Raw genomic sequence first — 57,671 nt, 5'->3', positions numbered from 1 at the left:
GAATCCTGCTGGAGGCTCGCCCCGCCGTGCGGTTGCTATTTCCCCTGACTCTTGCCGCCATTCTAGCCGCCAGTGTGCCCGCAGGGGCGCAGGAGCGGCGGCAGTTCGGCGACAATCTATTTCTCGAAAACGTGCCGCAGTCCGTGCTCTACGACGGGCGCGAGGTCGCCGGCCACATGCAGACCCAGAACAGCTATTCGGTGCGGGGCTGGACGCACGACGGCGACGCGCTGCTCTTCTCCTATCGCGGTGACCTCTATCGCCGGTCCAGCGTCAAGGGCGACTACGTCAAGCTTCTCGACCTACCGGGCCTCAGCCTTTCCAATGCCAAACCCGCGTCGGTTTGCGGGCGCAATGGCTATGTCTTCACCTCGGATCGCGATGGCGACGAATATAGCGCCGTCTACCTGACCGACGGACGGTCCTTCGACGCCGACAAGGTCTCGCCGGGTCGGTCGCGCAATATCTCGGTCATCGTATCCGACACCGGCGACCAGATCGCTTATGCCAGTGCCGAGGCGGGCACTGGCGTATGGCAGCTGATCGTGCAGCCCGGCTGCGCCGATCGGCCGCCGCAAGTGCTCGCGCGGGGGAACGCGCCGTTCTATCCCGATGATTTCAGCCCGGATGGCCGCTACCTGCTTGCCGAAGGCCCGGCCGAGGACGGCTTCAAGCTCTCCGAGATCGACCTCGAAACGGGCGAGGAGACAATCCTCGTGGAGGCGGAGGAGGACGTGAAGGATTCCGCCTACTCCGCAGATGGGCGGTACGTCTTCTTCACAAGCAACGCCTATTCCGATTTCACCGATCTGATGCGCTATGATCGCGAGACCGGCGAGTTGATACCGGTGCTCAGCGATGTCGGCTTCGACATTGATGGCATCGCCGTCTCCCCCGATCGCAGCCGCATGGCGGTCTCGTACAACCGGGACGGTCTATCGACGATCCTGGTGATCGACATGAACCGGCTGGAGCTTGTGGCAGGCCCATCCGAGCGCTCGCCCGGGGTGGTCTCCAGCATGCGCTTTTCCCCCGATGGCGAAATGCTGGCGATGAGCGTGTCGCAGCCCGAAGTGCCTTGGCGCTCGGGTCTCTACGACTATCGCACCGGGGCGTTCGAGCCCTGGACGGGCGGTTTCAAGCCGAACCAGAAGATGACCTCGCTGGTGCCGGACCTGACCACCTACAAGACGTTCGACATGGATGGCGACGCGCCCCGGCGCATCCCGCTGCTGGCCTATCGCCCCTCGACCGCCTCGCCCGAGAATCCGGCGCCGGTCGTAATCTTCGCCCATGGCGGTCCGGAATCGCAGTCGCGCCCCAGCTTCAGCCGCTTCTACCACTATATCGTGACTCAGATGGGCATCGCAGTGCTGCGGCCGAACATCCGCGGCTCCGATGGTTACGGCAAGACCTTCGAACAGCTCGACGAGACGACCCGGCGCGGAGACGCGATCCGCGACATCGGCGCGTTGCTGGACTGGATCGAGGAGCAGCCCGATCTCGACGCCTCGCGCGTGGTCGTTGCGGGCGGCTCCTACGGCGGGTTCGTTTCGCTGGCGTCGCTGGTCGAGTACTCGGATCGGCTGAAGGGCGGAATTTCGCGTTTCGGCGTCTCCGATTTCGCGTCCTTCATGGAAAATACCGAGCCTTACCGGGTCGACAACCGGCGGCGCGAGTACGGCGACGAGCGTGATCCGGAGATCGCGGCGTTCTTCCAGCAGATTTCGCCGATGCAGAATGCGGACCGGATCACCGTACCCGTGCTGTTTATCCAGGGGGGCAACGATCCGCGCGTGCCGCAGCAGCAGTCCGAAGATATGATCGCCGCAATCCGCGCCAACGGGGTGCGGGTGTCCTACGTGCTCGCCACGGACGAGGGGCACGGTTTCGACAAGAGCGAGAACAGCCGCATTTCCACCGGTGCGCAGATCGCTTTCCTGCGCGAAATGCTGTTGGACTGAGTTAGACGCCCGATCACGGCCTGGGCCGCCCGCAGATCCTGATCCCGACGGGAATATCTACGGCACACCTGCACAACCGCTGCCCGAAATTCGGGACGGATCGATCCCTCGCCTCACCGACCCGGCTGTATTATGCGCGCCCGGTTCACGGCAAATGCTTGAGCCGTGAAGGGGCAGGTACGGTTCGCAGCAACACGGCAAGTTCCTGCGTCGTGTCCCTCATCCGGTCGATCCGGCCGGCTGCAAGTTCGCGATCCTGGAACGGCCAGGCGGCGGGGTTGTCCGCATACCGATCGAGGAACGCGGCTGCCGTGGCCATGCCGCGCCCGTCCTCCAGCTGGGCCTCCCACAGGTCGAGCCCCACGCATTCGCCGATGGTCGCCAGTCTCGCCGCACCGTCGACGACGAAATGTGCATAATGCCAGCTGCGGGTGCGCTTGAGTTCGTCGAGGAAGCGGCCCTGCCTGTCCATCTGCACGCCGATCCGGAACTCGGGAAACTTCGCCACCAGAGTGCGCGTGACATCGTCCGCCCCGGCAAACAGCAGGAAGTGCGCGAGGTAGAAATCGTAGAACACGCCGTGATTGTTGCGCTTGTTCATCTCCTCGGCGCCGATATCGCTGGATGCCATCCACACCGCGAAATCGGCGTACCATTTGCGGATTGTAGTCTTCTCCTCGGCCGACATTGCGTCCGACGGCCAAAGCAGCCCCAGCGCTTCGACGATCGTAGAGAATTCGGATGCCTCGATGATGCCCTCGCCCCGCCCGTTCACCCGGCCCGGAATCCCCTGCGCAAAATTGAAATGCGGGTTCATGCGCGTGGCCGGCGTGACGAACCATGCGCGAGCCAGCTTGGCGGCATGGTCGGCAAATCGCTCCTCCCCGGTAATACGATAGGCAAGCGCGAGCGCCTCCATGTCGCTGGCGAGGTTGCGGATGCGCGATCGGTCGAATTCAGGGCCATCGCGCTCGGGATTCACCTCGCCGTCACGGCGCGTATAGGGCAGGCCGTCGCCGGAGCCCGAAGGCCACCAGTACGGCCCGATCGAAGCATAGTCGTTCGCCGTGGCCCCGGGCACGGGGCGCGGTTTGTCGGTTACCGAATAAGGCCCGTTGTCCAGCGCCTTCTCCGCCTCGCGCAGCACCTGTGCGCGCATGGCCTCGTCGCGCGCGATCGCCTCGATCCAGCGGGGCCGCCAGAGGAAGGTACGGGCGCCATCGAAGTCCTGCGCATAGCCTGCCGAGCCGCGACATACCGGCGCGCCCTCGGTCGGAGTGAATGCAGGAACGGCGACCTCACCGTCCTGCGCGGCGGCAGGGGCCGCAATCATCAAGCCTGCCAGAATACTAGCGCGAAACATCGCCCGTCCCTCCCATGGCCGCGCGCCATTCCGCCGCATTGGCGCGGCAGAAGTCGCCCGGTTCGTAGTGCTTCAATGCGGCGAGCGCGATGCCGCCATCGACCGCGCCCTGCAGATCGGATGCGTCCTCCAGCCAGCAGGCGAGTACACCGGCGGCAAAGGCATCTCCCGTACCGATCCGGTCGATGATACCCGTCAGCACCCGCTCCTCGCTCTCGGCGGCAGCCTCTCGGCTGTCGATCCGCGCGACGATGCGATGGGTGGTGCCGTTCCCTACGTGGCGCGCCGTGCTGGATATCGCCGTGAGATCGGGAAACTTCTCCAGTAGCGCCAGCGCGGCCTCGCGCCGGCGGGCTGCGCCGTCGCCCGAAAATTCGCGCCCCAGCAGCAGCGAGACGTCCTTGTGATTGCCGAAAAGAATGTCCGCCATCGCCACCATCTCGGCGATCTCGTCGCGCCCATCGCGCCCGCTCGCTTTCCAAAGGGACGGACGGTAATTGCCATCGAAAGACAGGGTCAGGCCCCGCTCCTTCGCCTTCCTGGCGAGCGCGCGCGTAGCCGTTGAAGAGGCTTCGCTGACGGCCAGAGAGATGCCCGAAACGTGCAGGTGACGCACGCCATCGAGAACCGCGGGATCGTAATCCTGCGTCTTCGCAAAGGCGCTTCTGGCGCGATCGTAGACCACCTCTCCGCCGCGCGGGCCGGCGGCGGGGGTCAGAAAATAGGTGCCCATCCTGCCCTCGGCAGTGACGACATGATCGCCGTCCACCCCCTCGCGCCGCAAGGCCTTGAGCGCCAGCGTGCCGAGGGCATTGTTCGGAAGTGCAGAGACCATGCGGGTTGCGAACCCGAGATTCGCTAGCGCGACCGCTACATTGGCCTCCGCCCCGCCCACATGCACGTCTAGCTTCGCGGTGTCGCGCAGGGTCGCACCGTCGCACGCGGCGAAGCGCAGCAATATCTCGCCGAAACAGGCGACCGCACCCTCCATCAGCGGGCCAGCCATCCCCCGTCGACCGCAAGGATGTGTCCCTGCACGTAATCCGCCGCGCCGCTCGACAGGAAAACCGCTGCGCCGCCGATATCGGAGGGGTCGCCCCAGCGTCCTTCGGGGATACGCTCCATGATCTGCCGGTTGCGGGTCTCGTCGGCCTGCAGAGCCGCGGTGTTGTTGGTCGCGATGTAGCCGGGCGCGATCGCGTTCACGTTGATGCCCTTGGGCGCCCACTCGTTAGCCAGCAGCTTGGTCAGGCCGCCCACCCCGCTTTTCGAGGCGGTGTAGCTGGGCACGCGGATGCCGCCCTGGAAGGTCAGCATGGAGGCGATGTTGACGATCTTGCCGCGCGCGCCGTCCTGCGATGCCCAGCCGGTCATGTGCCGTGCGACCGCCTGGCTGAGGAAGAACAGAACCTTCAGGTTCACGTCCATCACCGCGTCCCAGTCCTCCTCCGAGAAATCGAGCGCGTCCTCGCGCCGGATGATCCCGGCATTGTTGACGAGGATGTCGATCCGGCCCAGCGCGTCGACCGTCTCGTTGACGATCCGCTGGCACGGCTCGATCGAGGAAAGGTCCGCCATGACGACATGCGTACGGACGCCTTCGGCCTCCACCATCGCCTTTGTTTCATCCGGACTGCGCCTTGCAGTGAGCGCGATATCCGCCCCCGCCTTCGCGAGCGCGACGGCGATGCCCTGCCCTATGCCGGTATTGGCGCCGGTAACCAGCGCCACCTTGCCCGACAGATCGAACGCGTTGCCAGCCACGATTACAGCCCGCGCAGGTAGTTGCTGATCTCTTCGTCCTGCGAATTCTTGTAGAACAGCTCTTCGAACTTCTCGCCCGCAATCGCGCTCTTGAGAAGGTCCTGATCGACATTCTTGAGCACGGTCAGCATGTCGTGGCAGGTCTTCGCCTTGAGGTCGGCCAGAACGCTGCGGTTCTTGGCCATGATCTCGGCGCGTTCCTTGGGATATCCCACCCCGCTCTCGCCCTCGAAGAGCTTGCGATAGCAATCCTGCAGGTTGAGCTCGGCCGCCCAACCGAAGCCCTTGGCGTAGGGCATCGCAATGGCGTTGCCGTCGTTGATCTGGGCGAACAGGAAGGCGTCGGTCGGGTCGATCACCAGCCCGCAGAACACGCCGGGCATGGCGTTGGCGGCAAGCATCGAGCCCGAGCCAGTGCCGCAGCCCGTGACGACGAAATCGGCAGCGCCGGAATTCAGCAGGATGCCGGTCAGCAGACCGACCATCGGATAGGTGATCTGGGCCGTGTCATCGGCGGTGTACATGCCGTAATTGTGGACCTCGTGGCCAAGCTCCCCCGCGACCGTGGTCAGCGCGTCGTGGATCATGCCGTTCTTGGCAGCCTGGCTGTTCTCGTTGATGAGCGCGATTTTCATGGGTCTGTATCTCTCCGGAAGGGGTTTGACGGCCTGCCTTTGGCATCGCCGCACAGTTATCTGCTTGGCCCTTGGGTAACCGGTGTCATATAGCAACGCAAGGGCCGATTTGGCGATTTACGACAGGTAGTGGCGCAGTCAGGTCGGTGGGACGACGGACCCGCGCTCGATCAGGGTCGAAGGGAGCAGCCAGTCCTGCTGGGACGGGCTTCCTGGCGGGTCTATGATCTTGCGCGCCGCGCTCAACGCCATCTGCTTGATCGGCCAGTGGACCGTCGTCAGCGACGGCCAGATATGGCTCGAGAGCGGCGTATCATCGAACCCTACGATCGATACGTCTTCGGGGATGCGCAGCCCGTGCCGGCGGCAGGCGATCATTGCGCCGATCGCCATCTCGTCGTTGCAGGCGAAGATGGCGGTGGCGTTCATGCCCTTCGCCATCAGGTCTTCCGCCGCGGTGACACCCGATTCGAAGGTGTAGCTGCCGGGGCGGATCAGGCTTTCGTCCAGCTCCAGCCCCGCTCGCTCCATCGCCTCCTCGAACCCGGCCCGCCGTTCCCGCGGGGAGGTGAAGCCCTCCGGCCCCTCGATCAACGCGATACGGGTATGCCCCTTGTCGATCAGGTATGTAACCGCGTCGCGCACCGCCTCGCGGTCGTTCGAACTGACCACGTGCTCCGCGTCGTCCAGCTGCACGGAACCCATGCGGACATAGCGGCAATCAAATTCGCGGCAGAGTTCGGCGAGCGAATCCCGCTCGGAAATCGGCGGCAGCAGCACCACGCCATAAGGCCTTTGGCGCTCCAGAAACGCCCGGATGTCCGCCTCTATGGTCGGCGAGTTTCGGTCCACCGGCTGCACCATCAGGCCGAATTCGGTATCCGCGATCCCTTCAAGAATGCCCTGTTGCACGTTCACAAGGAACTGGGCGTTGGGGTTGTCGTGGATCGCGGCGATGATGAAATTGCGGCGCAGCGCCAGCGCGCGGGCCTGCATGTTGGGGACGAAGCCGATCTCCTTGATGACCGCTTCGACCTTCTCGCGCGTCTTGTCGCTCAGGAGCGGCGACTTGTTGATGACCCGGCTTACTGTCTTCTTCGAGACATTGGCGACACGCGCCACATCGTTGATCGTCGGTTTGCTGTCGGTCCCCATCCGCCAGGTCTTATGGCCAATTGTTCGACTCGGGAAGTCCAGCGGTGTCAGAATTGCCCGGGCAGCCACAGCGAAAGCGCGGGGACGAAGCTGATAAGCAGCAACGCGGCGATCAGCGTGAGATAGAAAGGCCAGATCGTGCGGACAATCTGCGCGATCGGCAGCTTGCCCACCGCGGAACCGACGAACAGCACCGATCCGACCGGCGGCGTCACCAGTCCGATGCCCAGATTGATCATCAGGATGATACCGAAATGCACCGGGTCCACCCCGTTCGCCATTGCAACGGGCAGGAAGATCGGGGTCGTGATCACGATCAGCGGGGCCATGTCCATGAAGGTGCCGAGAATCAGCAGCATGATGTTGATGACCAGCAGGGTCATGAGCGGATTATCCGTCATCACGCCGATCAGCGCGGCGAGCGCAGCAGGCACCTCCAGCAACGCGAGCGCAAAGCCGAATGCGGTCGCGGCTGCGATGATGAACAGGACCAGCGCGGTCGTGCGGACCGATTTCTGCGCTGCCTCCCACGTGCCGCGCCACCCCAGATTGCGATAGACCAGCGATCCCACGATGATGGTGTAGATCACCGCAATGGCGGAGCTTTCGGTCGGCGTGAAAATCCCGGACAGAATGCCGCCCATGATGATGACGCCGGTCATAAGGCCGGGCAAGGCGTATAGCGCCGCGCGGGTAAAGGCCCCCCAGCCGGGGAAATGGCCGCGCGGAAGATTGCGCTTTCTCGCCACCAGCCACGCGGTCAGCATCAGCATGGAGCCGGTCATCAGTCCGGGGACGATCCCTGCGAGAAACAGGTCGCCGATGGAAACGCCGATGCCCGACGCGGCGGCGTAGATGATCATGTTGTGCGATGGCGGGATCAGCAGGCCGACTATGGCGGCAGTGACGGTGACGTTGACCGAATAGTCCCGGTCGTAGCCCTTCTCGTCCATCAGCGGCACCATCGTGGAGCCGATCGCGCTGGCGCTGGCGATAGCCGAGCCGGACACCGCTCCGAACATCATGCTTGCGCCCACGTCCACCAGGCCAAGGCCACCTCGTACCCGGCCGAAAGCCGCATCGGCGACACGCACCAACCGTTCGGCGATCCCGGCGCGGTACATCAGGTCCCCGGCGAAGATGAAGAACGGAATCGCCATCAGCGTGAACACGCTGATGCCCGCCGCCATGCGCTGAACCGCAACGATCAGGGGGATGTCGGCAACCATGAAGGTCGTCAGCGCCGCGCCGAACAGCGCGAAGGCCACCGGCACGCCCAGCGCGAGCATGACGAACAGGACGAGGAAGAGGACGATTATTTCCATCAGTTCGCCCCTCTCTCGGACATTCTTACGCGGATACGCGCGAGGGAGAACAGCGAGATGAGCAGCCCCGCGAAGGGGATCACCACATAGGCCCACGCCCGGCTGATCCCCAACGAAGGGATGACATGTACGCGCACATCCCAGGCGAGCATGACGCCATAGACCAGCAAAACGAGCCCCATAACTGCGACCAGCGCATGAATGCCGATCCGCAGCCGGCGCCGGTTGTCTTCGTTGAAGCGCAGCTCGAGGATTTCGATGCGGATATGAAACCGCTCCCACACGCCCGCCGCCGCGGCGAGGAACACGTACCAGATCATCAGCAGCAGCGATGCCTGTTCGGTCCAGCTGGGGGAGGATTGCAGGACGTAGCGGCCGAATACCTGCCAGCCGATAATCGCTGTCGTCGCCAGCAGACCGAGGGCGCCGAGCTTGACCAGCAGATCCGCTACGCGATCGGATAGCGCGTTGTTCATCGGCTTGCGCCCCTTGCGGAAAGAATGCGTTCGACCAAGGCGCGCTGCCGGTCGGTGGTCAGCGAAGCCTCCCACATGCCGGTCATCGCTTCGGCGAAAGGCGCCGGATCGACTTCGTTCACCTCGACCCCGGAGGACAGGATGATCGCACGGCTCTTCTCGACCTGTTCGTCCCAAAGCTGGCGCATGTAGGGCACCGAATCACGCGCGGCCTGTCGTATCGTCGCCTGGTCGTCGGCAGACATGTCGTCCCAAGTAGCCTTCGACATGACGAAAACCTCGGGTGCAAGGAGGTGGCGGGTCAGGCTGTAGTAGCGCGCAACCTCGAAATGGCGGCCGTTTTCGAAACTGGGCCAGTTGTTTTCCGCCCCGTCGATCACCCCTTGCGCGAGGCTCTGATACACCTCGTCCAGCGGCATGGGCACGGCATCGGCGCCGAGCGAGCGGACCATGTCGATATACAGATCGGAACCGGGCACGCGCAGCTTGAGCCCTTTCATGTCCCCGGGGGTGCGGATGGGGCCGCGCGTGTTGTAGAAACTGCGCGCGCCCGAATCGTAGAAGCAAAGACCAATCAGCCCGTGCCGTTCGAGCGAGGCGAGGATTTCCTCACCGATCGGCCCGTCGACCACGCGCCGCATATGTGCGGTGCTCTCGAAGATGAACGGCAGGCCAGCAACGATGGTCAGCGGTTCGATGGAATTGAGCGGCGCCAGGTTGACGCGATTGAAGTCGATCCCGCCGAAAGTGGTGATCTCCAGCGTATCGCGCTCGTTACCCAGCTGCCCGCCTGCGTAGATTCGCAGGTCCAGACGCCCGCCGGTCCGCTCCCGCAGCAGGTCTCCGAAATGGCGCACGCCCTCTACCGTCGGATAGCCGACGGGATGCGTATCGACCGAGGTCAGCAGGCCCGGCCCGAGCCGCCGGGCACAGCCGGACAGCACGGCGCCGCTTGCCACCATTCCGGCGAGCACTGCGCGGCGGGATATCAGGGAATTCACGTGGCTTTCGCTTTGACCAGCTTGAGTTCGAAGCTGCCGAACGCGTCGAAATCGAGCAAGGCCTGCGCACCAGGCGCCGCCTCGTGCACGCCCGTTATCGCGCCGGAGGATACGAAGGTGCCTTCGGACAGGGGGAACCCGCGTTCGGCGGAGAGACGGCGCAGGAAGGCCAGCGATGCGAGCGCATTTTCGCGGAAGTCCGGTAGCGTCTTCATCGCAATGCACTCGCCATCAATGTGCGTGGTAACCTTGGCCGCCCCATCGATGGTACGCCAGTCGGCGATTTCGGGGCCGATCAATAGCCCATTATTATTTCCGAAGTCGCTGATGACGGCGGTCGGTCCGTAATCGTTGATCCTGGGGATCGGGCTGCTGGCGATTTCCGCACCGATGTACAGACGGTCCTCCTCATCCGTACGACCGAGACGAAACACGAATTCCGGTTCGATGGCGGCAAACCCGCCATCGAACACCGGCATGTCCGCGCACCCGTCCTGCTCGACCGTGCGAACCGAGCGGGCAAAGATGGGCCCGGCAAGATATCTCTCGTCGAACCGATCGAGATAGGCGGCCGGCACGCCGCCGACCTTCCAGCCGACGACATCGTCGTCCCAATCGGCAATCGACTGCGCTTGCAGCAGATATGCTTCATCGAGACTGTCGGGCAGGCCCTCCGGCGGCCCGGAGAGGGCGTGTGCATTCGCCCTCGCCCGGACCAGCCTTGCCGAGATCTCGCGATGCCCGGCTGGGAGAACGTCCCTTTGTGCGACCCTTGTCATTCCCTCCGTAACCCCGGTCAGAATCGGCCGCGCAGGCCAAGGAAGTAGCGACGACCCGAGAAATCGGACTGCGCCAGGCTGTCACGCGTCGGGCGATAAAGCAGGTTCGGCTCGTCCAGGATGTTGAGAACCTGGAAGCGCACCTCGACATTCCTGGTCAGGTCATAGCTCGTCGAGAAATCGAGGAAGCCCTGCTCGGCGGCGAAGCGGTTCGATGTGCTGCGATAGGGCTTGAAGTAGCGCGAACGCCACTTGTAGGCGAGGCGCGCATTGAACGGGCCCGTCTCGTAGAACATCGTGGCGTTCAGCGAATGCTTGGAATAGCCCGGCAGGTTCGCATTCTCGATGAAGACCGCCAGCGTCTCTCCATTCCGGCCGATCGTGGGATCGGGGAACTCGAAGTTGGAGTCGGCGAAATTGTAGCTCGCCTGGAAACCGAGGCCGAAATCGAACTTGTGCTGGGCCGTAAGTTCGAAGCCGAAGATGCGGCTCTTGTCGTCCGAATTGACCGTGCGGGCGATCTGAACGTCGGTCGGCGTGCCATCGACCACGACAGAGATCGTACTCACATCCGTGTCGAACCCGGTCTGCAGACTCTTGTAATAGGCCGCCAGCGAGATGGCGGTCGTATCTGCGGCATACCATTCGAGCGATATGTCGCCGTTCCAGCTCTTGAGCGGTTCGAGGTACGGGCTGCCCGCAGCAGAAATTGCCTGCCCCACGTCCTGCGCGCCCGATTCATCCGAGATGGAGAGGGCCGCACTCATCGCTTCCGGATCGGGCCTGGCGATGGCTTTGTAGACCGCAAGCCGCAGCAATAGGTCGGGATTGAGCTCGAGCCCCAGATTAGCGCTCGGCAGGACGTTCCAGAAATCGTTGGTCTCCGTGTTCACGGTGGCCGGCCCAACGGGCGTGATGTCGATCTCTCCCGGATCGTCACCCGGCGAGGTTTCCAGATCGCGGCTGATACCCAGCGACGTGATGTTCGTCTTGATTACGCGCGCCCCGATATCGCCGAACGCAGGCAGGCCGAACAGCTCCGTCTGCAGGTTGGCCTGGATATAACCCGCCCAGGTTTCCTCGGTAACGTCCGTATCGTCGGGGCTGAGCGTGGAGCCCAGCGGAAGCCCCGCGTCGGGGTCGCCGGTGAGGGCAAGGAACAGCTGCCTCGGGTCCCACGAAGCGAAGGTGAGCCCCCGCATCGGAGTGTCTGCCCCCGCATAGAGGTCCTCCACCGGGAAGGGCTGCCGTGCGGCAATCGCCTCATCCGAGAAGATGCCGTTTACCAGCGCAATCGGGTTGGTGCTGTCGTCGGAACTGCGGTCGATTCCGTCGTCCCGGACGCGATGGCGGTCTGCATAGCGGACACCCGCCTGGATCGACGAGAGTGCGCCGTCGAGTTCGTACTTCCCGTCGAGGCGGAACGACAGGATATCATCGTCCACATTCTCCTGCCGGCGGCGGACCCGAAGAGCGTTGGTGTATTGATCGTAATTGTTGAGATCGAACGGTGCGCCAATCCGGTTTTCGACTGCGGTCGTATCCAGGAAGGTAAGCGCCGGGACCTCGACGTCGCGGAAATCGAGCCGGTAATCGACGCGGTCCTGCGTGCGGATACGCATGTCCAGCTCGTCGCGACGGCGCTGGGTCTGCGAATATCCGGCATCGGCCGCCAAGGTCAGGCGATCGCCGACCTCGAACTCCACATTCGCACCCAGCCCGAGATACTCCTCGCTCTGCTCCTGGCGGAACGGGTTAATCTCGATCCGGCTGTTGCCGGTATAGGCCAGCAGCGCCCCCCGATCGCTCACCTCGATCGGGCTGATGCGACGGCGGCCATCGGAAATGATGAGATTCTGGCGGTCCTCGCTATCGTCGCGGTACGAATATTGTGCGTCGATATTGATATCGAGACCGGGCGATTTCCACTGGACCGCACCCATCAGGGCATCGCGGTCGGATTGCGTCTCAAGCGCGCGATATATGTACTGGTTGGAAACGAAGTACTGGTCGGCGGAACCGCTGGCCGTGAAATCGCAGTTCGATCCGCCATCCTGCGCATAGTCCGTGTTGCACACGCTGTAGGTGGAACTGCTGGTGAAGACATCCTCGGGCGCCGTGTCCCGCCGGATCTGTCCGCCCAGGGCAATGCCGAGTTCACCGTCGCCCATGTCCCACTGATCGACGAACGATCCGGTTACGCGGAAGCTGTAGGGATCGCCGTCGACCACGCGATCTTCGTAATCGCTGTATCCCGCGAGACCCTGAATCTGCACCCGGCTCTTCCCGTAATCGACGGGCCGCAGCGTCTGCAGCTCGATAATGCCGGACACACCGCCTTCGATGAACTGCGCCTGCTGCGACTTGTAGACGATCGCGCCGCTGATCAGTTCGGACGGAAACTGTCCGTAGTTCACATCGCGTCCGTCGCTGCCCGAGGTCACTTCGCGCCCGTTGAGGACCGACGAACCCAGGAACGCGCCGAGGCCGCGAACCGACAGCTCCGAGGCGCCGCCCTTGAAGCGATCCGACGTCACGCCCACGATGCGTTCCAGCGTCTCGGCAACCGAAAGGTCGGGGAGATCGCCCACATCCTCGCCCACGATCGCATCGCCGATCACACTCAGGTCGCGCTTCGTCTCGAGCGAGTTTTCGATCGTACGGGCTATGTCACCCACCACCACGATGGTGTTCGGGTCCTGCAGCGCCTCTTCGACCACATCCGCATCCTCGTCCGGATCGGTTTCCTGCGCCATGGCGTGGGCAGGCGCGAATGCCAGGGCGGATACCAGCAACGCAGCTTTCAGGCTCTGGCCTGCGCGAAGTCGACGCGAATCGACAGACTCCATCTGGTGACGCATGTTTTCTCCCTCTCCTGTTATTCCTCGCCACATCGCCTGTGACGAGGGATGTCATTTTTGACACCGGTTACCCAATTAATTGACACCGGTGGAATTCGAGGTCAATACCCTTTCAAAAGATAACCGGAGAGAGGCGCCCTGATGAGTTACAAATCGCTGTTCTTAATAGGCTTTTCCGCATCGCTCGCTGTATCGGCCATGCCGATCGCGGCCCTTGCGCAGGAGAGTTCGGCGGAGGTGCCGACAATTTTGCAACAGCAGGACGGCACGCCATCCGTCTACCTGCCCGACTTCTCCTACGCCGGTTACGATTACGGCCTCTCCCCCCTGCCGCAGATCGATACCGCGATCGACGTTGCCGACTTCGGTGCAATCCCCGACGACGGGATCGACGACAGTGCCGCGCTCAAGGCGGCGCTGGCTGCGGCGCATGCTGCGGACGGCCCGATCCGGGTGCAGTTGGGGGCCGGTCGCTACCAGCTGACAGAGATTCTCTGGATCGAGCGCAGCGGTATCGTGCTCGCCGGAACCGGAAGCGGTAAAGGTGGGACCGAACTGTTCATGCCCCGCCCGCTGAACCAGGTCGACGATGGCGGCGCACTGGACGAGCTGCGCGAATATCTTGTCCGATTCGACAAGCGCGAAAGGCAGAAGAACGCCAATCTCGACGTGCTTTTCTCCGAATGGAGCTGGAGCGGCGGCTTCATCTGGACCCGTGTCCCGGGCGGGCGTCATGCGACCTATCTGGAAGAATACGACCGGCCGATAGAGACCGTGGCTGAGATAGCGTCGGGCCGTATGGGCGAGCGCGTGATCGAGGTGCCCGAGGCAGCCGCCCTCTCGGTCGGCGACGTATTCCAGATTCACTGGCACAACCGCGCGGGCAAGGACGGGCCGCTGGTGGCCTCGCTCTACGGCGAGGACCGCGAGGATCTTCCGATTGGTGACCGTCACTGGACCCTGCCCGATCGCCCCCTGGTTCGCCAGGCCACCCGGATCGAGGCTATCGACGGCACCCGCGTCACCATCGCCGATCCACTGCTGCACGATATCGGCGCCGAACTGCCCGCCTATTTCGCGAAGTGGGAGCATCTGACCGAGGTCGGCATCCAGGACATGGCGCTGGTCTTTCCCGAGAACCCCGATTTCGGCCACCACAACGAAGCGGGCTTCAACGGTATCTATTTCACCGGCGTCCATAATGGCTGGATCAGCAATCTGCGGATCGACAATGCCGACAGCGGTGTTCTGACCGACGATCTGTCCGCAGTGACCATCGCGGATGTGACCACCCAAGGGGAACATATGGCGCACTACGCCGTGCACATCGGCAACGTTCACAATGTGCTGGTGACCGGCAATGAAGTGCGTAACCCCACGGTCCACACGTTCAGCTTCAACACCCAGGCGACCCGATCTGTCTACCACCGCAGCACCGGCTGGGAGCAACCCACGCTCGACCAGCATGCAGGTTCGAACCACCAGAACCTCTACGATCAGCTGAAGGTGCATATCCGGCCCGATCCGGCGCGCGATGGTATTGCTGCAACCTACGACTTGTTCCGCGCCGGCGGTGCCGGATACTGGCGCCCCGGGCACGGTCGGTTCAACACGGTCTGGAACCTCGACGTCGTCGTCGATGGCGGGACAGAACCCGGGGAAAAGGTGGTCATTCTTGAAGATAGCGGGGGGCCGGACGCACGCGTGATCGGCCTGCATGGCAATCGTCCGCTTGAACTGGACTACACGCCCACGCCCTATGTCGAACTGAACGGTTCGCGCCTGCTATCCACCCCTTCGCTCTACGATTGGCAGTTGGCCCGTCGCAAACCTTGAGAGGGACAGCCACCCGCAGGCGGATTGGAATTCCAGCGGGAACGGGCAGTGGATGCATCCAGGTCGATGAAGTCGACCCCCACTGAAAGGATCCTTCGTCTCCTGGTTTCCGAATACTCGGTGAGCAGCCCATGCTCTATCTTGGGCGGCGGCGGCTTTCTCCGGAAGTCAGCCGCCCCTAACCATCCGTACGCAGGGGGCCGATCTCGCTTTCGAAGCTGTAGAGCGACTGGATATCCGGGCTCTGTGTACCCACCGCCATCGGGCAGGTCTTGCCGCGGATCACCGCCACATCGAACAGTTCCTCGATCGCGCCGACCAGCTTGATGAATTCCACGATCGATCCGGAGCGCGTGTCGACGACCAGCACACCGCACCACGGCTCGCCATCGCGGCGCTTGATCTCATCATCCAGCGCGAGCCCGTCGAAGCCATTCTTGCGCGGCTTGGATACCGTCACGAACGCGTAGTGGCCCGCGAAGGAAAGGCCGCGGAGGAAGCCGGGACAAAAGGCGACATCGGTTTTCTCGCCAGTCTCGCGGTCCACCTTGATCAGGTAGCCGCGCCCGGAGTCGAGCGCCCACAACTGGCCATCATGGACGCGCGGGGAATGTGGCATGGAAAGCTGGTCCGTCACGATACGATCGTTCTCGACATCGATCAGCACTCCGCCTTCGTGACGGCGTTCGCGCCATCCGCTGACCACGTCGCTCTGGCTCACGGCAGAAACGTAGCGCGGATAGCCGTCTTCCATCGCCATGCCGTTGAGGTGGCACCGGTCTTCCGGCGCGAGCTGGGTGATGAACTCGGGCTTCCATAGCGGCTTGAACCCGAAGCGCGGGCTCAGCGTGGCGAGGCAGGAGAACTTCGTGTTGACGAAGATGCAGCGCCCTCGCGCGTCGACCGCCAGCTCGTGAATGTCGATATCGCCAGTGGTCTGCGCATTGCGCGGCACATAAAGCGCATCGAATGCCTTGTTCGCCCGTTCATTGGGCTGGAGCGTGTTTTCGAGCCGCCAGACCTGGTACAACCCGCCCAGGTAAAGTCGGTCGCGCCCCGCATGGATACCCATCGCGCGCTGGAAAGCCTGCTGATGCAGCGAGACTTTCCCATCAGGCAGCAGCCCGACCAGGAACAGCCTTCCCGACTGGTAGGACGTGAATGCGATCGAGCATTTCATCTGGCCGAGCCATCGCGCGAAACCGCGCGACAGCTCGATCCGGGTATCCGCAGCTGCTGCGCCCTCAGGCGCAGCATCCGCAGGTTTGGCGTTATTTTCTTCTGTCACGCGCTATCCGTCGTCTCGTTCAGAACTTCAGGCTCAGGCCGCCGCGACCGGCACCCCCGCTCACGTCACCGAACAGCAACTCACCTTCGGCGAAGATCGAGAAGCGATCGCTGATCTCCAGCGTCAGCCCCGCCTCGCCGCGCCCGTACAGCGCCGGCACCTCGTCCGCCAGAGTGATGGACTGCGTGCCAGAAGTGAAGGCGATGCCATTGTCACCGGCCAGTTCCTTTTCCGCAAACACACCGACATGCGGGACGATGGAGACCTTGCCCGTTTCGAACCGGGCGCCGGTGCGTGCACCGGCATGCGCTCGCAGACTCTCGGCAGAGTCGAACGCGAACCCTGCGTTGGTGAAGTGCAGCGCAGGAATGTCTGCGCTCACCCAGTTGATCCCTGCCACCGGCTCGACAAAGAAGGTCTCGCCGCCCAGCCGGGCTCCGGCTTCGAGCGCGAACCCTAGCGCGGTCGTATCGAAGTCGGCCTGCTCGCCAACGCTCTGCAACGCCAGGTCGACATCGGCGAAGTCCGCCTTGACCAGCGCATCGAGGAACACCGCCCCGTTGCTCCAGCCCCCGTGCAGGCCGATATTGAAGCTTTCAACCCGGTAGCTATTGCCGGTCTGGGCGAAGGTGCTTTCGTTGCTGCCGAAGCCGAAGGTGACACCGAAGCGAGCCTTCGAACCGGCGTAGGTGATCCCGCCCTGCCCGCCGCGATGGGAAGCCTCGGTCGTCAGCGTTTCGGCATACTCGGCGCCATCGAAAGTGACCTGGTATTCCTGCGGGTCGCGATCTCGGCTGCCGTCGAAATACTGTACCCAGCTTGAGATACCAGACTGCGACCCTGCGCGCGCCTGCGCGTTCTGCTTCGCCCATGCATCGGTGCTCTGATGCCACGCGTCGGTAATGGTCTCGCCGAGCCGGACGGGTTCGAACACTTCGACATCGGGCGCCATCGCCACAGCGAGCCCGCCTTGGGCGAAGGACAGGCGGTAATTGAGGAAGCCTGCATCTTCCGCCCCGTCATCGATCACGAAGGCATCCGTGTCCACATCGCCGGTGAAGACGATCAGGTCCGCCGTGCTGTCGAGCGTCAGGCCTTGCGCACCCTGGAAGACGAGCTGCGTGGTTCCGGTGACGTCGCCCAAGACGAGCTGGTCGCTGTCGTCCCCCGACAGGTCGAACGAGATGGTGCTGCCCTCGACGCCGTTGAAGACGAGGTTGGACAGGTCCAGCCGATCGTCGCCGTTGCCCGCCGCGAAGACGATGGCACCGCTGTTGTCCAGCCGATCGAGCCCATCGAACAGCACGTCACCCTGAACGACGATGCTGCCGCTGTTGGACATCAGATCGTTGCCAGTGCCGAAATAGCTCGTGCCATTCGCGAAGAACGTGCCTGCGATGTCGAAGTTGCTGCCGCGATCGTCTAGCCGGACCCGGCCATACAGCGCACCGCCTCCAGCGATGGTGATATTGGTCGCCGGCACGGCAGCTTCGGCGGCCGGCGCATTGGCCATGGTGCCGATAGGGATGCCAGGGCCGCCGGGGATGGGAGGATTGGGGCCGACGGGCCCTTCGTCCGGATCTTCGGCCACATAAGGTTCGACCACGATGGCAAAGCCGTCTGGCGAGCTGCGCAAGGCGCCGCCAGCTGCCACGGTGACGGACGTTTCGCCATTCCCGATCAGGTTTATGCCAGCGCCATCCTGCGCCAGCACGTCGCCCGCCACTGTGGCAGCGATCGAGCCGCCGGTCTGGTTGCGCAGGCGCAGTGCATCGGCACCCGCACCGCTCGTCTGGACCGAGCCGACGGTAACCTGCTGATCCGCGACCGACCATTCATCGCCCTGCAGATCGATCCACAGGCCGTGCGCGCCCTCTCCGCTGGTCGTCACGCTACCCGCTTCGACCACGATATCGCCGAAGGATGCAGCCACCTCGATACCGATCGATGCGGGCCCGGCGGGCGCTTCACCGCTTCCGCCGCCATAATAGCCGGAACCGTTCGGCAATGGCAGTCCGGGGCCGATGGGCCCGCCGCCGCCGCCGTAATAGTCGCCCGGTTCGAACACGTAGCTGTCGCCAGTCGTCTCGACCGAATTGACCTTGACGGTCACCGGGCCAACGCCGGTAGCGACGATGCCCTGCGCGGAATCGCCGGTGGTCGTGACATCGCCCGCTTCGATGGTGATGCCCTCCACTTCCAAACCATCCAGAGGAACGGAGGCGGGTACTGCCACACCTTCCGCCTGGATCCCGACGCTGTAATCGCCCGCGGTTTCCACCGATCCGATCACCAGGTTCGCGCCGATGACGCTTTTCGAAACCACCCCGTTGCTGCGCGCGCCGCTGGTCGTGATGCTGCCCACCTCGACGCGATGCGATCCGACGAGGGAGACGAGGTTCATGCCATCGCTATAATCGCCGACCGTCTCGATCGACCCGCCGGTGATTTCTGCGGTGGTAAAGGTATAGAAATAGGGCTCGAAGCCGGACTCGAGCCTGACGCCCGTGGCGCCCGAACCTTCGGTGCGTATCGAATTGAACGCGACGTCGGTGCTGCCAAAGAACTGCCCAACGCTGATCCCGCGTCCGTAATTCGCGCGGGTAACGATGTCACCCGCCGTGACGGATATCTCCGCATCGAGATAGCGCGTATCAAGCGCGCCAGAAACGCTGATCCCGGAGCCCGCATCGATCTTGCCCACGGAAACGGTCGCGCTGGTTCGCGTGCTCACGTTAAGGCCGTTCCCCGAACCCGTGGCACCCTCCCAACTGCCGACAAAGCCGGTGACATAGATGCTGTCGATCGCGACATCGATATGGCCCTGCGCGGTGAGGTCCACGCCCCAGGTGGCATAGACATCCTCCGCCTCCACGACGATCTCGCCCGCCCGCATCGTGATGCCACCGCTATCGGCCGTGGCGAACACGGCGGCGGGGGCGATGGAGCCGAGGCCATCGAGCGCCGCGACCTCGCCCCCCGCCACCCGGAGCGAGCCCAGGTCGAACACTATGTCGCCCTCAAGAGCATTCAGCCTGAGGCCGGCAGCGCCGTCGCTGTCGACCGAAACGTCATCTGCAGCGAGGCGCAGATCACCCGATACCGCGACCAGCTCGACGCCGACCGAGTGGCGCTCGGACGTTATGTCGACAGTGCCGAGCTGAAGATCGATACCCTGATCGGCCTCCACCAGGATACCGGTGGACTGGTTGCCAGTGGCGGTAATGCTGTCGATGGAACCGGTCAGGTCGCCACCGACGAGAGCGACGACGCCGTAGCTGCCCTCTCCTTCGATCATCACCGACCCGACATCCAGCGCCGCATCGGTGCCGGCACCACCTTTCCAGATCAACAGGCCTTCCGACCCGTCGCCGGCGGTTGTGATGCTGTCGATCGATGCTTCAATGTCGCCCTGCGAATTGATCTCGACCCCGGTTGAGTCTTCACCCTGCGTCATGACGTCACCCGCCACCAGGCGGGTGCTGCCGCCGCTGATCAGATGAATGGCCTGCGCGTTGTCACCAGCCGTCGAAACGCTCCCGGTTTCCACATCGACACGCCCGCTCTCGCTCTCGACTAGGATCGCGGTCAGATCGTCTCCCAGCGTGGTGACAGAACCATTGCGCAAGGTGGCGGCGCCCTCGTTCGTCAGGATTTCGACTCCGTTGGCGCCGTTGCCCGATGTGCTCACGGCGGAGACCTCCACATCAGCGGCGAGGTTGGCGGCAACCGAAATGCCGGTCGCCCCGTCTCCCAGCGTACTGACGCTGCCGAGAAATGCGGACAGATCGTAGTCCCGGCTGAGCGCGCGAACGCCCACCGCATCTTCGCCGCTGGTGGAAACGGTCTCGCTCTCGAGGACCAGCGAGCCCAGCGCTTCGAGATCAAACGCAGTGGCGCCATCGCCGGTGGTGACCACCGAGGTGTTGTAGACCTGCATGTTGCCCGCGTCGGCCCGGGCACGGATGCCGATCGCTTCGTCGCCAGAGGTCTCGACGCTGGTGGCATTGATCAGGGCGGCCCCGCGCGCGGCAACATCGATACCGATCGACCGGTCGCCTGCGGTGACGACTTCGTTGCTTTCCACCTGCGCCATCTGAGACGCGATCGAGATCCCGGTCGCATCGTCACCGCCAGTATGGACAGAGTTGCTGTCCACCACGGCGAAATAGTCGGCTTCGGCCAGGATACCCGTCGAACCATCGCCATGGGTGACGACATTCTGGCTCTGGACTACGGCATCGAGTGAGTCCGCGACGGCATGGATGCCGATCGAGCTGTTACCGAAGGTCTCCACAGAAACCGCACCGGCATTCGCCGTGCCTACCGAATAGTCGCCATAGCCGTAGGGCGACGTCACCGTCCGACCTTCGGAATGGACGTACAGGCCGGTCGAGCCATCGCCGTGCGTAACCACCTCGTCGAAATCGGCGCTGGCATCCCCCTTGGCCTCGACCCACGCGCCCGTGGAATTGTCGCCGTAGGTCTCGATATCGCCGCCGACGACCTGTGCGTCGCCACCGTTCGAATCCAGCAGCAGCGCGGGCGTATCGACCTCGTCGATCACGATTGAGCCTACACCGATGAAGATATCCTCGTCTTGCACCACGACCACCGGCTCGTCGGATACAACGGCGGGATCGACAATCGGATCTTCCTGGGCACCGGCGAGCGCAGAAGCACCGGCCATGCTGTTTTGCTGGGCCGTTACGGCCGCTTGCTGCGCAACGGCGGGCGCGGACAGCATTATTGCAGTGCACCCCATGGCGGTGGCCAGCAGACGGGTCCGCAGGCTGGCGGCTCCGGGCACGACATTTACGGCGGCGGGGGTGGTATATGCAGGCACTTGAACGTCCTTCCTCAATCAACTCGGGTTCCGCGATCGGGCACTTGCACTGCTGTGCGAGCATTGGCGCGACCCTGCGCGTGTATTTGCGACCGGCGATCCCTCCCGGTCGCGCTCGGGAAAATGGCAAAACACCTGTGGCGGGCTGCGCCTCCCATGCACCCGAAACGCAAAGGCTTCCGTTCTCGGGCACCGTCTAGAAACATGTGGCAGCGCAACACGGCCAGCGGCTTTGCAACGAATGACCGATCAGATGCCATGAACGTCGGGAGGGCCGGATGGCCGATGAAGGAAGGAGCGCTATGGATGACGAGATGAAGTTCGGCCTGATCCCTCCGCCAGAGCGCATGAAACGCTCGGTCTGGCCTCCGGCGATAATCGCCATCCTTCTGGTCTGGGGCTTCTACTTCGTGACCAAGACCGCCATCGGCCTCGTCCTGACAGATGGCTGGCGCTATCTCGACCAGCGCTTCGTGGTAATGGCCTTCGGCATCGCACTGTCTCTTCTGATCGTCGTGATCATGGAGAAGACCTGGAACTGGCCCGTCTGGGCGAAGATCATCCTGATCATCGTCCTGTCATGCGTAATCGCCGTGCCCTACGCAGCCTTCAACTGGCTGCTGCTGTTCTACCTCGAAGGCGATCTCGACCAGTGGCTGCTGACCATGCTGGCGAGCTGGAGCCAGAGTGCGCACTGGTTCCTATCGATCACGATGGTGATCGTCGCCGCGCAATATGCCACGTCGCTGCTGTCTCGCGAAGAGCGGATGAACGCGATGGAAAGCGCCGCACGCACCATGGAACTGCGCGCGCTGCGCTATCAGGTGAACCCGCATTTCCTGTTCAACGTGCTCAACTCGGTCGCTGCGCTGGTCAGCGATAACGAGCGCGAGCGGGCACAGACGATGCTGAGCAACCTCGCCGCCTATTACCGCAATTCTATTACGATCGACCCGCTCGCGGATATTTCCTTGAGCGAAGAGATCGCGGCGCAGCAGCTCTATATCAATATCGAAAAGGTGCGTTTCCCGGACAGGCTGGAGGTCGCGATCGACATACCTGCAGAGCTCAAGGACCTGCGCGTGCCCAGTCTGATCCTGCAACCGATCGTAGAGAATAGCGTGAAGCACTCGGTTGCCTCGTCCTCCAGCACGGTCACACTGTCGATCATCGCGCGGAAGGAGGGAGGATCGCTTGCATTGACCGTGCGCGATGTTCTGGACGATGGCGATGCGCGCAAGCGAGCGGCATCGGCAGGCACGAACACCGGACTGCGCAACGTACGCGCGCGGCTGCGCTCCCGCTTCGGTGACGATGCGAGCGTCCGCGCCACGCCGACCGCGACCGGCCACGAAACCGTAATCACCTTCCCCGTCCAGTTCCCGTGACTCAGCCCGCAGACCCTCTTTCGATCTGCATCGTCGATGACGAGCCGCTAGCCCACCGCAGGCTGCGCCAGCTTCTCGACGATGTTCCCGAAGCACGAATCGTTGCCGATGCCAGGGATGGTAGAGTGGTGCCCCAGATCGTCAGCGCACATCGGCCCGACCTGTTACTGCTCGACATCGAGATGCCGCATGTCGACGGTTTCGACGTTATCGAGGCCCTTCAGGGCACCGCCGACGCCGCGCGTCCGCCGCTCATCATCTTTACGACGGCCTTCCCGGATTTCGCTGCGCAGGCTTACGAGACGGGGGCTATCGATTTCCTCACCAAACCGGTTCAGCCGGAACGCCTGGCGATTGCGCTGGATCGCGCCCGCAACGCGCTGATCGCTCGCGATGCGCTGACGCGGCTCGAACTCCTGCAATCGCGCCTCGACGGACTGCGGCGCGATCGCGCTGCCATTGCGCCGGAAGACCCCATCTGGGTGTCTCATCGCGGCGACATGATACGCGTTCTCCCAAGCGAGATCGAACAGATCACCGCCGAAGGAGAATATGTGAGCCTGCACGTCGGCGACCATCGCTATCTTCATCGCGGCGTCATTTCGCGCTTTCTGGAAGACATAAGCGACCCCGACCTTGTCCGGGTGCATCGATCCCATGCGGTGCGGCGCACATGCATCGAGCGCACCTCGCGCAACAAATGGGGCGCACCGCTCCTCCACCTGAGCAATAGGGCGATAATCCCGGTCGGGCGCAAGTACCTCGACGTGATGAAGAGCCTTTGAAACCGGAGCGGGTCCGTTGGGCCCGACGCAAGTTCTCGCACGCCCGCGCCCCATCCGCGCGAAGGCTCTCCAGCCTAGCCAGACAGAAGCGGTCCGAAGCATTCGGCCGATCCCAGAAATCGGAAAATGGTAGCGGAGGAGGGAAATATAGGGAGCGTATAACATGCTGATTTACCTAATCAACTTTTTGAATCACCTTGCAAATACCCCCATCAATACCCCCAGAATCGGACAGATGAGATAAAGCGCCTTTGGCAAACGATGACATGTAATTCGTAGTGACAGGTGAAAGGAGCGTCGGCCGTTTTCGGGCCGATCAGAAGGCGAAACGCCAGGTCATGAACCATCCGCCCGATCGTACAGCGAGGACATGTCATGGTCTGGCATGGACGGCATATTGTGGCCCGCATGCGGATCGGGTGTGTCGCTAGGCTTCGCATTCATCGGCGGGGGAGTGGCCGCAGGTGACGGCGCTACTACCGGAGTGCTCGCCGGTCGGTCTGGTTGCCTACCGGCAGTCACAGCTTCATCCGACCGGTTCGTGTTGGCCTCTCCAGCGGGAGAGGCAGCGTTGTCTCTTTCGCCTTCGCCAGGACCTGTGCTCTCGGTCGGCGGGGCCGTATACAGTGGCAAGGCTTCAGCTTCTGATGAAGTGTCCTGCGTCTGATCACATGCAGCGAGCCCTAGCCCCAGTGCCGCCGCAGCAAGGGGGGCAACAAACCCGTTCCGATTCGATCTGCGCATCATTCTATCCTTCAAAGCCAGGAGATACCAAGATGATTGGCACCGTGCGCAAGCTCGCCGCCCAGAAATCCCTGCACCAGCACTAGAGCGGCCATGGCAAAGATTGCGGCGCGAAGCGCGGTCCGGCTCGCGGAAGCACGGCTCGCCAGATAGGCCATCGCCAGACCGAGGACCGCGATCAGCATCCCGTTCCATCGATGGACCTGCATGACGGCATCGCCGCCGAACCAAAGGCCGGTGTGGATCCATCCGAACAGGACTGCGACGACTGCGCCGATTGCTCCGCCGTGGACGAGTACGCGCACCGCGCTCTCAAGCCCTGCATCTTTCCGGCGCATGACGAACAACTCGGTGGCAGCAGCCATGAGAAACAGGGCGATCGGGAAGTGGATGGTCGCCGGATGCAGTTTTTTCAGGGCGGCGATGACGCCGGAATCGCCCTCATCAGCATGGCCACCAGCCTCGTCATGGCCTCCACTTGCTTCGTCGTGCGCGGCTGAGGGCTCGCCGACCGCTCCGCCGTCGCCCATCTGCGCCATGGCCGCCTGGTCATGCGCATCGCCATTCGCGGCGGCAGGCGCGGCGCTCGTCTCTTCGCCATGCTTTTCGTCGCCATGAGCCTGAACTGGTCCGACGAAGAGCAAGCTGGCAGCTACAATAGCCATGAATTGCATTCGTTTCATTCTCTACGGGTTCCGGTCTTGGCGATGGTCGTGCGACCTATTGTGTCTGTAATGCTCTGCGAACCCTCATCTCTTGCCGTGATGGAGCGCGGTGATCCTCGGCGCGTGAGGGTCCAAATTTAACTCATGAGGGGGTTGGGTCTCTTGCCAATATCAGAGCCTTGTTAAGAGGGCGGCCAGCTTTAAGCACGAGCAAGAGCCCGGCTACCATCTCCTAACCGTCTTGCGCCATGTTCTGGTGAGCCGCCATCTGCTTCATCATATCGTGCATCATCATCATGCGCTGGTGACAGGCCGCCATCATATCGGCGTTGTCCCCCTGCATCATGCCCGCCATGTGTTCCTGCATCGCTGTGCGGTGCTCGGCCATCAGCCTTTGGCGTTCGGCAGGATCGCTCGCCGCGTGGGCCTGCTGCATCAGCGCGCGCATTTCAGCCATCTTCTCGCGATGGGCAGCCATAGCGTCGGAATCCTGCATCGTGTGGCCAGCGTGATCCTGCTGCTGTGCCACAGCCTGAGCTCCGTGCTCATGCTGTTCCTGGGCCGTCGCCGGAGTGGCTGTCAGGCCAGTGGCGAGAATGAGAGCTAGAGCTGTCCGTTTCACAATCGATTTCCTTTCGTCGGTCATGCGATGGGTGCTGTGCGCATTCATTCTCTTTACGCAGCCAACATCTGTTCCCCTCAAACAATTTCCGCGCCCACCGGAGACGGCTGAGCCGATGGCACAGCCGGTTGCAGGAATGGTGTTTTTCGGTCACCCTTTTTGACCGAAGCCGGTCGAGATGAATGGGACAGATCATGGTGACAACAGAGCCGTCGGAGAAGCAGTCGTGAGCACGGTCAATGAGGACGGCAGCTGGGACATTCCGGAGCCCGATCATGCCGAGCTGGTGCAAATGCGCATTCGCCTCATAACTCTCGAGAACATAGTTCTCGGCCTTTTGTCCGGGGCCAGCGATGAACAGATCGACCAGATCAGAAAGCGTGCGGACATGATCGAACCACGCCCCGAGGCGAGCCGGCATCCGCTTACCGAACTGGCAGCAGGTGACATGCGTAAGTTTCTCGAACGCGCTGCTCGCATGGCCGAGGCGGAGGGCCGCGAAAACCATGACTGATCCAGGCTTTGGGGCAGCAAAGGCGCTATGCAGGACGTGGAAATCCGGCCCGCCGCTATTTCCTTGCGCACATCATTCCGGCGTATCCGCAGCATGACTAGAACTCATTGGCTCATCTTTGTTTGCGGGAGCCTGATCGCGTTCGTCTGGGAGATTTTCCAGATGCCGTTTTTCAAGCCGGGAAATCTCGAGCCTTATGAGCAGACCATTCGCTGCGGCATTGCAAGCCTAGGCGATGGCGTGATCCTGCTAACAGCTTATAGCCTTGCTGCATTGCGCGGCGGGCGCGCGTGGCTCTGGCAAGCCGCCAAAATGCCCTATGCGATCTATTTCGGCTTCGGGCTTGTCGTCGCCATCGCCGTCGAAATGATCGCCACATCGCTTCCGGCAGAAAGCTTCGTGAGCTGGCGCTACAGCGAGTTGATGCCGCACGAGCCAGTGACGGGGTTGGCGCTGATCCCGATCGCGATGTGGACGATCGTGCCTGCGCTCACGATCCTTCTGGTCCGCTTTGCCCGAGCCGAACCTGATTAAACTGGGAGCGGCTTCAGGGTGCGTTCGGCACATGTTTCGCCCGCCGCCTGATTCTGGGAAACCGGTTCGCAAGCAGGACAAAGCCCGAAACCGCGATAATCGTCCCGCCGATCCCGAACAATAGCAGCCACCAGCTGTTGATGCGGTCGCGCTGCGTCCAGTCCATGATATGCAGCCCCCAGACAAAATCGAACAGGCGCCAGGTGTCGCTGCGGGCAGCGAGCACCGAGCCACTCGATGCATCGATGTAGACGCGGGTATTGTCCTCATCGCCGTAGGTGATCTGCCACGCCGGAAACGGACCCCGGAATTCGGTCCCGACAGCATCTTCGATGAGGCGCGTGGTCGCTATGGTGGTTGGTGGCCCGGTCCAGGCATAGCGAGCGATGGCCTGTGCGCTTGCAGCGGGAAGAGGCGAAAGGAGAATGCCGCTGTCCGGGTCGCGGAGCGTGACGCTTCCATCGTCCCGGCGGACCTCGGTTACGGCCCTGCCGCCGACCGCGCGCGTCGCAAGGGAAACCACCCCCTCGCTGCTATCGAGCCAATGGGGCATGACAGCATCAGCGGGCAGGACCTCCGGCGCGCGCGAAACGACATGTTCGGACCGAACCTCTTCGATGTCGAGAAACGACATCAGCGCCCCGGTGATCATCCACAGGAGCACTTGGACGCCGACAAAGATCGCCAGCCATTTGTGAAGCTTGCTGCCCAGCACATGAAGACGCAGCTTGAAAGAGCGTGTCGCCAATCGGTGTTCCCCCGATCAGATCAGTTGTTACGCGGTGCGCGTGACGATGAATGGTACTGAACGATCTTCCAGCCATCTGCATCATGGGCGAGGACCGAGGTCGCAACCCCTTCGCGGTCGATTACGCGACCGTCGGCCAGTTCGATCCGATAGGTGTACGTTTCGCGGCCATACGCCATATGTCCCATCCGGGTGACTGCGAGCGTCGGTTCGCCGAAGGTGAAGCTGGTTATTGCATCGAGTTCCGGTCCCAGGTGATGCTCCATGTAATGCGTGAAGCTGCCTTCCGCCTTGCCGTTTTCGTAAATGAAGGATTCCTGGGCAAACAGCGCAGCCATGGCCTCTGCATCGCGCGACGTCAGGGCATCGCGATATGATGTCAGAATTGCTTCTGCCCCAGCAACGTCATCGTTCATCGCAGCCATATGCTCGGCATGGTTCATGCCCTGCTCCGTATGATCCATCGGCGTTGATACCGAATGTTCCGAATGCGCCGAATGGTCCATGGATTGTGCCAGGGCGGGAGTGCCCCCTGCAGCCAAGGCCAGGGCGACCGCGCTTAGAGATAGTCTCGTTCTCATTGTATATTTCCTTCACTTAAAACCAGAATCGCAAGCCCACGACGTAATTCATCACGCTGGGGTCTTCCCCTGCGGCGCGGGCAAAATCGGCGCCCTCACCGATCCGCCACTCCTGGGAGACGCCGACATAGGGCGCGAATTCGCGTGCGAACTCGTAGCGAAGACGCAGACCTGCCTCGATCCGGTCGAGGCCAGCGCCAATGCCGAGTTCGGGAATATCCTGAGCCGAAAGAGCGATTTCGGCTCGCGGCTGGAGGATCAGCCGCTGCGTGATGCGCTGATCAAGCTCGCCCTCAAAGCGCGCCGTTACATCGCCCTTGCTCGATACGAACGCCGCGACGTCGATCTCGAACTGGTAAGGGGCAATGCCCTGGACACCGATGACCGCATGGGTGCGCTCGGGCCCCGTCAGATCCTGACGGACACCGGCTTGGAAATCGAAGAAGGGTGCGATGGCGCGGCTCCAGAGCGCCTGGACCTCGGCGCCCTCGACGGGCTCACCGAAGCTGCCTTCACCCTCGGATTTGAACCAGAACTTGTCGATATCACCGCCATAATATCCCTGGATATCCCAAAGATATCCATCAGCTCCTTCGCGTGCGCGATACTCAAGGCGGTCGCCCTGAAACCAGAAGCGCATCCCGCCGTCGGTCTCACGGACAAGTTCGCGCCGCGCTTCGTTCATGGCTTCCTCGCCCCAGATCGCAACCGCCGCGCGCGCGGGACCGCTCCCAGCTTCGGGAGGAGGCGGCAGCAGCGGGATATCGTCGTTCGAGCCCATCTGCATCGCCGAATGGTCCATGCCCTGCATGTCCTGCGATCCCATCTGCCCATGGTTCATCTGGCTGTGATCCATCTGCCCATGGTCCATCGACGAGCTGCTGGCTTCCGCCTGCCCCATGTCGCCGCGGTTCATTTGCGAATGATCCATCGCGCCTTCGTCAGGCCTGCCCTGCGGCATCGAACCATGATCCATCGTCGAATGGTCCATCGCAACTTCAGGCTGGGCAGCGGGGCCGCAAGCCCCCTCTGCTACCGGATGCCCCATCGCGCGATGGCGCTCGGCTGCCGCCTCGCACTTTGTTTTGGCGTCAGCCTGCGCCTCGGCGCTCTGCTGCGGTTCCACTGGCGAGTGACCCGCATGCTGCGCCGCGGCGGGGGAGGCGAGAACCGAACCCGCGGCGGCCGAGGCAAGCAGGCTGATGATAGATATCTTCATGCGCCCTCTCCGGCAGGATTGGCAACCGTGACGATCTGAAACATCCCGGCATGCATGTGATAGAGAAGGTGGCAGTGGAAGGCCCAGTCGCCCGGCTCGTCCGCCGTCAGGTCGAACTGCGCGCTGCCACCCGGTTGCAGGATAACCGTGTGCTTCAGTGGTTGACGGTTTGGAGGTGCACCGTTGACCAGCTCGAAGAAGTGTCCGTGCAGATGGATCGGGTGTGCCATCATCGTGTCATTGATCAGCTTTACCCGCACGCGTTCATTATAGGCAAAGCGGATCGGCTCCTCGGAGACGGCGGAGAATTTCTTGCCGTCGAACGACCACATGTAGCGTTCCATGTTCCCGGTAAGATGGATTTCCATCCGGCGCGAAGGGCTTCGCGAGTCCTTGTTTGGTGTCAGCGCGCGCAGCTTGCGATAGTCGAGGGTACGGTGCGGGACATCGGCAAGGCCAATCCCGGGATCGCCCATCCGGTCGACCGGGTTCATCGACACCATGTCGATGCCCGGTCCGACCTTCACATCGGGAGGCAATAGCGAGGTATCGCGCATCTGCATGCCTCCCGCCATGCCAGCCATTCCGGTCATCTCCGCCGAACCGCCATCCATACCGGACATCCCGTCCGCGCCAGCCGCTCCGCTCGATCCGTGATCCATTCCGGCCATCCCGCCAGCGCCATGGTCCATGCCGGCCATACCAGCATCGCCGCCGGAGCCATGGTCCATACCGCTCATGCCCATATCGGCCATAGTGAGCAGCGGGGGATCGCGCAGCGGCGGGATGGCCGCACGCGCGCCGGGCGTGCTCGCCAGCGTTGCGATGCCCATACCTGACCGATCCATCGACTCCGCCATCAGCGTGTAAGCCTGCTGCTCACCCGGCGTCACCACGACGTCGTAGGTTTCCGCGACGCCGATCTGGAACTCGTCCACTTCGACCGGCTCGACGTTCTGCCCGTCGGCTTGAACCACGGTCATCGGCAGGCCGGGAATGCGAATATTGAAAAATGTCATGGCGCCGGCATTGATGAACCGAAGCCGCACACGCTCGCCCGGACGGAAAAGATATTCCAGATTGTCGAGCGGTCCATGACCGTTCAGCAGATATGTATAAGTTGCGCTCGACACATCGAGGATGTCGGTTGGCATCATGCGCATTCTGGCCCACATCCGGCGATCCTCGCCCGAGAGCGGATAGTCGTCGGTCCAGGTATTCTGGTTGTAGTTGAAGTAGCCTTCGCCCTTCTTGAGCTTGTCGAATATCGTGTGGGGCGACATTTCGCTGAACTCGCTCAGCACCACGATATATTCGCGGTCGGCCTGCACCGGATCGGGACCTGCGGGATCGACCACGATCGGACCATAATGACCGGCCTGTTCCTGCAGCCCGCTATGCGAATGCCACCAATAGGTGCCTGCCTGCCGCACGGGAAATTCCGCTGTGAAGGTCTCGCCCGGCTTCACGCCGGGAAAACTTACGCCCGGCACGCCATCGAGCTGGAACGGCACGAGCAGGCCATGCCAGTGGATCGAGGTGTCTTCCTCAAGCTGGTTATGGACGTTGAGGCGGACGGTGGTCCCTTCGCGCAGGCGAAGGAGTGGCCCAGGGATGCTGCCATTGACGGCAATCGCGCCGCCACGCCTGTTGCCGGTGGAGAAAGCCGAGCGCGCAACCGTCAGATCGATATTCGGTCCGGTCGCCTCATCGATACCTCGCCGGGCGGCCCCGGAGAGCAGATCTCCGCCTCGCGCCCAAGCGGGAACGGCACCGCCCAGGCCAAGCAGGCCCAGCCCGCTGGCACTTGTTCCAAGAAATTTTCGGCGATTGACGGCAGGCATAGGGGGCTCCTGAGAAGGCATATACCGTCACTTACGCGGCCACCTGCGCTACCCCTCAAAGTTTTCGAACCGCTCCTTCAGCCGGTTGCGCGCACGATAGATGCGCGTCTCGACAGCTTTCTCCGTGGTGCCGAGCAGCTCGGCAGCCTCGGCCTGGCTGTATCCCTCGACAGTGACCAGCACGAGCGCCTCTTGCAGCCGCACCGGCAAGCGCCCGATTTCGGCCTGGACCAGCCGCAGCTGTTCGCGGGCTCCGGCAACATTTTCGGGATTGGGGGCATCGTCGGCAACGGCGTCGGCTTCCCGCCCGTCCGGCAAACTAAGGAAGCCCGCAACTTTCCTCCGGCGGAGCCTGTCGCGGCACCGGTTGAGAACGATTGTCGTCAAATAAGGACCGATGGGCTTGCTCGGATCGAGGCGATGCCGTGTCAGCCAGACCGAAGCGAGACTGTCCTGGACGACATCTTGGGCCCGCGAGGGTGAACCCAGCATACGCGTGGCGAGCGCAATCAACCTAGCGATCTCATGCTCGACCAGAGCTGTGAACGCCCGCTTGTCACCGGCTATCGCCCGCCCGATCAGAGCTTCGTTCGAAGTGTCATCCACCACTGCCAAGGCTGATCAGTCACGCGGATCGCGCGTGAGGGCCGCGGACACTTTCCGGTCGAACTGAAGCTGCTGATCGGGATCGAGAATTTCCCGCATGTCGAAGACGTGGCGCACGGTCGCTTTTTGCAAATCGCCCATGCGCGCATGCACCTCGTCGATCGCGGCACTGACTTCGGGCCCGTATTCGTGCTCGGTTTCCATTGCCTGGGCGAGCTGGGCGTTGGCTGCGCGCGCAGAGGCTTCGAGCCTTGCCTGTTCTACCGCGAAACGCGCTTCGAGCGCGTCGAGCCGCTGCTCCTGATCAGCCGTGAGCGAGAGTTCATCGTGCACGAACTGGTGCAGGCTACCCTCGGCATCGTTGTTGGACCAGCGATCGGCGGCAAGCGCTCCGAGGCATCCGGCGAGCGCCGCCAGCAGGACCGCGAGGACAAGGTGAAACTTCTTCAACGCCTATGACCCCACATGAAGCAAAGCAGCGGGCGACAGGGATTCTCCGCCAACGAGGCTCTCGCCAACAATTTCTGTAGGAGCGCCATATTCGGACGGCCATCCGCTGGTCCCTGCGCCTGCCGCCAGGCCGACGACAAACAGACCGGCGAACAAGGCCATTCTGCGTCGCTGATCGGCAATTTCGCCAAGCTGTCCTGCGCGCTGCCAGACGCCGTTCATGAAGTCGGGCGGCACGTCGCCAGCCTCCTGCGACGCCATCGTGCCGAGCATCGCATCGAGTGTCTGATTATCACGCATCCCTTGCTCCTGTCGGTTGCACGGTTCCTATACGCGACACTTCGCGCAAACCCTCAAGATAATTTGAGGGCAAGAAGCAATTGATGCGTAAAGGCATTGAGTCAAAAGCACGCGTCGTTTGCCGGCGCAGAATTTGCGCGGACACATTCTGGCAAAGTCATTCTGCTCGGCGCGGCCTCAGGAAAGGCAAATGTAAATGAGTTTCATCAATCCATCAAAACCGTTCAGTCGTTCGCTGGCGGCTTCGCTCCTCCTCGCCCTTGCAGCCTGCTCGAATGCGGCCCAGGCCGCGACATACACGATGTACCGCGACGCAGGGTGCGGGTGCTGTCTTAACTGGGCCGGTCACGTAGAACACGGGCTCGAAGCGGAGGTCGCCTCGGTCGACTCCGACGACATGGCTGCACTAAAGACAGCCAGGGGTGTACCGCAGGATCTGTGGTCGTGCCACACGATGGAAGTCGATGGCTATATCATCGAAGGCCACGTGCCGGCCGATGCCGTCGCGAAGCTATTACGCGAACGCCCCGAAGGAGTGGCAGGCCTGGCCGTGCCCGGAATGCCGCTTGGCTCGCCCGGGATGGAACTCGGGGACCAGGTGCAGCCCTATGATGTCATCGCCTTCGGCCCAGGCGGGCGGAGCGTGTTCGCATCCTACCCGTGAATATGGGCAGCCCTTTTTGCGCCAACTCTGACGGAGGACCATCATGTCGGACTATTCGGTCAAAACCTCAATTTTCATATGGGGCTGGACACTCAGCCTCTTCCTGCTTTTCAGCTACCTGATCTGCATCGGTTTCGGCCTGCTCGCGCCCGAACAGGCGCACATGCACGAAGCGTGGGCGCCGCTGCTTCCCGGTTTCGAGTGGCTGACCCTCTCGGGCTTTCTGGCAGGCGCTCTTGGAAGTTTTTTGTATGGTTGGTATATTGCTTTAATCGCGGTGCCGCTTTTCCGATATTTTCAGAAGCGTTTCAGTCGATAGACAGAGCTTGTCGCGGTAACTTGGTCCAAGAGGGGCAAGGCCTCGTCTGGCTCATTTCGATCGCATATTATTACTGGAGCTAGAGCCATTCCCAGAACTCCGTCCCAAGGAGAGAGGCGATCCCTGTTAGTTCACGTCGCCATCGGCGCTGTTCTGGGTGTAGTGATTCTTCACCCGCTCACGACGCTCGTCTTTTGGTACGAGTTTGGTGCCTTGGCCTTTGCCGACCAAGACAGCGCACTCAGCTTCATAATCGACCGGACTCTCTCCGCGTTTGCGTTCGAAATGTTTGCAATGAGCTTGATATATGCCGCGATCGGCGGCGCGATCGGACTGGGTTTTGGAGTGTATCATGTTCGGCTCGTGCACGAGCGGTCCAGAGTTCGCTTTCTGGAACGCGAACTCAATGAAGAACTTCCATTACTAATAGCTCGCGGCGAAAGCGAGCAGCTGGAATTCAAATCTTCCTTCCGTTGGGACAGGCGTCAGGAGAAAGTCAACCGCAGCTTGCAGCAAGTCATCGTCAAAACCCTGGCGGGGTTCCTCAACCAAGAGGGCGGCACTCTCCTTATCGGTGTCGAAGATGATGGCAGCATCGCGGGCATCGAGGCGGACATGCAAACGCTTAAGCCCGCCAACCAGGATGGCTTCGAACGTTTATTGATGGACACAGCAAAAGAGGGTCTTGGAGGACACGCGTGTGCTCTGATCCATTGTAGGTTCCACAAACTCGAGGAAAAGATCGTTTGCCGAGTTATTGTGGAGAAGAGCTTGGAGCCGATCTATTTTTCCGAAGGGAGCGTGGCCCGGTTCATGCTGCGAGCAGGCAATAGCACGCGTGAGCTCGATGTGCGCGAAGCTCAGGCTTATCTCCAGCATCGCGGGAAAGTGAGCATCTAACCGCTGGTCTGTGGGACAGCACGCGTGTTCGGAGCGCTTTGTCGATCGGCTCAGTTCCTGCAAATTTATGATGCGGTTGGGGCTTCGCCCCGCCACATACTCAAAAATATTGAGGGATGAGCCCCGACCGAACGTACTGTCCGGCATGATCTTTCTTGAACGGGAGACCATCGACAGGGGAAAGTCTTGCAAGACCATGAGCACGAGAATCAAAGCGAAACAGCTGGCTCGATAACCCTGCTGGGCGGCGTGGCGATGGGAACCGGCGTCATGATCGGTGCCGGCATATTCGCGCTGACCGGGCAGATCGCCGAGCTTGCCGGTCCGCTCTTCCCCTTATCCTTCATCGCTGGCGCGCTGGTAACCTCGCTGGCGGCGTACAGCTATATCAAGATGTCGAACAAATGGCCGTCTTCGGGCGGCATCGCGATGATCTTGCAGAAAGCATACGGACCCGGCGTGATCGCCGCCTCTGCCTCGCTCCTAATGGCGCTGTCGATGGTGATTAACGAGAGCCTCGTGGCCCGCACCTTTGCCACTTACGCGCTGCGCCCGTTCGGCCTCGAAAGCAGCGGGTGGCTCGTTTCTCTCGCAGCGCTTGCCGTCATCATTTTCGCCTATCTCGTCAATGCAGCGGGCAACAGGTCGGTAAGCGGCTTCTCGCTTATCATGTCCGCCATCAAGATCGGCGGCATCGCGCTGTTCGCAGTCGCCGCGATCTTGGCCAGCGGTTTTTCATCAGGCGCATTTTCGCAGCCCGTCTCGCTGACCAATGCAGAAGCCCTGCTCGCCTCGGTTGCTTTCTCGATCCTCGCCTTCAAGGGCTTCACCACGATTACCAATAGCGGCGGCGAAATCGTCGACCCGCACAAGAATGTCGGCCGGACGATCATGATCTCGATCGCGGTCTGTATCGTGATCTATCTGCTTGTCGCAGTGGCGGTGGGTTCGAGCCTGAGCATATCCGAGATCGTCGAGGCGCGCGATTATTCGCTCGCAGCAGCGGCGCGTCCGGCGCTGGGAGAACTGGGCTTCTATTTCACCGTCGCGATCGCGATCGCCGCAACGACTTCGGGCGTGATCGCGAGCGTATTTGCCGTGTCGCGCATGCTTGCGATGCTGACCGACATGAAGATGATCCCGCACAGCCATTTCGGCATGAGCGGCGGGATACGCAGCCACATGCTGGTCTATACGGTGGTCATTGCCGGGACGCTTGCCGTCCTGTTCGATCTGTCGCGGATCGCCTCGCTGGGCGCCTTCTTCTACCTCGTCATGGATATGCTGGTGCACTGGGGCGTCCTGCGTCACCTGCGCAAGGAAGTCGGCGCGCGAGCATCAATACTTCTTACAGCACTCGCGGCAGATGGCGTGGTCCTCGCAGCCTTTACCGCGGCCAAATTGCGCAGCGATCCTGCCGTTGTCGCCTATGCGGCGATCGGCATCGTCGCGGTGTTCGTGGGGGAATGGATCTACCTCTCGCGCAATTCCGAAGCGCCCGCTTCTCACAAAGATGATCGGTCAGGAGAGAAGAGTTGATGGCACCTTCTTCAACCAGCTTTGCCGCTTTTACGCCGGGCTTTTTCGAAACCGTTTCCCGAAAACCTGAGTTGACGAAGCGAAACGTCAAGAAAAACAGATGGAGCGATTCATGACGACCCGAACAGCGGCGGTCTACCGCATGGTGATGGAGGACCATGTCTGTCCCTATGGCATCAAGACGGTCGATCTTGTCAAGCGGCAAGGCTTCGAGGTCGACGATCATCACCTGACCAGCAGGGAGGAAACCGATGCGTTCAAGGACAAGTACGACGTCGAGACCACCCCGCAGACCTTTATCGAAGGCAAGCGCATTGGCGGCTATGACGATGTCCGCGAATTCTTCGGCAAGAGCCGCTCGCAGCCTGAGGAAGGCGAAACCAGCTATCAGCCGGTCATTGCGATTTTCGCGGTCGCGCTGCTGCTCGCGCTAGGGCTGAGCTGGGCGTTTTTTGACGACCTCTTCACTGTCCGGGCCGCAGAATGGTTCGTGAGCCTGTCGATGACCCTGCTCGCCGTTCAGAAGCTTCAGGACGTGCGCAGTTTCTCGACGATGTTCCTCAACTACGACCTGCTCGCACGGCGCTGGGTGCCCTATGGCTTCGTCTACCCGTTCGGCGAAGCCGCTGCCGGCATTCTCATGACCGCGGGCGCGCTGACCTGGCTCTCGGCCCCGCTGGCATTGTTCATCGGCACAGTCGGCGCTGTCAGCGTCTTCAAGGCTGTCTACATCGACAAGCGCGAGCTTAAATGCGCCTGCGTGGGCGGCAGCAGCAATGTGCCGCTCGGCTTTGTCTCGCTGACCGAAAATCTGTTCATGATCGGAATGGGTCTGTGGATGGGCGCGAAGCTTCTCGCATGATCACCGCGCTCCTTCTCTCCGTCTTTCTGTTCCTCTCGGCTGTCGCTTCGCACCTTGCCATTCTGGGTGTCGGTCACCGGCTTCTCGACCGGCGCCGCGATACGCAGGCAAAGCTTGCCGTTTCGCTGCTCGTGCTCGCGTCGCATTTCCTCGTGGCGATCCTTTTTGCCGCAGGTTTCTGGCTGGGCGCGCAATGGGGCCTGGGAGGTTTCGACAAGGCGCCTTCCATGGACTGGATGGACTACTTCTATTTCTCGCTCATCAACGTGACCACACTGGGCCTGGGCGACATTTATCCGACCGAGCACCTGAGAGTCCTGGCCGGCGTCGAGGCCCTCACCGGCTTCGCTCTCATCAGCTGCTCGGCGCAGCTATTCTGGACCATGATGCACAAAGGAGAAAAAGCATGACTGAAAAGACGACCCACTCGGACAAGGGAGGGGGCGGCAGCTACTGGCGATTCATGGCCATGGTGTCGACCTCGACCGTGATCATGTTCTTCCTGATGTATGCCAACACCTTTACCGTCGATGATCTTTTCTGGAGCGAAACGCGCTTCTGGATGATGTTTGTCATGGGCGCGATGATGATGGTTGTCATGCTGCTCTTCATGTGGGGCATGTACAAGGACCGGACCAAGAACTTCATTATTCTGGGCGTCGGCGCCTTCGTGTTCGCCCTCGCGCTGTGGCTGGTGCGCAGCCAGACCACCGTCGACGATACCGAATATATGGCAGCGATGATCCCGCACCACTCGATCGCGATCATGACCAGCGAACGCGCGAGCCTGAAGGATCCTCGCGTGCGCGAACTCGCTCAGGCCATCATCGTCGCCCAGCGCCGCGAAATCGCCGAGATGAAATATCTCATCGACGATATCGAGCAGAACGGTCCTCGGACCGAAGAACGCCTGCCCGAGGAGATGCAGCCATGAACAAGATAGCTTTCACGGCGCTCATCGCGCTACCGCTTGCCGCCTGCAATTCGAACACCGCTCCGGGCAACGACCGCGAAGCCCAGCTCGACCCGCCTGCCACTGCCGCGCCGATCGAGGATGCGGCCAGTGCACTGGCAAATGTTGACTCAGGCCTGATGCTTCCCGGGACCATGAATGACGCGGATCTTGCTGCTCTGGGCGCAGGACAGGCCTGCCAGTTCCGCCTGACCGAAGTGGCCTTTCCCTCATTTGTCTATGACGGCGACGGGGGCGGAGCAATCAAGATCAATGGCAAATTGATCCCCGTCACTGCCGATGGCCCCGGCAGCTATTCGAACGGTGAGCTTCGGATCAGAACCCGCATGCTGGATGATGAAGGCGATGCGAGCCTGCAGATGCAGGAGATGATCGTGGCAGCGCCAAGAGCCAAGGATGAGTTTGGCTTTTGGGGCTATACCACCTGTCCAGCCGAGGGAGCCTGATACTGGCAGGGCGCATGGGCGGGCCGTCGGTTACCCCATGCGCCCGCGCCTCCGCCCTTCGTCGCCCTCACCAGTTTTAACAGGAACAAGCAGATGACCGATACGAGGCCCATCGCTGTCTTCGGCGCAGGCGGGAAGACCGGCACCGAGCTACTGAGGCATGCCCTTGCCCGGGACATACCGATCCGCGCCTTCGAACACACGGTGCCCGGACCAGACGAGCGGGTGGGCGACTTCGAATATATCGAATGCGATGTGCTGTCGGACGATTTCGCTGGCGATCTCGATGGCTGCCGCGCGGTTATCTCGACCCTCGGTGTCGCTTTTGGTCCGGGCAATGCGATCGATCCACCGCCGCTTTATACCGATGGCACGCGCAACCTGCTCGGGGCGATGGCACAGACGAAGATCGACCGCATTGCCGTGATCTCCGCTGCCTTTGTCGAACATCAGTCGAGCGTCCCGGCCTGGTTTGAGCTCACCGCCAAGCCTGCATTGTTCAATATACTCGAGCAGATGCGCGCCATGGAAGCGATGCTCAGCGACGCCCAAGGTATCAAATGGACGGCCGCACGGCCGGGCTGGCTGCTGGATGAGCCTTACACCGGCGATGCCGTCATTACGGACGAACGCTTGGCAGAAGGCTGTTTCCGCTGCCGTCATGCTGATCTAGCGGCGAGCCTGCTTGAATTCGTGTGCGAAGATACCTGGATCAACGCAAAGCCTGCCATCGGCAGGCCCGAAGCCGAACGTTTCGAAAGTCCTGCCGCCATCAAGGCCGAACTCGGGATCGATTAAACGTCGTAACATTTTTCAATCTGTAACGAGCCCGAACGTTACAGACTTTGAGCAACAGACAAGGAAGTCGCATGTTTCTGGAGAAAATCAAAACCCCCGGTCTCTCACACCTTTCCTACATCATCGGCTCGGGCGGAAAGGCAGCGGTCATCGATCCGCGCCGGGACTGCGAGGTCTATGTCGAAAAGGCCCGGGCCGAAGGGCTGGAGATAACGCATATCTTCGAAACCCATCGCAATGAGGATCTGCTCAGCGGCTCGCCGATCTTGGCCAATTTGACAGGAGCCACGGTCTATCACGGGCCCAACGCGGCAGGCGAAGTCATCTTTGCCAGGACCGCGCGCGAAGGCGATTGTTTCGAGCTGGGTCAATTGAAGATCGAAGTGCTTGAAACACCTGGACACACCGACGATCATCTCGCTTTCGTCATCCATGACAGCGAATATTCCGAGGGGCCGGTCGGCGTCTTTACCGGCGATGCCCTGTTCGTCGGCGATGTCGGGCGCACCGATTTCTATCCCGAGCGCAAGGAAGAAGTCGCGGGCCTTCTATTCGACTCCCTGCAGAAACTTTGCGGCCTCGGCGATCAGGCGATTATCTACCCGGCGCATGGTGCGGGCTCGGTCTGCGGGTCGGGAATGGCGGACCGGGAATTCTCGACAATCGGCCACGAGCGGCGCAACAACCCGCGCCTGCGCATCTCCGACCGCGACGAGTTCATCGAGGCGAAGGTAGCAGAGCACCACTACCAGCCGCCCTATTTCCGGCTGATGGAGCGGCTCAACCTTGCAGGGTCCGATGCCGCGCCGCGCGTCATGCGGCCAAGGCGTCTGGGGCTGGAAGACCTTAGCGAGAGCGGCGCCGATCACCTGGTCGATGTGCGCGAGCCGCTCGCCTACGCTGCCGGCCATCTGCCGGGTGCCATGTGCCTTCCGGTTGGAATGATACCGGCCTTTGCCGGATGGTTCCTCGGTGAAGGCGACAGGATCGCCCTCATTGCTTCCGAGGAAGGCCAGCTAGCCCAGGCCATGGCCCATCTGGTGCGCATCGGTCTCGATAATGTTGTGGGCGGCTATGTCGGCGTGGTTCCAGCCGCCGCACAGGGCAAAGCGATGCGCAGCATTCCCATGATTGGCACCGAGGAAGTCGCGCGCAGGCTCGATCAAGACAGCGGCGAGTGGACCTTGCTCGACGTGCGCGACGCGGACGAACGGCAAGAAGCAAGCATCGACGGCTCAGGACATATCTATGTCGGTGAGCTCAACACGCGGTGGGAAGAGCTCGACCGCGACCGCCACTACACGCTGATGTGCGCGAGCGGCATGCGGGCGAGCGTTGCGGCGGGTTGGCTGGCCAGCAAGGGTTTCGAGCACCTCGATATCTATCTGGGCTCTATGGGGGCGTGGACAAACGCCTCCGGCTGAAGCGCCAAAATCTTGAAAAGCAAGCCAAAATCTTTTGCGAGATTTTGCTCGTATGTGGTAGGTGAGCTTGCTCTTCGCTCAACGAGCAGCGCGACCGGGCGCTTTATCCATCGAGTGACTTCCTGGTCCTCGAACGAAGACGAATGCCAGCGCCCCCAGGATAGCGATATTTTTGAGCAAAGGACCTGTGTGACCTGGGGCGATATGGATCGCAAGAGTTATCGGAACGAGGGTAAGAAATAACGCGGTGCATGAGAGCCGGGTCATCCACCCCAAGGCCAGTGATGTTCCTGCACCGATGAAAACCAAGCCAGACAGCCACAAAAGAATGGACGCATCTCCAATTAGAGCAACGTGATCTTTCCATGGCGACAATGCCATCCGGCCCAGCATATATTCATGCGCAAGAAAATGCCCCAATCCGCCTATGATGAATATGAGGCTCAAACAGAGGCGGAAGACCGGATCGATCAATCGCACTTTTGCGGCCCATGTCGCTAGGCTGTTTTCCATATTCCGGATCATAGAGTTCTTTCCCCCTCAGGTTGATACGTCGATGGCAGACTTATTGGGTGCGCGGACCAGTTTCTTCGGGAGGCGTCTGTGGTTCACCCAAAACGTTGACCGGCAGTTTCAGATAGATCGTACCGTTTCCTTCTGCGCGAGGCATATTCCCTCCGCGAATGTTGACCTGGATTGATGGCAGGATGAGGCGCGGCATACCCAGCTGGTTGTCGCGCTCCTCACGCATGGCTACAAATGCATTCTCGTCGACCCCGGCATGGATATGAATGTTGCTGTGCTTTTGTTCTTTCACCGTCGTTTCCCATTGGTGCTGCGAGCGGCCCTCCGGCAGGTAGTCGTGGCACATAAACAGCCGCGTCTCCTCCGGTAGCTCGAAAATCCGGCGAATAGAGCGATAGAGCGTGCGTGCATCGCCGCCGGGAAAATCGGCCCGCGCCGTGCCGTAATCGGGCATGAACAGCGTATCGCCGACAAAGGCGGCGTCTCCGATAACATAGGTCATGCACGCGGGCGTATGTCCCGGCGTATGGAGTGCCTGGGCCGATATGGCGCCTAGGTCAAAGCTGTCATTATCGGCAAACAAATGGTCGAACTGGCGTCCATCGCGTGGCAGGTCCACTCCGGCATTGAATATCGGCCCGAAGGTGTTCTGCGTGACGGTGATCTCGCTACCAATAGCAAGTTTGCCGCCTAGTGCGCGGCGGATGTAGGGTGCGGCGGAAAGGTGATCGGCATGGACATGGGTTTCCAGGATCCACTCGCACTTGAAATCCATTTGCCGGACGAATTCGATCACTTTATCGGCGGACTTAGTCGCCGTTCGCGCCGCTGCGGCATCGAAATCGAGCACCGGATCGATCACCGCGCACGCCTTGGTTGCAGGATCGGACACGACATAGGTCACGGTGTTCGTGTTCGTGTCGAAAAATGCCTCTATGTCGGGTTTCATCGAATAGTCTTTTCGTATGCTGGTTGAGAGCGGTTCTGCGTAGGTCAGTCCTGCGCCCGGTCGACGTAATTACGGACGAAGTTTTCCAGCGCCGGTTCGTCGCACACGAAGCCCATATCCGCCGCCTTCTGTAGGGTCGCATCGCCGCTCATTCCCTGCTGCGACGCCAGATGCATTATTGTGAAGGCTCCTGCGCGCTTGCCCGAGGCGCAATGGACCAGCACCGGCTTCGGAAGCGCTTCGACACTGGCCCTGAACTCATCGACGAGCTCGTCCGATATGGTGCCGCCCGCCACCGGCAAGTGACAATATTCAAGGCCGAGCGATGCCACCACTTCACCTTCGCGGTCCGGGGCGAGAGGCTGATCCGCCTCATCCTGGCAGCGCAGGTTGACGACCGCCTTGTAACCATCCTCCGCCAATGCGCGCAGGTCGCCCTCGGAAGGCGGAGCGGTCGAGACGGCGAATCTGCCATTGAGGATCTTGATTTGGGTCATAAGGCATCATCCTGGTTCAGGTTCAAAGGTCCGGGTCCGCGATTGCGCGGCAGCAGATTACGATTGACTTTATATTCATACCTTCGCATATATGCAAGTATGAAAGCCGAAGATATTCGCGATCAAGCCGAAAAGGCGGTGGCATTGCTCAAGGCGCTGGGCAGCCACAACCGCCTGATGATCGCCTGCCAATTGGTTGAAGGCGAGCGCAGCGTGGGCGAGCTGGCCGAACTGCTGGAACTTCGGGAAACCGTGGTTTCGCAGCATCTGGCGCTTATGCGGAAGGATGGCCTGGTCGCAGCGCGGCGCGATGGCCGCACGATCCATTATTCGCTTTGCGGCGATGCGCCGCGCCGGGTGCTGGAAACGCTCTACGCCATCTATTGCAGCTCCGCCGACGATACGACCGGTCCAGCAGACGGCCATTGAACAGGCTTTCAGTTATGTTGGACAATCCCGGATGATGGATATCGGCGTCATCGTGGCGCTCCTATCGCTTACCTCGGGCCTCCTCGTGGGCTTTTCGCTTGGACTACTCGGCGGTGGGGGATCGATCCTCGCAGTGCCGTTGCTTGTGTATGTCGTCGGTGTTCACGACACCCATGTCGCTATCGCCACGTCCGCTGCTGCGGTGGCGGCCAGCGCCTTGGCAAACTTATTGTTCCATGCGCGAGGCGGCAATGTGAAGTGGCGCTGCGCAGGCCTATTCGCAGCATTCGGCGTTGTCGGAGCTGCCGCCGGATCAAGCCTGGGAAAAATTACATCGGGCGATCTGCTTTTGGGCCTGTTCGGTCTGGTGATGATTGTCGTCGGCCTCTCGATGCTGCGCGAGAAATCGGGCGGATCCGACCCGGATGTCCAGCTCACCCGAGCCACGGCGCTGCGCCTCACCCCGCGCCTCGCGTTCGGAGGATTGCTGGTAGGCGGACTGTCCGGTTTCTTCGGTATCGGCGGGGGCTTTCTGGTGGTGCCGGGTCTGGTTGCCGCGACGGCCATGCCGATTCTCAACGCGATCGGCTCCTCGCTGGTCTCTGTAGCCGCTTTCGGTACGACCACAGCCGCCAATTACGCCCTCGACGGACTCGTCGATTGGGAGATTGCCGCGTTTTTCATCGGCGGCGGCGGTATAGGCGGCTGGCTGGGTACTCGCGCATCGAACCTGTTGGCTAAGCGCAAACGAGCGCTGAACTTTATATTCGCGGCGGTCATCATCCTCGTTGGCATCTTCATAAGCGGCCAATGGGCGATAACAGCCATAACGTGATCGCTGCCTTTTCGAACCGAATTGTCCGAAGGATCAACACTGCTGTTCACCGGGCGAAGCTCAAGCCGCGCAGACGCAGGGCGTTGCCGATCACAGACACCGAAGACAAGCTCATCGCCGCTGCCGCGATCATCGGGCTGAGTAGCACTCCGAAGAATGGAAACAGTACGCCTGCTGCGACCGGAATGCCGAGCGTATTGTAAGCGAAGGCGAAAAACAGGTTCTGCCGGATGTTGCGCATCGTTCCGCGCGACAGCACGGTGGCCTGCACCACTCCTGTCAAATCACCACGAACCAGTGTGACCCCGGCGCTTTCGATCGCCACATCGGTACCAGTGCCCATGGCAATACCAACATCGGCGGCAGCCAGCGCAGGAGCATCGTTGATCCCGTCCCCGGCCATGCCGACCCGGCGACCTTGCGCTTTCAGCTCTTCGATCTTGCGGTGCTTGTCTTCGGGCGAGACATTGGCGTGTACCTCGTCGATACCCATTTCGCGCGCGACCGCTTCGGCAGTGCCGCGGCTGTCGCCCGTGAGCATAACGACCCGGATATCGCGCTTGTGCAGAGCCGCAATGGCCGCTGCACTGGTAGGCTTGATCGGATCGGCCACCGCGATGAGCCCTGCCGGACGGCCATCGAACGCAACGAACATCACCGTCTGACCCTGCTTGCGGCCATTTTCGGCCGAGCCGAGCCAGGCCTCGTCATCGATCCCGACGCGCCGCATCATCTTTTCGTTGCCGATCGCAACCCGGCCCCCCTGGACATTGGCTTCAACACCTTCCCCGGTCGTCGAAGCGAGATCCGTGGCATTGGCGGGCGAGACGCCGCGCGCTTTTGCGCCTTCGACGATGGCATGGGCCAGCGGATGCTCGCTGCCCATTTCGACACCTGCAACCGCTGCCAGGAATTCAGTTTCGTCGATGCCGTCTGCAGGCTTCACCGCCACCAGATCGGGCTTGCCTATCGTCAACGTGCCGGTCTTGTCGACCACCAGCGTATCGATCTTCTCGAGTGTCTCCAGCGCTTCGGCATTGCGGATCAGGATGCCGTGCTGGGCACCCTTGCCTGTGCCTGTCATGATCGACATCGGCGTAGCGAGGCCAAGCGCGCAGGGACAAGCGATGATCAGGACCGCAATGGCATTGACCAATGCGTAGGCAAGCGCAGGGGCGGGACCCCAGATTGCCCAGACCACGAAGGTGGCGATGGCGATCACAACCACCGCAGGCACAAACCAGCCAGCCACCTGATCGGCGAGCCGCTGGATCGGTGCGCGGCTGCGCTGCGCGTCGGCCACCATCTGGACGATCTTGGACAGCATCGTGTCCTTGCCCACGCCGGTTGCGCGCATGACGAACCCTCCAGTCTGGTTGACCGTGCCGCCGATGACAATGTCGCCAGCCTGTTTGGCGACCGGAAGCGGTTCGCCGCTGATCATGGATTCATCGATCGCGCTCGATCCCTCCTCGATTTCGCCATCGACGGGAACCTTGTCGCCGGGTCGAACGCGCAGACGATCGCCTGTGGTTAGCTGATCGAGCGGCACCTCGCGCTCGTCGCCTGAGCCAAAGATCTTGACCGCGCTGGGCGGTGCCAGCTCGAGCAGTGCGCGCAAGGCGCTCGAGGTCGAACCCCTGGCCTTGAGCTCGAGGACCTGTCCGAGCAGAACGAGCGTCGTGATGACCGCTGCCGCCTCGAAATAGACCCCGACCCGTCCCGAATGGTCGCGGAACGCTGCAGGGAACAGATCGGGCGCGACCGTCGCCACGACGCTAAAAAGATAGGCGATGGCCACGCCGAACCCGATCAGGGTGAACATGTTGAGATTGCGCGTCTTGAGCGACTGGATGGCCCGAACGAAGAACGGCCAGGCGCCCCATAGAACCACCGGGGTTGCGAGCGCAAATTGCGCCCACTGCGCCCAGGCCGGTTCTATCAGACGGTCGAAACTGAGCCCCGGTGCCATGTCGCTCATCGCATAGACGAACAGAGGCAGCGTGAGCAGCGCGCTCCACCAGAACCTACGCAGCATGTCGACCAGTTCGGGGTCGGGGCCATCGCCCAGCGAAACGGTTTCCGGTTCGAGCGCCATGCCGCAAATCGGGCATGAACCCGGCCCGGGCTGGCGGATTTCAGGGTGCATCGGACAGGTGTAGATCGTGCCTTCGGGCACATCCTCGACCGCGTCGAGATGCGCGCCCGAGAGATAGAGCTCGGGATCGGTGACGAACTTGTCGTGACAGCGCGGCGAACAGAAATAGTGTGTCGCGCCCTCATGCGTCGCGATATGCTGAGCCCCGTCGATTGCAACGCTCATGCCGCATACCGGGTCGATCGCGGTACCCTCGATCACACTCTGGTCCTTGCTCATCGCCTGTCCTTCCTAGCTCTTCACGACTACGAACTGCCCCATCATGCCTGCATCCTCGTGTTCGAGAATGTGGCAGTGATACATGTAGGGCAGGTCTGGGTCGGTGTGTTCTTCAAAACGCAGGAGAAGGCGTACCTGCTCGCGCGGGTTGACGATCACGGTATCCTTCAAACTGGTTTCCAATGGTGGGGGCGCTCGGCCATCGCGGTCGATCACACGAAACTGGACGTTATGGATATGAAACGGGTGGGCCATCATCGAAGCGTTGGCGATCTCCCAGATTTCCCATTGGCCGACTGGCACACGTTCGTTGATCACATTCATGTCCATCGCAGCACCGTTAATGGACATTCCGCCGCCCATCATGCCCATGTCGAGAACGAAACGCCGGGTTCGGACGGCTGACGACGGGTCGGTTGGAGCAAGCGATGCCAGTTGTGTCGGCACCCTGATGCGCTGGGCCGAACTTGCCGGCCTGATATCGAGGATTTGAAACACGTCTGCGGAAGCATCGCCGCTATCGCCGCGCCCCATCATCCCGCCGCCCATCATTCCGCGTCCGCCCATCATGCCCATGGCGTTTTCGGGACTGCTGGCAAGAAGGCGAAGCGGGCGTCCTTCCGAGAGATCGATAATTACCTGCGCGCGCTCCCCCGGGGCGAGCCTGACCGAGCGGACGATGTGCGAACGATCGAGCAAGCCGCCATCGCTCGCGATCAGTTGCATCGAACGATCACCTTCGAGCGAAAAATCGTAAAGGCGGGCGTTCGATCCATTGAGGATGCGCAGCCGCAATTGGCCTGTCTGTGCGTCGAACACAGCGTTTTCAGTGCCGTTGACGAATATCCGGCTCCCGCGCACGCCCATCATCCGCGCGTGCATACTCAGCGGGTACACCAAGCGGCCGGATCCATCGATCACGCGGTCCTGCACGATCAGCGGAATGTCGTCGACGCCATAGTCGCTCGGCAAGTCGAGGCGCTCTTCCTCGTCGTCGCGAACATAGATCGGCGCGGCGAGCCCGGCATAGACCTGCGGCCCGGCTCCGCGCTCCAAGTGTGAATGATACCAGTAGAGCGAAGCCCGCTGGCGAACTTGGAAAGAAGGCCTCCAGCGTTCGCCGGGACGGATCAACTGATGCGGTCCGCCATCGGCTGCGGCAGGAAGTTCGAAACCATGCCAATGGACCGTAGCGCCTTCGGCCAGCTTGTTGTCGATATGGAACTGCACCCACTCGCCCCGGCGCATTTCCAGCGTCGGTCCCAGATAGGGTGCGTCGATGCCGATGGTGGGCGAAGCAACACCGGTGACGAATTCCTTCTGGCCTGGGGTCAAAGACAAGCGGAAAACCCGTGCGCCCTGCTCAATCTCGCCACGCTGCAAGGGCGGTATAGCGAGCAAATTGGATCCGTCAGTGCTGTCCAGCATCGATGCGTCTTGCGCTTTGCATCCCGCAAGCGGGAACGCGGCAAAGCCTGCAGCAGCAAAACCAGCGCTTTTGATCAGTGTGCGGCGGTCCACGGGGAATGCCTGGGTTATGCGGGGTGTCCGGATCATGCTCCTCCTGTTTCGCGATGGGCGGCACCAGATTTGCCTGGCACCGCCCAACCGATTTACTCCTTCGTGATCGACGTGATCACACTGCCTTCAGAACCAGTACGAAATTCAAAGGCAATGCCCTCACCGACGCTTACTTCGCTGCGCAGTTGCTCATCGGCTTCGAACGCCATGGTCATTGCCGGCCATTCGATTGCGGGAACCGGGCCGTGGTCGACGGTGATCGTACCCGCTTCGGCGTCGATGGCGGTGACGGTGCCTTGCGCACTCGCGGACTGCATTGCGTTGCCGGTATCCGCCATCGGCATATCCTGGCCGTCCATCATCATTGCATCTTCAGCCATCGGCATGTCCTCCATCTCGGCAGTGTCCTGGCCAGAATCGCAGGCTGCCAGCGCCAGCGGCGCGGCCAATAGGGTTATGAGGGTTGTGTGACGCATTCTTCTTCTCCTTGGGGTTGGGTTGGCCGTTCCGGCCGGGGACGACGCAGCAACAGATAGGCTGCGGGAAGCACGAACATGGACAGGAGCGGCGCGGTGATCATCCCGCCGATCATCGGCGCGGCGATGCGGCTCATCACTTCGGAGCCAGCCCCAGTGCCGATCAGGATCGGAAACAGGCCGGCGAGGATGACCGCGACGGTCATTGCCTTGGGCCGGACGCGCAACAATGCCCCTTCACGGATGGCGGCGGAGACTTCCTCCGCATCCGGGTCCTCACCGCGCCGCTCCAGCGCAGCTTTCAGATAGATCAGCATGATGACGCCAAATTCGGCTGACACCCCGGCCAGCGCGATGAAGCCGACGGCGGTCGCGACCGACTGGTTGTATCCCATCAGGTAAAGCAGCCAGAAGCCGCCTGTCAGCGCGAACGGCAAGGTGCCCATGATGAGCAGCGCCTCGTCGAACCGGCGGAAGATCAGGTAAAGCAGCAGGAATATGATCGCGAGCGTAGCCGGAACGACGATCTGCAGACGTTCGTAGGCCCGCGTGAGATATTCAAACTGCCCGGCATAGGACAGGCTGACGCCCGGAGGCAGATCGACCTCGGCCGCGATAACCTCCTGCAGATCGCCAACCACAGAAGACAGATCGCGCCCGCGCACATCGATATAGACATAGCTTGTGGGACGGCCCTGTTCGCTCTTGAGCATGGGCGGGCCGCTGGTCACACGCACCTGCGCAACGGTACCAAGCGTGATCTGCTGACCAGACGGGGTCAGCACCGGCAGATTGCGCAGCTCGTCGACACTGTCGCGGATCTCGCGCGGATAGCGAACATTGATCGGGTATCTTGCGAGGCCTTCGACTGTACGGGCCACATTGGCACCGCCAATTGCGCCGGAGACGATCTGCTGCACGTCGGCGATGTTGAGACCGTAGCGGGCCGCTTCCAGCCGGTCGATATCGACATCGACATAGCGGCCTCCCGACAGCCTTTCAGCCAGCGCAGAACTGACGCCGGGAATGTTCTTTGCCGCCTGTTCGATCTGGAGCGCGACGCGTTCCAGCTCGCCGAGATCTTCGCCCGAAACCTTGACCCCGATCGGGCTCTTGATCCCGGTTGCGAGCATGTCGATCCGGTTGCGGATCGGCGGCACCCAGACATTGGCAAGGCCAGGCACCTGCACGGCGCGGTCCAGTTCCTCGACCAGCATATCCGGTGTCATGCCCTCGCGCCACTCATCGCGTGGTTTGAAGCGGATGGTCGTCTCGAACATTGTGAGAGGGGCGGGATCGGTGGCGGTATCGGCGCGCCCGGCCTTGCCGAACACGGTTTCGACTTCCGGTACGGTCATGATCAGCCGGTCGGTGCGCTGTAGCAGCGCTGACGCCTCTCCGGGAGACAATCCAGGCAGGGCGCTGGGCATGTAGAGCAGGTCGCCTTCGTCGAGCGGCGGCAGGAATTCGCCGCCAAGCCGCGAGAAGGGAACGAGCGTGGTCAGGAAGACCAGCCCAGCGATGACCAAAGCGGTCTTCGGGCGGCGCATCACCCAGTCTAGCCCGGGCCGATAGGCCCGGGTCAGCACGCGATTGACCGGGTTGCTGTCCTCTGCCGGAATCTTTCCGCGCACCAGCCATCCCATCAGCACCGGAACCAGAGTGATCGACAGGATCGCAGCAGCCGCCATGGCATAGGTCTTGGTAAAGGCCAGCGGTGCGAACAGCCGTCCCTCCTGCGCCTGCAAGGTGAACACCGGCAGAAACGACAAGGTGATGATCAGCAGGCTGAAAAACAGCGCCGGGCCGACTTCCTTCGAGGCATCCGCGACGATCCGCCAGCGCTCCTGGACGGACAGAACCGTGTCAGGGTTCTCCTCGGCCCAGCGCTCCAGATGCTTGTGGGCGTTCTCGATCATCACCACCGCAGCATCGACCATCGCGCCGACCGCGATGGCGATCCCGCCAAGAGACATGATGTTCGCGTTTACGCCCTGAAAGCGCATCACGATGAAGGCCGCGAGCACGCCGAGCGGAAGGGTGACGACCGCGACGAGTGCCGAGCGCGCGTGCCACAGGAACAGCAGGCACACCAGGGCAACGACAATGAATTCCTCGATGAGCTTGGAGGTCAGGTTTTCGACCGAAGCATCGATCAATTGCGAACGGTCGTAGGTGGTGACGATCTCGACCCCTTCGGGCAGGCTTGCCTGCAATTGTTCGAGCTTCGCTTCGACCGCCGCAATTGCGCTGCGCGCATCGGCGCCCTGGCGCAGAATGACGATACCGCCGGCAACCTCGCCTTCGCCGTTGAGTTCCGCAATGCCGCGCCGCAGCTCCGGGCCGATCTGGATATTGGCCACATCGTCCAGCGTTACCGGAGTGCCGCCCGCTTCGGCGCGCAAGGGTATGCTGCGAAAATCCGCCAGCGTGCCGAGATAGCCCGAGGCACGGACCATATATTCGGCCTCGCCCATTTCGACGATAGAGCCCCCGGTTTCCTGATTGCCTGCCTGCACCGCGCGGACCACTTGCGCGTGCGTCACGCCCAGCGAAGCCATGCGATAGGGGTCGAGCACGATCTGGTACTGCTTGACCATGCCGCCCACGCTGGCGACTTCGGCGATGCCGGGAATGGTTTTCAGCTCGTAGCGCAGGAACCAGTCCTGCAGGCTCCTGAGCCCGGCCAAGTCGTGACCGCCGCTGCGGTCGACCAGCGCATATTCGTAGATCCAGCCCACCCCGGTTGCATCAGGGCCGAGTGTGCTCTGAACCCCGTCGGGCAAGCGGTTCTGGACCTGGTTCAGATACTCCAGAACGCGAGAGCGCGCCCAGTAAAGGTCGGTCCCGTCCTCGAAGATCACATAGACGTAGCTGTCTCCGAAAAAGGAATAGCCGCGCACGGTCTTGGCACCGGGGACCGACAGCATGGTCGTGGCCATCGGATAGGTCACCTGGTCCTCGACGATACGGGGCGCCTGACCTGGATAGTTCGAGCGGATCACCACCTGTACATCGGAAAGGTCCGGCAGGGCATCGACGGGCGTCGTCCGTACCGCCCAGAAACCGGCCAGCGCCAACCCGATCGCTGCCAGCACCACGAAAAAGCGGTTGGCGATCGAGCTATCGATGATGCGCGCGATCATTGGCCGATTTTCCGGATCGAGACGATGCGCGGCCCCGTACTGGCTTGCACAAATGTGAAGGAGACCCGGTCGCCGCGCGCAAAACCGCGCAGCTGTTCCGGTCCTTCGCTGGCAAAGGGCATGGTCATTGCCGGCCATTCGAGCGCAGGCACCGGACCGTGGCGCAAGGTCACGCTGTTGGCGTTTATGCGCTCGATCGTCCCGGTCGCGCGATAAGTCTGCGGTTCATCTGCATCGTCCGACCCTCGGTCTTCGCTCGCACCGGATGGTGCCTGATCGACGGGACGCACGTCGATGCCCGCAAGGCTGGCTTCGGAATCGAGCAGGAACTGGCCCGAGGTGACCACTCTCTCTCCTGCAGCCAGCCCGGCAAGGACTTCGGTCCGTCCGTTCGCTTCGCGGCCGATACGGATTTCGGCGGGCCGATAGCCGCCACCTCCCTGCGCGATCATCGCCAGGGTCCGCTCGCCGGTGCGAATGACAGCTTCCGAAGGGACCAGCAGCGCTTCGCGCCGTTCAGGCGCGAGCATCACTTGGGCAAACATTCCCGGCTTGAGCCGCAGGCCCGGATTGGGCATCGCTGCCCGCACGGTTATCGTGCGGCTCGCATCTTGCGCGCTCGGCAGAATGGCGATGATGCGTCCGGCAAACCGTTCGCCGGGAAAGGCAGTGAGCGTGGCGCTCACCGGCTGCCCGACACGCGCGTTGCCAGCCAGTGCCTCGGGTACCGCCGCCTCGAGCCAGATCGGACTGTACCCGCTGATCTCGGCCAGCGATTGGCCCGCCGCCACGGTCATGCCCGGCCTTACTGCGAGCGACGTGATCGCGCCCGATTGCGGTGCTGTGACGGTGATGATCGTTTGCGGTCTTCCGCTTCGGGTGACCGAGGCGATCATCGAGTCCGGCATGCCAAGCAGCCGCAGGCGCTCGCGGGCGGCCCGGGTCAACGCTTCGTCGCCGGTTGCGGCAACAGCAAGATACTCGTTTTGTGCGCCGCCCCATTCGGGCACAAGAATGTCGACGATCGGAGCGCCTCTGGCAATCAGGTCCTGCGGTGCATGGCCGTAGGTCCGCTGAACATAGCCGCCGGCGCGCGGCTGAACGATCGCCATCTCGCTGCCGTTATATGCGAGCGTGCCGGTGACGCTGATTTCAGGCTCCAGCACGCCATATTCCGCTTCAGCAGTCCGGATCCCGAAATTCTGGACGAGCGTCGAATCGATACTCACACCCCCGGCGCCCTGCGCGTCGCCGCCCGCGCATTTGGGGACCAGCTGCATGTCCATGAAAGGAGATTTGCCCGGCTCGTCGAAGCGCTGGTCAGGGACCATCGGATCGTACCAATAGAGCACGTCCTCGCAGCCCGTATCTGTCGCTGCATCGCCGCCGCTCTCGCTGCCGAGCATTGAGAGACCGTAGCCCGCCAACAGACTGACCAGAGCAATACCAAGTCCAGCCGCATACATGCGCTGGCGCGGTGTGAATCGTTCGAGCGCGGAGTTCATGGCCTGCTCTCCCCGTAGGTCAGTCGCAGCCTCACCGCCGCCTCGACAGCTGCCTGTTCGCGCTCGAGTATCTCCAGTTCGAGCAGCGCGAGCGCGGATTTCGCCGCAATCACATCGACGAGATCGGCACGCCCGGCCGCGAAACTCGCTGTATCGAGGTCCGCGCGGTCGCGCGCCAGCGGAAGAAGCTCGTCACGCGCGCGTCCCCATTGCCGCACTGTGCTGCGCCAGGTTGCCAGATCAGCTTCGAAACCGGCAACCAACGCGCGCCTGCGATCCTCGCGCTCGGCCGATGCGGCAGCGGCTTCGGCTTCGGCAGCGGCAATGCGCGGATTCTGCCGCCGGTCGGTAAAGATCGGCAGTGTAATGGACCCCATGATCGACACCGCATCGCCGAAATCAGGATTGCGGCGACCATAGGTGACGCTCACCCCGAAATCGGGTCGTTTCTCGGCGCGTGCGAGCGCGACACCGGCTTCGGCCCGGCCTCGTTCGGCATCGGCCAGCAGGATTTCGGGATTGCTTTCGAGCTCGAACCGCAGCTGCTCCTCATCGAGGACAGCCGATGGCGCGGCTCCCAAAGCAACCGGATCTGCGAGCGGTATATATCGGGAAATCTGCGCTTGCGCAGTCTCGCGCTCGGCTTCGATAGCGGTAATCGCGTCTTCAATTCCGAGTAGCTCGCGCCGGATTGCCAGGCTCTCCGCCGGGCGGGCCGACCCCGAAGCAACTGCACTGTTGGCAACCGGAACGAATGCTCTCAGGTCGTCCAGCGCAGCCTGGGCAAGATCAAGCCGCGCTTGCGCATAATGGAGCCGGACCCAGGCCGTGCCCGCATCGGCGAGAAGAATACGCTCGGCCATGCCAAGGCGTGCCTCGGCGAGCCGCACTTCCGAACTGGCAACGCCGAACCTCGCCCGTCGACGGGCGAGATTTGGGATTTCCTGCTCGATACCGATTGCGATCTGCGTGGGGAGTTGCCGGTCTGGGTCGAACGCGGCAGGTCCGGTCACAGGAAGGTTCATGATACCTGCGCGTACGCGCGGATCGGGAAGCTCATCCGCCGCTTCCGCTGCCTCGCGCCGCGATTGTACACGCAGCGCGCCAGCTTCCAGAACGGGTTGTTCGCCTCGTGCTACCGCCAGTATTTCCTCGTATCCGACAGACTGTGCTTGGGCAGTCTGCGCGGCGAGCAGGGCCGAAAACGGCACCCAGCCAATGCGCCAATCCATAATTCTTACTCTTTCAAAGCGAGCTGACCGGGAAGGGCCACGGCGCACGCGGGCGAGCAACCGGGCGCTGGGCCTGTTTATCCGTCAAGCTCGCAAGCGGCGCGATGCACCGCCCGGGAAATGCTAGATGGTGAGCTGGGGTTGTGGAGGTGGCGATTCCGGCGGTAGCGGCTGGCTCTCGAGCCTGCTGGCACTCGCGGAAAGGTACTGAGGCGCAACAAAAAGCGATTCTGTTTGCGCAAGTCCCGCAGCGGTGAGCGCCAGCGGCGGGAGACAATTCATAGCAACAAGACAATCGAGTGTCATCTCGCGGCAAGGCCCGTGCTGATCGACCTTGTCCTTATCGGCGATCACCTGCCCGGGCATTGGGTGATTGGGCATGCCTTGCACCATTTCAGCGCAATCAGTCGTTCCGGCCACTTCAATCTGCGGAACAGCTGCCTGTGCTGCGACCTGCACAAACAGGCCGAAGCTGAAGCAGATCAAAGTAAGAGCACGAATATACGTCACCGGTTTGGGATAGTCCGAACGCATACGACGTGCAAGTCGGTTATCAGGCTGAAGACAAAGGCCAGATTTATGTTTTCGCTTCAGCAAACCCGAAGCCCAAACCTATTGCCCAAATTTGCCTAACAGCAACCTGACTTTGACGCTTCCTCGGTGGGTTCCGATACCTCACGCACCAGATCGCCGGTCTCTTTTTCGTTCGCATGCCGAGCAATGTCGGCTTGTGAAACGATGCCGCAACATTTGCCACTCTCGTCCACAACAGGAAGCCGCCGAACTTTGTTGTCCTCCATTTTGCTGCGACAATCATCGACACTCGTGTCGGGTGTCACAGTAATCGGAGAGCTTGTCATCACGTCTTCTACCGACGTGTCAGAAGACTTGCCGTCTGCAACGCAGCGACAAGCAATGTCACGATCGGTAATCACACCGACAAGTGTGCCGGAATCATCTACAACCGGAATTTCGCCGCAGTCGTTTTTCACCATGAGATTAGCGGCCTCCCGTACACTGGTCGAAGGATTGCAGCATGCAGGATTCGAGGTCATCACATTCTTGGCTTCCATGATATGTCTCCAATTTCTATTAAATACCTGAATATTTGCGTACCATTGCAACGGCGAGGCGCCGGATAATGTTCCTCTCGCATTTCCGGATGAAATCGATATGGACGAACGGGCACGGTCATGCCGAACGAAAGCTGTAGAATGGCATTCGCCACCTCATGGAAGGCGCTAGCATCTGAATAGGCCTTACCCAGAAGCCCAGGAATACAGAAGTATGGGTCCGCCGAGAGGCGTGAGGCACAGGCACCGGCCCGCTTCATTGCTCTTCACAGTCTCCGCTGCGATAGCCGCCCTAATGCAAATGTCTGCCCGCTTTATGAAGAATTCGCGGCCATCTCTCGTCTCAGTCTTCATGATGTTGAAGATCGGGTAGCAGCGATAAGTCACTGCTCTTTCAATAGACCGTGTGCGGGACAATCATCGAACGCTCCTATCGATCTGATCGAAAACCACCCTCTGGCCAATTCCAGACGGCCATTTTTTCAAAGCTCATATCCGCCATCGTGTAGGCGATCCCGCCGACACCAAGGCCGGAGCGGCGCAGGCCTGCAAAGGGCATCCAGTCCACGCGGAATGCCGTATGGTCGTTCACCATCACAGCCGATCCAGCCAGAGAGCCGATGCTATGATTGGCGATTGACAGCCGATCGGTGAATACAGCGGCCTGAAAGGCGTAAGGCAGGGCATTGGCCTGCTCGATAGCCAGGTCGATATCGTCATAGCCATACACGCAGATCACGGGGCCGAAGATTTCTTGCCGGGACACATTGGCACTTTCGGGAGGATCGAGAATGACGGTCGGAGAGAAAAGAGTGTCACTCAGACGGCTTCCCCCGCACACCAGGGTGCCGCCTGCTGCGATGGCATCATCGACCCAGCGTTCGACGCGGTCGACTTCCTCCGTCCGGATCAAGGGGCCGCATTGGGTTTCAGCAACGGCGGGATCGCCCACGACGAGCTTTTCGGCAGCTCGCCCTAGGTCATTGGCGAAGTCTTTCAATTCTGCAGCAGGGACGAATACGCGCTGTACGGAAACGCAGACCTGACCCGAATGATAGAACCCGCCTTTGAGCAACGAGGCGATCACTGCTGCGCGCTCCACGCCGCTGTCCACGATTACCGGCGCCGCACCGCCGTGCTCGAGAGCAATGCGGGTTCCCGGCGCCAGCTTCGAGCGAAGCATCCAGCCGATTTTCGCAGAACCGATGAATGAGAAGAACGCCGTGCGCGAATCGGTTACCATTCTTTCGGCGATGTCGTTGCCGCAAGGTGCGAACCGGCACCAGGCCTCAGGCAGGCCGGCTTCATGGAGAATGCTCACGAAGCTCTGGCATGACAGAGGTGTTTCCAGCGCAGGCTTGATAAGAACGGGGCACCCGGCTGCTACCGCCGGTCCAACCTGATGGACGATCAGGTTGAGGGGGTGATTGAATGCCGAGATCGCCACGACAGGACCGATCGGCTCGCGGAATGTATACGCCGTCCTACCCGCACCCGCTTCTGTCAGGTCCATGGGGATCTCGTGGCCCCCGCCATCGCTCAGCGCCTGAACGCACAAGTCGACGCTATTGATCGCGCGACCGGCTTCCACCCGCGCATCGACCAGGGGCTTCCCGCCCTCCCTGACGATCTGGAGAGCCAGTTCTTCGGCTCGTTCGCGCATGATATCCGCCGTTCGCCGGAGGATGGCGATACGCTCATGCACAGCAAGCCAGCAACTGCGTTCGCGGTGGAGCAACTGCGCTTCATTCAGCCATTCATCGATTTGAGCCCAGTCGACAAGCGCCACTTCTGCAATCGGCGAGCGGTCGAAGGGATTGTGAACGATCGTTTTCATAGCTCGCACACCTTCGCGCCGAGTTCGTCGATCAGCACTTTCTTGTTTTCGGAATAGTCGACGGGCAGGTCGACAAGGTGCACGCCGCCAGCCTCGAATGCGGCGTTCAGGACCGAAACCAGATCCGCGCTTCGCTCGACACGGTGGCCGGTCGCTCCATAGCTCTTGGCATAAGTGACAAAGTCGGGATTGGAAAAGGTCAGGCCGTAGTCCGGAAAGCCGAGCTGGCCCTGCTTCCACCGGATCATGCCGTATGCCGCGTCGTTCAGGATGAGCACGACGAGGTTCAGGCCAAGCCTGACGGCCGTTTCCAGTTCCTGCGAGTTCATCATGAACCCGCCATCGCCGCACACCGCGAGAACCCTGCGCCCGGGCGTGAGAATCGCCGCCATCATGGCGGATGGAAGGCCCGCGCCCATCGTCGCCAATGCATTGTCGAGCAGAATGGTGCCAGGCTCATGAGCGATGTAGTTTCTAGCGAACCAGATCTTGTAGATGCCGTTGTCGAGCGCGACGATATCATCGCGTGCCATTACGCTGCGAACGTCGGCAACGACGCGTTGGGGAACCATTGGAAAACGGTCGTCGTCGCTGGTTTCGGAAATGTGCGAAGCAATCTCGTGATGCAGGGCGGTGTAGTAGCTGCGATCACACTGCAAGTTGCCATCCAAACGGTTTCCCAGCCGCTCGACCGAACCGGCAATGTCACCGATGACTTCCAGCTGCGGGAAATAGACCTGATCGACTTCGGCCGCCTTGTAATTGATATGAATGACAGTCTGACCGTCCGGCTCCATGAAGAATGGCGGCTTCTCCACCACGTCGTGACCGATATTGACGATCAGATCGGCCTTCTCGATCGCGCAGTGAACATAATCGTCCGAAGATAGGGCCGCGGTGCCCAGATAGAGTTCGCTATCTTCGTCGACCACGCCCTTGCCCATCTGGGTGTCGAAAAAGGGAAAACCGGTATCGGACACGAATTTCCGCAGCGCCTTCGAAGCGCGGCGGCGGTTTGCTCCGGCTCCGATTAGCAGCAGTGGCCGCTCAG

52 protein-coding genes (1 of these 52 only partly in view) are annotated in these 57,671 nt (G+C 61.8%); 18 read left to right on the top strand and 34 right to left on the bottom strand.

What is annotated here, in order from left to right; translation table 11 throughout:
* The first annotated feature begins 32 nt into the window (after positions 1 to 32).
* On the top strand, positions 33 to 1,964 hold the full coding sequence (locus ADAD_RS0109000; protein ID WP_158005190.1) for a S9 family peptidase: 1,932 nt from the start codon (positions 33 to 35) through the stop codon (positions 1,962 to 1,964).
* Positions 1,965 to 2,109: 145 nt separating this feature from the next.
* Here the strand turns inward: ADAD_RS0109000 and ADAD_RS15790 are convergent, their stop codons facing one another.
* From ADAD_RS15790 to ADAD_RS0108950, 10 genes are all read right to left on the bottom strand, one after another.
* Positions 2,110 to 3,327 (bottom strand): alginate lyase family protein, encoded by a 1,218-nt coding sequence (locus ADAD_RS15790; RefSeq protein ID WP_158005189.1) that lies wholly within the window; start codon positions 3,325 to 3,327, stop codon positions 2,110 to 2,112.
* On the bottom strand, positions 3,314 to 4,333 hold the full coding sequence (locus ADAD_RS0108990) for a sugar kinase (RefSeq protein ID WP_010412845.1): 1,020 nt from the start codon (positions 4,331 to 4,333) through the stop codon (positions 3,314 to 3,316). The genes ADAD_RS15790 and ADAD_RS0108990 overlap by 14 nt, the downstream gene beginning before the upstream one ends.
* The gene (kduD, locus tag ADAD_RS0108985; RefSeq protein ID WP_010412843.1) at positions 4,318 to 5,091 is read right to left on the bottom strand and encodes a 2-dehydro-3-deoxy-D-gluconate 5-dehydrogenase KduD; all 774 of its coding nucleotides are present in this window, start codon (positions 5,089 to 5,091) and stop codon (positions 4,318 to 4,320) included. The genes ADAD_RS0108990 and kduD overlap by 16 nt, the downstream gene beginning before the upstream one ends.
* Before the next feature lie 2 nt (positions 5,092 to 5,093).
* Entirely contained in the window at positions 5,094 to 5,726 is a 633-nt protein-coding gene (locus ADAD_RS0108980) for an RpiB/LacA/LacB family sugar-phosphate isomerase (protein ID WP_010412841.1), read from the bottom strand.
* 138 nt (positions 5,727 to 5,864) lie between these two features.
* Entirely contained in the window at positions 5,865 to 6,881 is a 1,017-nt protein-coding gene (locus ADAD_RS0108975) for a LacI family DNA-binding transcriptional regulator (protein WP_010412838.1), read from the bottom strand.
* A 47-nt stretch (positions 6,882 to 6,928) separates the two neighbouring features.
* Complete coding sequence (locus tag ADAD_RS0108970; RefSeq protein ID WP_010412835.1) at positions 6,929 to 8,206, bottom strand: TRAP transporter large permease; 1,278 nt, start codon at positions 8,204 to 8,206, stop codon at positions 6,929 to 6,931.
* On the bottom strand, positions 8,206 to 8,682 hold the full coding sequence (locus ADAD_RS0108965) for a TRAP transporter small permease (RefSeq protein ID WP_010412832.1): 477 nt from the start codon (positions 8,680 to 8,682) through the stop codon (positions 8,206 to 8,208). The genes ADAD_RS0108970 and ADAD_RS0108965 overlap by 1 nt, the downstream gene beginning before the upstream one ends.
* Positions 8,679 to 9,683 (bottom strand): TRAP transporter substrate-binding protein, encoded by a 1,005-nt coding sequence (locus ADAD_RS0108960; RefSeq protein ID WP_202796491.1) that lies wholly within the window; start codon positions 9,681 to 9,683, stop codon positions 8,679 to 8,681. The genes ADAD_RS0108965 and ADAD_RS0108960 overlap by 4 nt, the downstream gene beginning before the upstream one ends.
* Positions 9,680 to 10,462, bottom strand: a complete 783-nt coding sequence (locus ADAD_RS15785) for a 2-keto-4-pentenoate hydratase (RefSeq protein ID WP_010412827.1) — start codon at positions 10,460 to 10,462, stop codon at positions 9,680 to 9,682. The genes ADAD_RS0108960 and ADAD_RS15785 overlap by 4 nt, the downstream gene beginning before the upstream one ends.
* Before the next feature lie 17 nt (positions 10,463 to 10,479).
* Positions 10,480 to 13,323 (bottom strand): TonB-dependent receptor, encoded by a 2,844-nt coding sequence (locus ADAD_RS0108950; protein ID WP_158005188.1) that lies wholly within the window; start codon positions 13,321 to 13,323, stop codon positions 10,480 to 10,482.
* Between the two features lie 141 nt (positions 13,324 to 13,464).
* Here ADAD_RS0108950 and ADAD_RS0108945 point away from each other — a divergent pair, with 141 nt between their 5' ends.
* A complete protein-coding gene (locus ADAD_RS0108945; RefSeq protein WP_029140037.1) occupies positions 13,465 to 15,159 on the top strand; it encodes a glycosyl hydrolase family 28-related protein in 1,695 nt (564 codons plus the stop codon).
* A 178-nt stretch (positions 15,160 to 15,337) separates the two neighbouring features.
* On the opposite strand, the gene ADAD_RS0108940 is transcribed toward ADAD_RS0108945, so the two are convergent.
* Entirely contained in the window at positions 15,338 to 16,447 is a 1,110-nt protein-coding gene (locus ADAD_RS0108940) for a TIGR03032 family protein (RefSeq protein ID WP_010412819.1), read from the bottom strand.
* Between the two features lie 19 nt (positions 16,448 to 16,466).
* A complete protein-coding gene (locus ADAD_RS0108935; protein WP_158005187.1) occupies positions 16,467 to 21,137 on the bottom strand; it encodes an autotransporter domain-containing protein in 4,671 nt (1,556 codons plus the stop codon).
* A gap of 458 nt (positions 21,138 to 21,595) precedes the next feature.
* On the opposite strand from ADAD_RS0108935, the gene ADAD_RS16385 reads away from it, so the two are divergent.
* Both ADAD_RS16385 and ADAD_RS0108925 read left to right on the top strand, forming a co-directional pair.
* Positions 21,596 to 22,681 (top strand): sensor histidine kinase, encoded by a 1,086-nt coding sequence (locus tag ADAD_RS16385; RefSeq protein ID WP_010412814.1) that lies wholly within the window; start codon positions 21,596 to 21,598, stop codon positions 22,679 to 22,681.
* Positions 22,678 to 23,466, top strand: a complete 789-nt coding sequence (locus ADAD_RS0108925; RefSeq protein WP_010412812.1) for a LytR/AlgR family response regulator transcription factor — start codon at positions 22,678 to 22,680, stop codon at positions 23,464 to 23,466. The genes ADAD_RS16385 and ADAD_RS0108925 overlap by 4 nt, the downstream gene beginning before the upstream one ends.
* A 755-nt stretch (positions 23,467 to 24,221) precedes the next feature.
* Here ADAD_RS0108925 and ADAD_RS0108920 read toward each other — a convergent pair.
* The gene (locus ADAD_RS0108920; protein ID WP_029140036.1) at positions 24,222 to 24,893 is read right to left on the bottom strand and encodes a DUF2231 domain-containing protein; all 672 of its coding nucleotides are present in this window, start codon (positions 24,891 to 24,893) and stop codon (positions 24,222 to 24,224) included.
* Between the two features lie 214 nt (positions 24,894 to 25,107).
* On the bottom strand, positions 25,108 to 25,521 hold the full coding sequence (locus ADAD_RS0108915; protein ID WP_225982098.1) for a hypothetical protein: 414 nt from the start codon (positions 25,519 to 25,521) through the stop codon (positions 25,108 to 25,110).
* Positions 25,522 to 25,723: 202 nt separating this feature from the next.
* On the opposite strand from ADAD_RS0108915, the gene ADAD_RS0108910 reads away from it, so the two are divergent.
* Together ADAD_RS0108910 and ADAD_RS0108905 are read left to right on the top strand one after the other, a co-directional pair.
* Positions 25,724 to 26,011 (top strand): hypothetical protein, encoded by a 288-nt coding sequence (locus ADAD_RS0108910; RefSeq protein WP_033193304.1) that lies wholly within the window; start codon positions 25,724 to 25,726, stop codon positions 26,009 to 26,011.
* A gap of 27 nt (positions 26,012 to 26,038) precedes the next feature.
* Positions 26,039 to 26,545 (top strand): hypothetical protein, encoded by a 507-nt coding sequence (locus tag ADAD_RS0108905; RefSeq protein WP_225982097.1) that lies wholly within the window; start codon positions 26,039 to 26,041, stop codon positions 26,543 to 26,545.
* A 13-nt stretch (positions 26,546 to 26,558) separates the two neighbouring features.
* On the opposite strand, the gene ADAD_RS0108900 is transcribed toward ADAD_RS0108905, so the two are convergent.
* From ADAD_RS0108900 to ADAD_RS0108870, 7 genes are all read right to left on the bottom strand, one after another.
* Positions 26,559 to 27,293, bottom strand: coding sequence for a PepSY domain-containing protein (locus tag ADAD_RS0108900; protein ID WP_029140033.1), 735 nt, complete (start codon positions 27,291 to 27,293; stop codon positions 26,559 to 26,561).
* Between the two features lie 20 nt (positions 27,294 to 27,313).
* Positions 27,314 to 27,799, bottom strand: coding sequence for a YybH family protein (locus ADAD_RS0108895; RefSeq protein ID WP_010412795.1), 486 nt, complete (start codon positions 27,797 to 27,799; stop codon positions 27,314 to 27,316).
* A 91-nt stretch (positions 27,800 to 27,890) separates the two neighbouring features.
* Positions 27,891 to 29,093 (bottom strand): copper resistance protein B, encoded by a 1,203-nt coding sequence (locus ADAD_RS0108890; RefSeq protein WP_010412792.1) that lies wholly within the window; start codon positions 29,091 to 29,093, stop codon positions 27,891 to 27,893.
* A complete protein-coding gene (locus ADAD_RS0108885) occupies positions 29,090 to 30,937 on the bottom strand; it encodes a copper resistance system multicopper oxidase (protein ID WP_010412790.1) in 1,848 nt (615 codons plus the stop codon). Before ADAD_RS0108885 ends, ADAD_RS0108890 begins: the two co-directional genes overlap by 4 nt.
* A 48-nt stretch (positions 30,938 to 30,985) precedes the next feature.
* A complete protein-coding gene (locus tag ADAD_RS0108880) occupies positions 30,986 to 31,543 on the bottom strand; it encodes an RNA polymerase sigma factor (RefSeq protein WP_370178334.1) in 558 nt (185 codons plus the stop codon).
* A 15-nt stretch (positions 31,544 to 31,558) separates the two neighbouring features.
* Positions 31,559 to 31,993 (bottom strand): periplasmic heavy metal sensor, encoded by a 435-nt coding sequence (locus ADAD_RS0108875; protein WP_010412783.1) that lies wholly within the window; start codon positions 31,991 to 31,993, stop codon positions 31,559 to 31,561.
* Positions 31,994 to 31,996: 3 nt separating this feature from the next.
* Positions 31,997 to 32,293, bottom strand: coding sequence for a hypothetical protein (locus ADAD_RS0108870; RefSeq protein WP_029140031.1), 297 nt, complete (start codon positions 32,291 to 32,293; stop codon positions 31,997 to 31,999).
* Positions 32,294 to 32,489: 196 nt separating this feature from the next.
* On the opposite strand from ADAD_RS0108870, the gene ADAD_RS0108865 reads away from it, so the two are divergent.
* The 10 genes from ADAD_RS0108865 (at position 32,490) to ADAD_RS0108820 (ending at position 40,218) form a co-directional block, all read left to right on the top strand.
* On the top strand, positions 32,490 to 32,957 hold the full coding sequence (locus ADAD_RS0108865) for a DUF411 domain-containing protein (RefSeq protein ID WP_033193265.1): 468 nt from the start codon (positions 32,490 to 32,492) through the stop codon (positions 32,955 to 32,957).
* A gap of 43 nt (positions 32,958 to 33,000) precedes the next feature.
* Entirely contained in the window at positions 33,001 to 33,276 is a 276-nt protein-coding gene (locus tag ADAD_RS0108860) for a hypothetical protein (RefSeq protein WP_010412775.1), read from the top strand.
* Positions 33,277 to 33,489: 213 nt separating this feature from the next.
* The gene (locus ADAD_RS0108855; protein ID WP_225982095.1) at positions 33,490 to 34,176 is read left to right on the top strand and encodes an AlbA family DNA-binding domain-containing protein; all 687 of its coding nucleotides are present in this window, start codon (positions 33,490 to 33,492) and stop codon (positions 34,174 to 34,176) included.
* Positions 34,177 to 34,431: 255 nt separating this feature from the next.
* Positions 34,432 to 35,715: an APC family permease gene (locus tag ADAD_RS0108850; protein ID WP_010412769.1), complete on the top strand. Its 1,284-nt coding sequence runs from the start codon at positions 34,432 to 34,434 to the stop codon at positions 35,713 to 35,715.
* A gap of 112 nt (positions 35,716 to 35,827) precedes the next feature.
* Positions 35,828 to 36,577 carry a glutaredoxin family protein gene (locus tag ADAD_RS0108845; protein WP_165327860.1) on the top strand — a complete coding sequence of 250 codons (750 nt, stop codon included), beginning with the start codon at positions 35,828 to 35,830 and terminating at the stop codon, positions 36,575 to 36,577.
* Positions 36,574 to 36,987: a potassium channel family protein gene (locus tag ADAD_RS0108840; protein WP_010412763.1), complete on the top strand. Its 414-nt coding sequence runs from the start codon at positions 36,574 to 36,576 to the stop codon at positions 36,985 to 36,987. The genes ADAD_RS0108845 and ADAD_RS0108840 overlap by 4 nt, the downstream gene beginning before the upstream one ends.
* Positions 36,984 to 37,511 (top strand): DUF305 domain-containing protein, encoded by a 528-nt coding sequence (locus ADAD_RS0108835; RefSeq protein WP_010412760.1) that lies wholly within the window; start codon positions 36,984 to 36,986, stop codon positions 37,509 to 37,511. The genes ADAD_RS0108840 and ADAD_RS0108835 overlap by 4 nt, the downstream gene beginning before the upstream one ends.
* Positions 37,508 to 37,996 carry a DUF6692 family protein gene (locus ADAD_RS0108830; RefSeq protein ID WP_010412757.1) on the top strand — a complete coding sequence of 163 codons (489 nt, stop codon included), beginning with the start codon at positions 37,508 to 37,510 and terminating at the stop codon, positions 37,994 to 37,996. Before ADAD_RS0108835 ends, ADAD_RS0108830 begins: the two co-directional genes overlap by 4 nt.
* Positions 37,997 to 38,089: 93 nt before the next feature.
* Positions 38,090 to 38,794, top strand: a complete 705-nt coding sequence (locus tag ADAD_RS0108825) for an NAD(P)-dependent oxidoreductase (RefSeq protein WP_010412754.1) — start codon at positions 38,090 to 38,092, stop codon at positions 38,792 to 38,794.
* Between the two features lie 71 nt (positions 38,795 to 38,865).
* Complete coding sequence (locus ADAD_RS0108820; RefSeq protein WP_010412751.1) at positions 38,866 to 40,218, top strand: MBL fold metallo-hydrolase; 1,353 nt, start codon at positions 38,866 to 38,868, stop codon at positions 40,216 to 40,218.
* 78 nt (positions 40,219 to 40,296) lie between these two features.
* Here the strand turns inward: ADAD_RS0108820 and ADAD_RS16665 are convergent, their stop codons facing one another.
* From ADAD_RS16665 to ADAD_RS0108810, 3 genes are read right to left on the bottom strand one after another with little or no spacing between them, the layout of a single operon-like run.
* Positions 40,297 to 40,743, bottom strand: a complete 447-nt coding sequence (locus ADAD_RS16665) for a DoxX family protein (RefSeq protein ID WP_081432281.1) — start codon at positions 40,741 to 40,743, stop codon at positions 40,297 to 40,299.
* A 40-nt stretch (positions 40,744 to 40,783) separates the two neighbouring features.
* Entirely contained in the window at positions 40,784 to 41,692 is a 909-nt protein-coding gene (locus ADAD_RS0108815; protein ID WP_010412746.1) for an MBL fold metallo-hydrolase, read from the bottom strand.
* A gap of 44 nt (positions 41,693 to 41,736) precedes the next feature.
* Complete coding sequence (locus ADAD_RS0108810) at positions 41,737 to 42,189, bottom strand: beta-lactamase hydrolase domain-containing protein (protein WP_010412743.1); 453 nt, start codon at positions 42,187 to 42,189, stop codon at positions 41,737 to 41,739.
* A 99-nt stretch (positions 42,190 to 42,288) separates the two neighbouring features.
* On the opposite strand from ADAD_RS0108810, the gene ADAD_RS0108805 reads away from it, so the two are divergent.
* Positions 42,289 to 42,618 (top strand): ArsR/SmtB family transcription factor, encoded by a 330-nt coding sequence (locus ADAD_RS0108805; RefSeq protein ID WP_010412740.1) that lies wholly within the window; start codon positions 42,289 to 42,291, stop codon positions 42,616 to 42,618.
* Between the two features lie 31 nt (positions 42,619 to 42,649).
* On the top strand, positions 42,650 to 43,453 hold the full coding sequence (locus ADAD_RS0108800; RefSeq protein WP_010412736.1) for a sulfite exporter TauE/SafE family protein: 804 nt from the start codon (positions 42,650 to 42,652) through the stop codon (positions 43,451 to 43,453).
* Positions 43,454 to 43,499: 46 nt separating this feature from the next.
* Here ADAD_RS0108800 and ADAD_RS0108795 read toward each other — a convergent pair whose 3' ends face one another.
* The 10 genes from ADAD_RS0108795 to ADAD_RS0108755 all read right to left on the bottom strand — a co-directional run.
* Positions 43,500 to 45,830 carry a heavy metal translocating P-type ATPase gene (locus ADAD_RS0108795; RefSeq protein ID WP_010412733.1) on the bottom strand — a complete coding sequence of 777 codons (2,331 nt, stop codon included), beginning with the start codon at positions 45,828 to 45,830 and terminating at the stop codon, positions 43,500 to 43,502.
* 12 nt (positions 45,831 to 45,842) lie between these two features.
* Complete coding sequence (locus ADAD_RS0108790) at positions 45,843 to 47,387, bottom strand: multicopper oxidase family protein (RefSeq protein WP_049762430.1); 1,545 nt, start codon at positions 47,385 to 47,387, stop codon at positions 45,843 to 45,845.
* 56 nt (positions 47,388 to 47,443) lie between these two features.
* Complete coding sequence (locus ADAD_RS0108785; protein ID WP_225982093.1) at positions 47,444 to 47,827, bottom strand: copper-binding protein; 384 nt, start codon at positions 47,825 to 47,827, stop codon at positions 47,444 to 47,446.
* Complete coding sequence (locus ADAD_RS0108780; RefSeq protein ID WP_010412724.1) at positions 47,806 to 50,973, bottom strand: efflux RND transporter permease subunit; 3,168 nt, start codon at positions 50,971 to 50,973, stop codon at positions 47,806 to 47,808. The genes ADAD_RS0108785 and ADAD_RS0108780 overlap by 22 nt, the downstream gene beginning before the upstream one ends.
* Positions 50,970 to 52,478, bottom strand: coding sequence for an efflux RND transporter periplasmic adaptor subunit (locus tag ADAD_RS0108775; RefSeq protein ID WP_011413841.1), 1,509 nt, complete (start codon positions 52,476 to 52,478; stop codon positions 50,970 to 50,972). The genes ADAD_RS0108780 and ADAD_RS0108775 overlap by 4 nt, the downstream gene beginning before the upstream one ends.
* Positions 52,475 to 53,710, bottom strand: coding sequence for a TolC family protein (locus ADAD_RS0108770; protein ID WP_010412718.1), 1,236 nt, complete (start codon positions 53,708 to 53,710; stop codon positions 52,475 to 52,477). The genes ADAD_RS0108775 and ADAD_RS0108770 overlap by 4 nt, the downstream gene beginning before the upstream one ends.
* 123 nt (positions 53,711 to 53,833) lie before the next feature.
* Positions 53,834 to 54,244 (bottom strand): hypothetical protein, encoded by a 411-nt coding sequence (locus ADAD_RS0108765; protein ID WP_010412715.1) that lies wholly within the window; start codon positions 54,242 to 54,244, stop codon positions 53,834 to 53,836.
* A 95-nt stretch (positions 54,245 to 54,339) separates the two neighbouring features.
* Positions 54,340 to 54,783, bottom strand: coding sequence for a CBS domain-containing protein (locus tag ADAD_RS16660; RefSeq protein ID WP_010412712.1), 444 nt, complete (start codon positions 54,781 to 54,783; stop codon positions 54,340 to 54,342).
* A 430-nt stretch (positions 54,784 to 55,213) separates the two neighbouring features.
* Positions 55,214 to 56,620, bottom strand: coding sequence for an aldehyde dehydrogenase family protein (locus ADAD_RS0108760; RefSeq protein ID WP_010412709.1), 1,407 nt, complete (start codon positions 56,618 to 56,620; stop codon positions 55,214 to 55,216).
* On the bottom strand, positions 56,617 to 57,671 hold the 3' portion of the coding sequence (locus ADAD_RS0108755) for an acetolactate synthase large subunit (protein WP_011413840.1). The gene runs 586 nt beyond the window's last position; only the last 1,055 of its 1,641 coding nucleotides appear in the window; its start codon lies off the right edge, out of view — the gene reads right to left on this strand; its stop codon occupies positions 56,617 to 56,619. Before ADAD_RS0108755 ends, ADAD_RS0108760 begins: the two co-directional genes overlap by 4 nt.

This window comes from Citromicrobium sp. JLT1363 (genome assembly GCF_000186705.1).
Taxonomy (GTDB): Bacteria; Pseudomonadota; Alphaproteobacteria; order Sphingomonadales; family Sphingomonadaceae; genus Alteriqipengyuania.
Note: the sequence above shows the minus strand (reverse complement) of the source record. Positions and strands in the feature narration are given on the sequence as shown.

Bases quoted from the DNA above. Each gene is read 5' to 3' on its own strand.
- ADAD_RS16665 (WP_081432281.1), bottom strand. From the start codon at position 40,743: ATGATCCGGAATATGGAAAACAGCCTAGCGACATGGGCCGCAAAAGTG.
- ADAD_RS0108770 (WP_010412718.1), bottom strand. From the start codon at position 53,710: ATGGATTGGCGCATTGGCTGGGTGCCGTTTTCGGCCCTGCTCGCCGCG.
- ADAD_RS0108820 (WP_010412751.1), top strand. From the start codon at position 38,866: ATGTTTCTGGAGAAAATCAAAACCCCCGGTCTCTCACACCTTTCCTAC.
- ADAD_RS0108845 (WP_165327860.1), top strand. From the start codon at position 35,828: ATGACGACCCGAACAGCGGCGGTCTACCGCATGGTGATGGAGGACCAT.
- ADAD_RS0108890 (WP_010412792.1), bottom strand. From the start codon at position 29,093: ATGAAGATATCTATCATCAGCCTGCTTGCCTCGGCCGCCGCGGGTTCG.
- ADAD_RS0108965 (WP_010412832.1), bottom strand. From the start codon at position 8,682: ATGAACAACGCGCTATCCGATCGCGTAGCGGATCTGCTGGTCAAGCTC.
- ADAD_RS0108765 (WP_010412715.1), bottom strand. From the start codon at position 54,244: ATGCGTTCGGACTATCCCAAACCGGTGACGTATATTCGTGCTCTTACT.
- ADAD_RS15790 (WP_158005189.1), bottom strand. From the start codon at position 3,327: ATGTTTCGCGCTAGTATTCTGGCAGGCTTGATGATTGCGGCCCCTGCC.
- ADAD_RS0108830 (WP_010412757.1), top strand. From the start codon at position 37,508: ATGAACAAGATAGCTTTCACGGCGCTCATCGCGCTACCGCTTGCCGCC.
- ADAD_RS15785 (WP_010412827.1), bottom strand. From the start codon at position 10,462: ATGACAAGGGTCGCACAAAGGGACGTTCTCCCAGCCGGGCATCGCGAG.
- ADAD_RS0108810 (WP_010412743.1), bottom strand. From the start codon at position 42,189: ATGACCCAAATCAAGATCCTCAATGGCAGATTCGCCGTCTCGACCGCT.
- ADAD_RS0108835 (WP_010412760.1), top strand. From the start codon at position 36,984: ATGACTGAAAAGACGACCCACTCGGACAAGGGAGGGGGCGGCAGCTAC.
- ADAD_RS0108865 (WP_033193265.1), top strand. From the start codon at position 32,490: ATGAGTTTCATCAATCCATCAAAACCGTTCAGTCGTTCGCTGGCGGCT.
- ADAD_RS0108895 (WP_010412795.1), bottom strand. From the start codon at position 27,799: ATGGACCATTCGGCGCATTCGGAACATTCGGTATCAACGCCGATGGAT.
- ADAD_RS16385 (WP_010412814.1), top strand. From the start codon at position 21,596: ATGGATGACGAGATGAAGTTCGGCCTGATCCCTCCGCCAGAGCGCATG.
- ADAD_RS0108860 (WP_010412775.1), top strand. From the start codon at position 33,001: ATGTCGGACTATTCGGTCAAAACCTCAATTTTCATATGGGGCTGGACA.
- ADAD_RS0108850 (WP_010412769.1), top strand. From the start codon at position 34,432: ATGGGAACCGGCGTCATGATCGGTGCCGGCATATTCGCGCTGACCGGG.
- ADAD_RS0108780 (WP_010412724.1), bottom strand. From the start codon at position 50,973: ATGATCGCGCGCATCATCGATAGCTCGATCGCCAACCGCTTTTTCGTG.
- ADAD_RS0108760 (WP_010412709.1), bottom strand. From the start codon at position 56,620: ATGAAAACGATCGTTCACAATCCCTTCGACCGCTCGCCGATTGCAGAA.
- ADAD_RS0108840 (WP_010412763.1), top strand. From the start codon at position 36,574: ATGATCACCGCGCTCCTTCTCTCCGTCTTTCTGTTCCTCTCGGCTGTC.
- ADAD_RS0108870 (WP_029140031.1), bottom strand. From the start codon at position 32,293: ATGCGTGATAATCAGACACTCGATGCGATGCTCGGCACGATGGCGTCG.
- ADAD_RS16660 (WP_010412712.1), bottom strand. From the start codon at position 54,783: ATGGAAGCCAAGAATGTGATGACCTCGAATCCTGCATGCTGCAATCCT.
- ADAD_RS0108970 (WP_010412835.1), bottom strand. From the start codon at position 8,206: ATGGAAATAATCGTCCTCTTCCTCGTCCTGTTCGTCATGCTCGCGCTG.
- ADAD_RS0108935 (WP_158005187.1), bottom strand. From the start codon at position 21,137: ATGGCCGGTGCTTCTGCGCTCGCCGGTGCCCAGGAAGATCCGATTGTC.
- ADAD_RS0108915 (WP_225982098.1), bottom strand. From the start codon at position 25,521: ATGACCGACGAAAGGAAATCGATTGTGAAACGGACAGCTCTAGCTCTC.
- ADAD_RS0108800 (WP_010412736.1), top strand. From the start codon at position 42,650: ATGATGGATATCGGCGTCATCGTGGCGCTCCTATCGCTTACCTCGGGC.
- ADAD_RS0108950 (WP_158005188.1), bottom strand. From the start codon at position 13,323: ATGCGTCACCAGATGGAGTCTGTCGATTCGCGTCGACTTCGCGCAGGC.
- ADAD_RS0108805 (WP_010412740.1), top strand. From the start codon at position 42,289: ATGAAAGCCGAAGATATTCGCGATCAAGCCGAAAAGGCGGTGGCATTG.
- ADAD_RS0108885 (WP_010412790.1), bottom strand. From the start codon at position 30,937: ATGCCTGCCGTCAATCGCCGAAAATTTCTTGGAACAAGTGCCAGCGGG.
- ADAD_RS0108815 (WP_010412746.1), bottom strand. From the start codon at position 41,692: ATGAAACCCGACATAGAGGCATTTTTCGACACGAACACGAACACCGTG.
- ADAD_RS0108790 (WP_049762430.1), bottom strand. From the start codon at position 47,387: ATGATCCGGACACCCCGCATAACCCAGGCATTCCCCGTGGACCGCCGC.
- ADAD_RS0108920 (WP_029140036.1), bottom strand. From the start codon at position 24,893: ATGAAACGAATGCAATTCATGGCTATTGTAGCTGCCAGCTTGCTCTTC.
- ADAD_RS0108980 (WP_010412841.1), bottom strand. From the start codon at position 5,726: ATGAAAATCGCGCTCATCAACGAGAACAGCCAGGCTGCCAAGAACGGC.
- ADAD_RS0108990 (WP_010412845.1), bottom strand. From the start codon at position 4,333: ATGGCTGGCCCGCTGATGGAGGGTGCGGTCGCCTGTTTCGGCGAGATA.
- ADAD_RS0108905 (WP_225982097.1), top strand. From the start codon at position 26,039: ATGCAGGACGTGGAAATCCGGCCCGCCGCTATTTCCTTGCGCACATCA.
- ADAD_RS0108975 (WP_010412838.1), bottom strand. From the start codon at position 6,881: ATGGGGACCGACAGCAAACCGACGATCAACGATGTGGCGCGTGTCGCC.
- ADAD_RS0108945 (WP_029140037.1), top strand. From the start codon at position 13,465: ATGAGTTACAAATCGCTGTTCTTAATAGGCTTTTCCGCATCGCTCGCT.
- ADAD_RS0108785 (WP_225982093.1), bottom strand. From the start codon at position 47,827: ATGCGTCACACAACCCTCATAACCCTATTGGCCGCGCCGCTGGCGCTG.
- ADAD_RS0108825 (WP_010412754.1), top strand. From the start codon at position 38,090: ATGACCGATACGAGGCCCATCGCTGTCTTCGGCGCAGGCGGGAAGACC.
- ADAD_RS0108775 (WP_011413841.1), bottom strand. From the start codon at position 52,478: ATGAACTCCGCGCTCGAACGATTCACACCGCGCCAGCGCATGTATGCG.
- ADAD_RS0108795 (WP_010412733.1), bottom strand. From the start codon at position 45,830: ATGAGCAAGGACCAGAGTGTGATCGAGGGTACCGCGATCGACCCGGTA.